This window comes from Oligoflexia bacterium (assembly GCA_035326705.1).
In the GTDB taxonomy this organism is placed as follows: Bacteria; Bdellovibrionota_G; JALEGL01; order JALEGL01; family JALEGL01; genus JALEGL01.
Window position 1 is genome coordinate 1 of the sequence record DAOLES010000001.1, and the last position, 57,671, is coordinate 57,671.

The following is a 57,671-nucleotide window of genomic DNA, read 5'->3' on the forward strand; positions in this document are numbered from 1 at the left end:
GGCCACAATCATGGATGGAGCTCATATAGAGAGTGATGTGATTATTGGGGCGGGTGCGCTTGTTACACCCAATACAAAAATTCCTAGTGGGGTTTTGGTTGTTGGCAGCCCGGCTAAAGTAAAACGCGAATTAAAACCTGAAGAGCTTACTTTTTTAAAAAAATCAGCACAAAATTATGTAGATTATCAATCTTTGTATAAATAAACATTATGTCTCATTTTGATTTATTAAAGTCTTGTCCTATTTTTTCACAACTCAGTGATTCTGAAATGATATTACTTGAAAAGAGCTGTGAGGAGATTTTATTGGCCAAAGGTGAAGATTTATACAAACAAGGTGATATGAGCAAAGGCTTTTGTCTGATTAAAGCAGGTAAATTATCAGCAGGTGATGATGACGGAGTTTTAAATGCGGGTGATTTTATAGGCTCATTTTCACTTTATAAAAGCGGTCTAAAAGCTAAATTAGATGTTCAGGCCATTGAAACCACGGCTTTACTATGTTTATCTCAGCAAAAGTTTTATGCTTTAGGGCAAGATAATCCTCATATTCAACTTAAAGTGGCGTACGGTATATTGAACGAATATGTTTCTGAGCTCGATCAGGTAGCAGAGATTTTATTAAAATAATTAGGCTATTTGTCGCTTTTACAACTCAAAAAAATCTGCTAGCTAAGAGTGCATGTTTAGTTTTTGGGGGTATATCAAGACATTCACAGGCTCTTTTTTAATGGTTTTTTGTTTATGGATAAACAATGGCTTTGGTCAAGAGAGATTAAGTGTTGACACAGGTATATCTGAATATAGACAGCAAAAAATAATCGAAGCAACTGAGCAAATTAGTGAAGTTCTTGAACAATCTATAGAAACTCTCAAAGAGATTGCACAACTGATAGAAACTGAAGCTGAGAGTGACTATGAAAAAAAGTTGCTACGGATATGGGATGCTACATTTAAAGGCAATCATGCTAATGAAATTTTAGAAAGGTTTGAGAGTCTACAGCAGCAGTTCAATGAAAACTTAACACATATTCGTTATGCCTCGCAAACGATGTGCGAGACAAAAACACAAGCATCATTAAAAAAGGTTATTAAGCTTGCCTTTGTTTTAATGCTCAGGAACAGAGTTACCGGTGAAATTGTACCCTATGATGCTGAAGGACAAACTCCTAGCCATGAGGCAATTGTTAATTTATGTGATCATTGGTTTGACTCTATTGGTTTTTTAGATCAGATAGCCAGCCTTGTGCATGAATTAACGCATTGGTATTTAAAAACTGAAGATCATGCTTATGTTTATCAACATGCTAAATACAAAGCACTAACAGCCCATGAGCATAAAAGCAATGCCGATAGTTATGCCTATTTTATTAAGCAAGTATTGCTGCTTAAACCTCTACAAAATAGGCCAGAAGTATAATCCTATACCTAAAAAAGACAGTAAAAACCTGCTTAGACCGGATATAAGCGGCTTTTAGAACCGTTGTTAAACAATCTGCAATTAATCATAGTCAGAGTAAAAAAAATCTTGTATACGGCCCACTATGGAAAAAGCAAACGTTCATGTGGTGGGTACAGGTACCATTGGTGAGCCTCTTATTGGCTTGTTGTGTGAATTTAGAGAAAAGTTAGGTTTTGGTGAGATTACCTTTTCTAAGCGCAACGTATCATTGTTGGATCGATCAAAAGTGAATGCCTTGATAAAAAAAGGTGCTAAACTATGTGCTGAAAAAGAGTCTTGGGATGCATTCGTTAATTTAAATGTAAACCCCAGCTATAGTTTAGAGGAAGCTCATGAAAAGGCAGATGTCATTATAGATTGCACACCTGTGGGCAATAAAAACAAAGAGATGGTTTATCATAAACTTGAAAATACAACCAAAGGCTTTATTGCCCAAGGGAGCGAATTTGGTTTTGGTAAAATGTATGCTCGTGGGATCAATGATGAAAGCCTCAATGCAGATGATAAGTATTTACAAGTGGTCAGTTGTAATACGCACAACTTATCTGCGCTGATTAAAACAATTGCAATGAACAATGGACAAAATATACATGGGCTGAACAATGCAAAGTTTGTTTGTATTCGTCGAGCCAATGATATCAGCCAAAATGGTTCATTTTCACCAGCGCATGAGGTGAACGCACATACTGATCCTGAGTTTGGAACGCATCATGCTAGAGATGCGCATGAGTTATTTAAAACTTTAGATATTAAGTTACCTTTGTTTTCTTCAGCAATGAAAAGCAATACCCAGTACATGCACACGCTCTGGTTTCATTTAACTTTAAATGAAGATGTAACCCGAGATGAGGTTTTACGACGTTTGGATGAAAATGATAGAGTAGCATTAACTTATAAAAATACGTCAAACTCTGTATTTTCTTTTGGTCGTGATCATGGCCACTTTGGACGTATTTTAAATCAAACGGTAGTAGTAGAGTCTGGTTTAAGTGTGGTTAACAGTAGAGAAGTTGTTGGCTGGTGTTTTACACCGCAAGATGGGAACTCTTTATTGTCTTCTTTAGCTGGAGCAACCTATTTTGCCAATCCAGATACTTATGAAGATAGAGTGCAATGTTTGAATGAATATTTTTATAACGAAATATAAAAAACATGATTGCGCGCTAAATATCTGATTTTTAAGGGTAAAAATAACTTTTTCTTGACTTATTTTAATAATTTATGTTAAAAGGCCTAATCTATCTCATATGGGTAATATGAGTGTGGGGATCAAGTAGAAAGGATTTGTATGGATATTTTGAATGATGATGTAAGAGAGTACTCTATGGACCAAGTTTATCAAATTGGTGATGAAATTGAACATCCATTTTTTGGTAAGGGCAAAGTAACTGCAAATTTACGCAAAGGCAAAATTGAAGTTGATTTTGATAAAATTGGTACACGTACTTTAGTGGCAAACTATAAAAGTTAATAGTTATAGATTTATCGCCGTATCATTTAAAAATGAATAAATAAAAAAAGCGCCTTTAAGGCGCTTTTTTTTATGAGTAAAAATAAAGCTTACGGAAAGATTCCTCTTTCTTTGTAAGCGGTTTGAAGTTTTTCTAAGGCAACCATATAGGCAGCGGTTCTTAAATTAATATCCTCTTTTTTGGCTTTTTCTAAAGTCTTGTAAAATGCTTGGCGCATAATAAAAGACAATTTATGATCTACTTCTTGTAAGCTCCATTGAGCACTGGTCTTGTTTTGTACCCACTCAAAATAACTCACTGTAACACCACCAGCGTTGGCCAAAATATCAGGAAGAACAGTAATGCCACGCTCATTTAAAATAGCATCGCCTTCAGAAGTTACAGGGCCATTAGCGCCTTCTACCACAACCATGGCTTTAATGTTCTTGGCATTTCCTTCGTGTACTTGTCCTTCTAAGGCTGCAGGGATGAGAACATCTACCTCTTGACTAAAAAATTGCTCAGGGTCCATAGGTTCAGCGTTGGGATAACCTTCAACAGAACCATGTTCAGCAACATAATCTCTCAGCTCAACACAGTTTAAGCCTTTACTGTTGTATATGGTTCCCTTATGATCTTGTACAGAAGTGATTTTCCCACCACGTTTTTCTAAAAGAATAGCTGTGCTGCTCCCTACATTACCAAAACCTTGGATAGCATAACTTAAAGAAGATAATGAAATATCTTTTTCATCAGCCCAGCTTCTTAAAACATAAACCAAACCTTGACCCGTTGCTTTTTCGCGGCCGTGACTTCCGCCACAGGTTAAAGTTTTACCGGTTACAATATGTCTTTGTGCATTTCTTGTGATTGATGTTTGAGCGTTCATGAATGTGTCCATGATGTACACCATGGTTTGAGCATTGGTGCCCATATCTGGGGCTGGAATATCATACTCTGGACCAATATTAGCCCCCAGTGCATGAGTCATTCTTCTGGTTAGACGCTCAAGTTCCTTTTCACTAAAGTCTCTAGGATTAATGGTAACACCACCTTTAGCCCCACCAAAAGGAATATCAACCAAAGCACATTTAAAAGTCATCCAGGCGGCCAAAGCTTTGACTTCGTCTAAATTGACATTGCGGTGATAGCGAATACCGCCCTTAAATGGACCCAAAATATTACTATGTTGAATACGGTAGCCACTCACCATTTTTAAATCACCGGTATCCATACGTACTGGAAAATTTACGGCAATTTCATTTTTGGGTTGGGATAAAATTTCTCTAACTGAAGGATCAAGACGCATAATATCTGCAGCAGCTTGCCACTGCGAAACGGCTTGTTTATACAATGATTTTTCTGACATAATGGGGCGGATCATACACCAGATAAAAATAAAGAAAACAAAAAATTTAGATTGGCTGTAGGTTTCTTTGTCGCATCTATGGCGGACTATATAAAGAAGATAAATTATTTAGGGGTGTTTTTTGTGATTATATTAGGAGCATCAAGGGTTCCTGAAACAAGAAAAGTATTAATAGGCGAATATTCATGGTAAAAAGTTACTTCAGCTCCAGCCGTAAAATCTTTTTTTGGAAACTTTTCCCGTCCTTGGCTTATTAAGTCTAAAACATAACTTGATAAGCGGTATTGGGTTCTAAAGTCAATATGAGAGTATGAAACGATATCAACCTTTAGATTTAATTGTAAACAAAGATCGGTTTTGCAGTTAACAATTAAGCTTAGATTTGAAACATCGTATTTCCCTAAGTTCTGCTGCATAGTACTATTTTTAAATAAGTCTACCCATTGAAGGGTTAGATCTTCGGCATAAGGTTTTGTTGATATTTTAATCTGAGCTGGACCGGATACTTTTGAATTAGACTCTTTCTTTTTACCAGATAAAAGTTGGTTGAAACTTTCTCTTAAATCACAGTTCTTAATCAACTCAGCTTGTTTGCTGTCATCAAGCTGAGTTTTTTCGATGAATTTTCTTAAGAGGTTGCACCTTTTTTGCTCAATCAATTGTAAAGCAAAAATTTCAGCATCAACAGGGCCAGAGCGATACAACTTTTGGTTTTGTTCATTAAACCAATCAGAAAAATCATTGATCAACTTTCTATTGCCCATATTTTCAAAAGCACTTTCAGCAATAAGGCTATAATTTTGTACATCCCATAGACTTACGGCAATATAGTTCGGGGATATTTTTCTAAGAATCACCACCGTTTGCACCTGATCTATGGCAGCTTTTGCCAAAATTAGAGCATCATTGCTGATGTTTCTGATAGGAAAGGTTTTTAAAGTAAAGGTGTCACTGTGAATGGATAATCTTTGAATTAAATTGTTGTATTCATCAAGTTGATTTTGATCTTTGCCGTCAAAAGTTTTTGTATTAACAAAAATGCCTACATGAGCCAACTTCTTTTCATTGGCCTGTGTTTCAGGGGCGACGCATAAAAAAGTCAGCAGAATGTATAAATAAACCATAGCATAGTGTTTGATTTTGCTTTTATTATACATTAATAATAATTATACATGACTTGTTTAAGTTTTGACTAGATATCAAGAGAATATGAAAAAAAAAACGCAAATTAAAAGTCTTCTTGTAATGGCATCAGGAAATGGCAGTAACTTTGAAGCTATTGTTAAAGCTTGTCATGACGGTGAAATTAACGCACAAGTGACAAAACTCATAAGTGATAATCCTAAAGCATATGTTTTTCAAAGGGCTAAACAATTAGATGTTGTTTTTGAGTGTATTGATTATAAGTCCTTTCCCACCCGGAGTGATTTTGAACATGAACTGTTACAGGCTTGTCTAAAAGATGAACCAGAGTACATTGTTTTAGCTGGATTCATGAAAATTCTGCCAAAAGAGTTTATTTACTATTTTAAACAAAGAATCATTAATATTCATCCATCACTTTTACCTCTTTATCCTGGAACCAAAGCTTTAGAAAAAGCATGGAATAATAAGGATAGAGTTTCAGGGGTTACGGTTCATTATGTTGATGAGGGTGTTGATACGGGTGAAATAATTCTACAAAGAAGTTTGAATATTGATTATAAGGCATCATATGAAAATTTTTGTCAGAAAATGCATGCTTTAGAGCATGAAGTTTATGTTGAAGCTCTGCAAAAACTCTTGAATAGATCGAAAGACTCTCTTTAAAAAATTGGCATATATTGTGAACATAAATAGGCTATGTCAGTTAAGTTATTACCTCAACGATGTGAAAGTATTGAATACGCATCTTATTCTATATATGAACTGATCAATATTCTATTTTTAGAAAAAAACATTGAACAATCAATCCTTGAAAAAATTGTATATCGATTAAACAATAATTTTGTTTGCGATAGTGCATACCTAAATTATATGCTTGGCCTTGATGAGCTTATGGTAAAAAAGTTTCTAGCGTTGATAGAAATCATAAAGCGAAAAGAGACTATCTCGAATGCTTTAGAATATATTCGTTCACCCAAAGATTTTGCACAATGTTTAACCAAATATTGTCAATACCTGCCGCATGAGACAGTTTTTCTCGGTTTATTAAACCATAAAAATGCTTTGTTTGAACTAAAACATTTCACACAAGATCAGGTAGGAGGTGTTAAGATAGATATGAAACTATTGATGAAGCATGTTTTATGTGAAAATGCAGCTAGAATTATTATAGGGCATAACCACCCGTCAGGCGATCCAAGGCCATCTACTCAAGATAAAGTGTTAACCCAGCACATAGAACGTTTACTTAAATATTTTGATTTAGAACTTTTAGATCATATTATCATTGGCCGAAAATCATACTATAGTTTTAAAAACAAACGCATTCTTAATTTATAGTTTGCTAAATATCAATGCGTTCTATGCTATCTTTTTTCAGAGAACTTAATTCATTGGGAATGTGATTGATTATGCTATTGGTCATGGCGTCTATAATATGTTCCTTTAAAAATGTTCGACTATGCACCAGACTTATCTCTCTAGTAGGAACAGGACTTTTGAATTTTTTTAATTGGTGATTTTTTTCTTGTTCGGTTAAATCAAGGCTTGCAAGGTGGGGTATAAGCGTGTAGCCATCACCGTTACGGATTAGGTTTTTTAAAGTTTCAAGGTTGCCACTGTCAAAGTGAACATTATTTAAAACTTCACGTTTGTTTTTAAATGCACAAACTTTAATAACTTGCTCTCTAAAACAATGCCCTTCATCTAGAAGCCAAATAGGGTGGTCTTGTAGCTGTGTTTCTGACACAGTTTTTTTGTTAATCAAAGGGTGATGCTTAGACATAAAAGCATAAAACGGTTCATAAAATAAACTGCGCTCAATAATTTTATCGTCATACAATGGCGTCACCAAAAGCCCACCATCAAGTTGATCATCATAAAGCTTTTCTATAATATCTTCTGTTTTGTACTCGCTGATGGTCAGGTCTACTTTAGGATAATTATTTGAAAAACTTTTGATAAATAAAGGTAGGATGTACGGAGATAAGGTAGGAATGACACCAAGATGAAATGACCCACTAAGTTCTGCGCTTTGGGCATGAATATCCAACAGCTTTTTATGTTCTGATATGACTTTTCTTGCTTGTTCAATCACTTCTTGACCAAGCTGTGTGACTTTTATAGGTGATTTAGAGCGGTCAAAAATAATGATGTCCAGTTCATCTTCTGCTTTTTGAACTTGGGCAGATAGGGACGGTTGGCTGACAAAGCATGACTTTGCAGCTCTTCCAAAGTGTTTATGTTTTGCAACAGCTAAAATGTATTCAAGTTGACTCAAACTAGGCATTTTTGTAATGTACTTTTTGTAATTAAAATGTCAATTTTAATAGTTTAAAACTATTGATTAATAGATCTAAAGTGTTGGATAAATATTAAGCTTTGTTGCATATTAGAACTTAACAAAGCTAATGCAATAAATATGGAGGTTGCAATGATTGAATTAAATGAAGATAACTTACAAAGTGTTATCGATGAGCATAAGCAAGTCATTGTACAGTACGGAGCTACTTGGTGCGGAAACTGTAGAATGATTAAACCAAAATTTAAAAAACTTGCTGAAGCAACACAAGGCATAGCCTTTGTTTATGTTGATGCAGAAAAGTATCCAAACTCAAGAAAATTAGCTGCAGTAGATAATTTACCGACATTTGCTGCGTTTAAAGATGGGAAACTCTTAAAGCAAGATCAAGGTAACAAAATTGATGTGGTGGAAGGGTTAGTCAATGAAGTTACCAGTCATTAAGTCCTTGACTGAATTTATCGGTCAACATGATGAGGATTATGTTAATGAATGCATTGAAGTATTGGAGCATGTTTCTCAGGCTAAAGGTCTAAGTGATGAAGAACTTGATACCATTGGAGAGTTACTTTCCAACATGTATGGATCTTTAGAAGTTTCAAAGATGGTCAAAGAGGGAAAATCTGATAAAGATGCTTTGAACCATTTTATGAAAAGAGTCGTAGGCTCAATAGATAAGTAAGAAACCAGAGGAAAAGAAGGTTTATCCTGAGTTTTCCCCGGGTGGGTTGAATTGGTTCAAAACGACGTTTTTGGACCAAGAAGGGGGGAGAGATCCTCCCTTTATAAAAACAGAGTCGTAGGCTCTATAGATAAATAAAACAAAAAAGGAGTTAAAAATATGTCAAGATTAGTAGGTAACCAAGCCCCAGATTTTTCAGAACAGGCCTTGGTCAATGGTGAAATAGGAAATGTTTCTTTAAAAGACTTTTCAGGTAAATGGAAAATTTTATTCTTTTATCCTTTGGATTTTACATTTGTATGTCCAACCGAGATTGTTGCTTTTTCTGATGCTGCTGAAAAATTCAGAGAAAAAAACTGTGAACTGATTGCTTGTTCAGTAGACTCTGTTTTTTCACACTTGGCTTGGACACAACAAGATAGAAATGACGGTGGTTTAGGTGATGTCAACTTCCCAATCATTGCGGATATCAATAAAAAAATAGCCAGTGACTATGAAGTACTGACTGACGGTGGTGTTGCATTGAGGGGCTTGTTTTTAATTGATGATCAAAATGTGATTCAGCACGCAACCATCAACAACCTTTCTGTAGGAAGAAATGTTGATGAAGCTTTACGTTTATTAGCGGCTTATCAGTACACTGCTGAAAAAGGTGAAGTTTGCCCAGCAAACTGGACTGAAGGTGATGATAGCATGAAGCCAGATCCACAAGGCTCAAAAGAGTGGTTTAATAAACACAAATAAGCCCATTAGTTAACTTATATAGAATAATAAAAAAGAGCCTTTAAAAGGCTCTTTTTTTGTTTTTGGGACGTAAACTCTATTTTTTGACAGAACTGAGGTGAAAAAAAGATAAATAAACAATAATAATGTTTTATAAAAAATGAGATTGTATTAAAAAAAATTATATGTTATTTCAAATACTAGGGGAAATTTAATGATTTTAAAGGTGTGTTTACGTAGAATTTTTTTAACAAGTTTATTTCTATTTTTTGCAAGCGTTTATGCACAAAAAGATATAAGAGTCGTGGCCTTTGATGATCTTGCAATAGAAAAATATGGGCCTGTCAAAGTGCTTTTATATCTTGCTAACACAATTCATCAGGTTAAGTCTGGCGATATTATTTTTGATGTCAGCTTGTGGGAGCCCATAAACTTTGAAAACTATCTAGAAGATCCTAGTAAACGTCAAACGGTTCTAGATTATCAGAATGTCCAGCGAGTTTTTTTTGAAAATATAGAAATTTTTTGTAAACAAGCACTAATGGGTGAAAAGTTTTTTATTACAGCCCCAGGTAATATTCTTTTTTATGAACAAGCTTACTCATTATACCTAAAAAGTTTAAAAAATTTAGGATTAAAAGAAGAGTTGCCAGACTGCATAGAGTTTACTTATGCTAAAGGCTATGAAAAAATAATGAATATAGATGGATACTTAAGCAATCATACCACAATAGTAAAACTTGAAAACACTGACCTTCAGCATATGGCTTTTGCAGTGAATAGATTGGTGTGGAGAGAGCAAGGTTCAAACTCAATAAAAAATGGAGTCGAAAGAGAGCTGTTGTTAGAATACGATTTGATTAATCAAGAAGAATATTATGACGAAAACTATTTTCCCCAACACAAAGCAATTGCTTTATCAGAAATAACAGAAGCAAATCTAATCAATGCAGATGTTACCATTTTTGCTTCCCATTCACCAAATAGAGACTCTTTTATGGGGAAAGTTGAGGGTAAGATCTATAAATCGCAATGGTGTCCAGGTTACTTATTAATAATCCTGGGTATTCAATTGGCTGCTCAGATATAAAAATTTTATAAGTTTTTTACTCGTTCTACTGTAAGAATGCCTTTAAGTTCACCAATTGATTTAATTAAATTATTAAGTTGGTTGGTGTTTTGGATAGAGACATCAAAATAGCATATAGCTTTGTTGTCCGCCGTGGTTTTTATAGATGCGTGAGAAATATTGCCTCCAGATTTTGAAATCTGCTGCGAAACATCCGCTAAAATGCCTACGGTATCTGTGGTAATCACTCTTATACGAACAATGCGCTTGCTACCAGCAATGCTATCTGCCCAAGCCACATGAATTTTTCTTTCATCATCCGTTTCTAAAATCATATAACAGTCACTTTTATGAATGGTTACCCCTCGGCCTCTGGTAATAAAACCAACAATGGCATCTCCGGGTAAGGGTGTACAACATTTACCATATCTAACAACAATACTATCTTCTCCACCCACTTGAATGGGCGCAGATGTTTCTTGATTGATGGCTTGTGAGGAAACGTTTTGATGGACTTTGCCTAGTTTTTTAAAGGTCTTTTCTGGATTAAGCAACTGTGTATATTTTTCAACCACGACTTGCGGATGAATTTTTCCATAGCCCACAGCTAACAGCAATTCATCTTCATTGCCTAAACGCAACTCCTTCAGTGTTGCGGAAAAAAGATCATTATCAAGAACACTTTCAAAACGTTCTTTGTGTTTTCTAAATTCACGAATAAGAATTTCATGTCCCATTTTTTTGGCTTGATCACGTTCAGTTTTTTTGATGTGAGATCTTATTTTAGAACGAGCCTTAGAGGTTTTGACCAATTTGAGCCAATCCTTGGATGGGCGCATGTTTTTGTCAGTGATAATTTCAATTTTATCCCCATTTTTAAGTTGGTATTTTAAAGGAACCATTTTGCCATTCACTATGGCACCTTTACATTTTAAGCCTACTTCAGTGTGCACCCTAAAAGCATAGTCTATGGGTGTTGAGCCACGAGGAAAGTCTAAAACTTCACCTTGCGGTGTAAAGACATAAACCTCGTCGGAAAATAAATCTATTTTAACACTTTCAATAAACTGATGGGCATCCGATAAGTCTTGCTGCCATTCAACCATTTGCCTGAGCCAAGCAAATTGCTGAATGTCTTTGGCTTTAGCAGAGGCTTTTTTATCTTTTTTGTATTGCCAGTGGGCAGCAATACCGTCTTCAGCGATTGAATGCATATCATGGGTTCTAATCTGAACTTCAATGCGTTCTCCGTTGGGGCCAATGAGCGTGGTATGCAGTGATTGGTACATGTTGGCTTTGGGCAGAGCAATAAAGTCTTTGAATCGACCAGGAATTGGCTTCCACATAGCATGAATATGTCCCAAAGCTTCATAGCACTTGGGTATGGAGTTGACTAGAATTCTAAAAGCAAGCAAGTCATGAATTTGATCAAACTCAAGACGACGCTTTTCCATTTTTTTAAAAATAGAGTAAGCATGTTTACGTCTGCCGGTAATTTCACAAGGAATATTTTCTTCTTTCATTTTCCTAGCCAAGACATCAATGATACTTGAAATAAAAGTATCATGCCTTTTTTGTGAATGGGCAAGATGGTCTTGAATCATTGCATAAGATGATGGATGAAGGTATTGGAAACAAAGGTCTTCTAGTTCATTTTTTAACCATGACATACCTAAACGATGGGCTAAGGGGGCATAAATATCTAAAGTTTCTTGTGCTATAACTCTTTGTTTCTCTTCAGACATATGTTCAAGAGTGCGCATATTGTGTAAACGATCAGCCAACTTAACAACAATGACCCTAATATCTTTGGCCATGGCCAAAAGCATTTTTCTAAAACTTTCACTTTGTTGGATATCTTTGGATTGAAAAGAAATTTTTGATAATTTGGTTACACCATCAACCATCTCAGCAATGTCTTGACCAAATTCTTGTTCAATATCTTCTATACTGGTTTCAGTATCTTCAACCACATCATGCAATAAACCGGTGGCAACCGTATCTTCATCCATTTGATGGGAGGCTAAAATGAACGCAACTTGTGTAGGGTGGGCAAAGTAAGGCTCTCCTGACTTTCTTTTTTGATGCTGATGGGCAACTTTGCCTAAAGCATAAGCTTTTTCAATAATATCAGCATTGGCATTGGGGCGAAATTTTTGAATCTCTGATATGATTTCTTTTACAGGTACCATAGGTTTAGTTTCTGATTATAAACCAGCTATTGCTTGCTTACCAGTCTTATTTAATGCGTTAAAAAGATTTAAATAATATATATTAGGCTTTTTGCCTAAACTTTATTTTTAAGATAGTTGTATGGGCTGAAACTATGAGTAGAGAAGTAAAAGTTAGTCAATCTGGACCTATTGAAAATGTGGATAATCTGTTAGAAATTTTTATCAATGGTGCCAGAGAACCAAAGAATTTTTTGGTTGGATTAGAAACTGAAAAAATTGGAGTTTATAAAGATACTCTGCAAGCCATCCCTTATCTTGGAGATAAAGGGATAGAAATTATTTTAAAAACCATTGCGGATCAAGATCATTGGAAAAAAATATATGATCAAGAGCATTTAATTGCTCTTGAAAAAGATGGGCAAGCCATTACTTTAGAACCCGGGGGTCAGTTTGAACTGAGTGGCTCTGCTCATCAGTCTGTAGCGGATGTTGCACATGAGCTTGGACAGCATTTGAAGTTGTTATGCAGGATTTCAACACCTTTGGATATAGCTTGGTTGGGTATTGGAATTCAGCCGGTAAGCACTATTGATCAAATTTCTTGGGTGCCCAAGTCACGCTATAAAATTATGAAGGCTTACTTTGAAAGAGTTTCACCCGGTGGTTTAGAAATGATGAAATTGACAGCATCATCGCAAGTTAACTTAGACTACAGCAGTGAAGAAGATGCTGCAAAAAAAATTAGAGTAGGCAGTGTGTTTGGTGTTTTGGCATCCGCCTTGACTGCCAATTCAGCAATAGAACAAGGGCAAAAAAATGGTTTTTGTTCACGGCGTTTAAAAGTTTGGCAAAAAACTGACAAACAACGGTGCGGAATCCCCAAATTTTTTGTGGATGGTAGTTTCTCTTTTGAGCAATACAGAGATTATGCCCAAGATATTCCTATGTACTTTTTATATAGAAATGGGGCTTATCAAGATGCTACACACCAAACATTTGCTCAAGCACTAAAGAGTGGACAAGTTTTAACTCAAAGTGACTGGGAAAGTCATTTAACAACTTTATTTCCTGATGTTAGGTTAAAAAATCACTTGGAATTTAGAACAGCAGATGCAAGCAGTAAAAAACTTTCTATAGCCATAACTGCATTTTGGATGGCACTGTTGTATAACAAGAGCTTATTAGAAGAAGCTCATAGTTTTTCCAAAAAGGTTAGTTTAGAGACTTTGTATACAAGTATTGATGATGTTGCTCTTAAAGGTATGCAAGCCAGTTTAGGTAAAATAAAAATATTGGATTGGGCGAATGAATATATAAACCACTGTATGTTGGCGATGGATAAAGTGCTTTACAATGAAGGCATGTCTGATTATTTATTCCCCCTTAGAGAAATTGCTGACAAAGGAAAATCTCCAGCTGAGCAACTTCTTGCTGATTGGCCAACCTGTTTAAAAACATTATGCGAAAAGGAATAAAATATGTAGTACCCTGCGGGATTTGGGTAGGGATCATTTTTATGTTTTCTAGTCAGTACTTCTCAGCTGGAAATACGAGTACAGTTTTATACCGATGGATTCATGCTTTTTTTCAATCGTTTTCTAGAGAGCACTTTTGGAGTATGCATTTTTACATTAGAAAGTTTGCACATGTTTTTGCATATGCAGTGTTAACGTACTTTTCATTTGTAGCGTTATTTAAAAATTTTTATATTTTTAAAATAAAACCCAAGATCAGGTCTTTTATTTGTGTATTTATTTTTTGTTTAAGCATTGCTATTTTAGATGAATACAATCAAAGTCATATTGCAGCTAGAACAGGAACATACAAAGATATTCTTATTGATATGATAGGTGTTGTATCTGTTCAGTTATTTGTACTTATTAAAACCAGCCAGATTTCAATGTTTACTAGTAAAAAAAAATAAAATCGGTTACGGTTGCAAACATTATTGGACAATAATAATTTCTATGGAAAGGTATTTATGAAAAAATCAATGTTTACTCTTGTATGTGCTGCTGTGTTTATGGCAGGTTTTGTATACGCAGAAGGTCTTAAAGGAACAGGAACATATGGCTCTGCGGGTTGTGGTTTAGGTAGTATGTTGTTTGTTGAAAAAAATGGTAAAGTTCAACAGGTTTTAGCTGCTACAACAAATGGTACCTTTGGTACGCAAACATTTGGAATTTCTTCAGGTACCTCTAACTGTACAAGTGAGGGTATGGCTAAATTAGATAAAGAAAAAGAAATTTTTGTTGAAGTAAACTATGCAACTTTACAAAAAGAAATTGCGCAAGCCAACGGTGAAACTTTGGCAAGCTTTGCAAGTTTAATGGGTTGTTCTGAAGATGCACAAGTATTGTTTGCTAAAACATTACAAAAAAATACAGCAACATTAAATAGCATTGATAATGGTACACAGTTTATTAGTGTTGTTAAAAATACTGTAAACAATGATGCTGTTTTAGCTGAAAAATGTTCTGTTAATGGTTAATTAAATTTATTTTTTATTACTAATCTTTAAAACAAAAGGCTTTGGTTGTTATGAATACAAATATAATGATCAAAGCCTTTTTGTGTTTATATGGGATGCATTGGTTTTTATTGGCGCCACTGTATGCAAAAACAAAGAATGAACAATCAATAAATTCAACAATATTGCATCAATTAAGTAAAGATCCTTATTGGCTTAAACTAGGTCATTATCGCCAAAAATCAAAAAATAAATATAAAGGTGAAGTGGATGGTCCTAGCTTTTACCTTGATCAACAGGGTCGTTATAAGCCTGAGCAAGAGTTGCTTGTTACAATTAAGCTTATGCTCCAGGACCTAGAAAAAAACAATCTTGAGCAAGATTCGGTTATTTGTCGCTATCCACTAAGATATAAATGGTTAAAGAAAAATCATTTAATTGAAGTAAAAAACTTTAATTTTTTTGAACACTGTAAAACCTTTAACTCATGGTTTAATAGAATGAATGCAAAGGCAGCTGTTTTAGTTTTTGCAGGTAGTTATTTGAACAACCCATCTTCCATGTTTGGGCATACTTTTTTAAGGTTTAAGAAAAAAACAGATAATCATGAAAGTAAAGCGCTCCTTGATAATGTGGTCAACTTTGCAGCAAGTACGGGTTCCGAAGGAGGGCTTTTATATACCGTAAAAGGTCTTTTTGGTGGATACCCCGGTGTATTCTCTTCATTTCCCTATCATATGAAGGTCAATGAATATGTTAACCTTGAAGCACGAGATTTATGGGAGTATCATTTGAGCTTATCGCAAGAGCAGGTCAATGATTTACTGTTTCATTTATGGGAGCTGTCAAAAACTTATTTTGATTATTATTTTATTGATGAAAACTGCTCATATTTTTTATTAAGTTTACTTGAAGTGAATCACCCAAATCATGCCTTGGTCAAACGGCTACCATTTTTTACAACGCCGGTTGATACAATTAAAGTGCTGCAAAAAAATACTGATTGGGTTGAAAAAATAGAACTTAGACCATCTTATAGAAGGATTTATCAAGCAAGAATGGCCAGCTTGACTAAAAAATCAAAAAAACTAGCCTATAAAATGATTAGACAAAAAAAAGTTCATGCTCTTGGGCATAAAGAGCTAGATCAACAAAGAAACATATTGGATACAGTGATAGATTATGAAAAATACAACAATAAAAATATGGTTCCAAGTTCTTTTGAAAAACAATTATGGTTGGCAAGAAGTTTATTGCCAGCTTCGGAGCCAGTTCATATTAAATTGAAGCATGATCCAGCTAAATCGCACCCAACCATGCGTTTTGGCTTTGGGGGGACCTACCATAACGATAATGCCTTAAGCGCAGATATATATTTTAGGGGAGCTTATCACGATCAGTTAAATTTGCAGCAAGGTCTCAATAACTTGTCTCATATTGAAGCACTTAATGGAAAGTTGAGTTTTAATTTAAAGTCAAAAAAAATACTTATTCCAGAACTTAACGTGATTCGGATTATATCACTGGCTCCATTTGAAAAAGGGATTAAAAAACCATCCTGGAATATCAATTTGGCGTTAGAAGAAAGTCTTAATGAGCCGTGTTTTACTTGCCGGCAAGTAAAACTATCAGTTGGGCCAGGTATAACAATTGGTAAAGCCAATCTTGGTCTGCAAGAAGATAAAAGGTTTTTGTTTTATACATTTTTAAACAGCGCTAATGCACTGGCTTTATCAGATAAGCTCAATTCATTTGTTGGCTTGGAAATTGATTCAGGTTTTTTATTTGATTTTGGGAATTTAAGTTCCCAGAAACTTGGCTTTAAATATGCTATCAATGCATTGAATAACTTTTTAAGTCATGAACAAGCATATTTTTTACAAGCCTTTCATCTTAATCCAGGTAATGAGATTAGAGTTGATTTTAATTACAATCTCCATGACTACAATGCCGCCCTGTATTATTTAAGGTATTTTTAAGGATACATAAATATGAAAAAGTTAATTTTGTTTAATAGTGTTGGTTTGATAAGTTTAATTTTTTTATCTGCTTGTACCAACATAGCTTTGCAGCCTAGCAGGCAAGTATATCAAAATGTTGAAAATTTTCAGGCACAGAAACCTGAGCAACAATACATTAAATCTTTTGATGGAACATCGTTGTCTTTGGTTCACTTTCAGAGCTTGGTAAAACCAAAGAAAGGTGTGGTGGTTCAGTTTCATGGTAACGCAGAAAATTTAAGTTCACATTTTTTATCCCAATTGTGGGTTACACAACATGGCTACGACTTTGTTACTTTTGATTACAGAGGCTATGGTAAGTCAGAGGGGCTTGCAGGGTTTCCTGATGTTAATCAAGATGCAGCAGCCGTGATTCAATATGCAATGGATAACTACTCTGAGTATGACCATCAAATTATTTTATGGGGAGAGAGTATTGGTGGGATGATTTTAATGAATGCTTTAAATATTTTAGCAGAACAAGGGCAGCCAAACTTTAAATATAAGATGATTTTGGAAGGAACTTTTTATTCATTAAAAGCAACGTCTTCAAAAGTTTTAACTCGGCATTGGTTAACGTTTCCTTTTTCTTGGCTTGGGTTTCTGTTGGTGACTGATCGTTATGCCGCTAAGAAACAAATTCGTAAGTTTACATACAAACCAGAAAGTGTGTTGTTTGTGCAAAGTAAGCAAGATTTTGTGGTTGGGTTTAAACAAGGTAAAAAATTATTTAACAAATACCAACATTCTAATAAATGTAAGTTATGGTACGAGGAAAAAAGTCATATCAATGTGGCTGGCGTTGCCAAAAGAAAATACCGTTCAATGATGCTGAACTATCTTAATGAAGGTTGTAGCAAGTTAGATAATGCTTATTAATCAGCTACAACCTTAAAAATAAAAATTGAAGATTTATTGTTTACTGTCCTTTAGCTAGGCCTTCACCTCTTGGATCAGCTACACCGTGTAAGCGATTGTTTTCAAAAGCAACTGCTTGGACTTTACAGCCTAGATCTTCATGGCGGATTTCATGGCCCATGCTTTGTAGAGCTTTTTTTGTGCCCAGACTAAAGCCGGGATCTTCTACCCGAATATGGTCAGGCTGCCATTGGTGATGGTAGCGTAGTGCAGCAACAGCAGTATAGAGATCTTTTTCATGCTCAAGATAATTCAATAGAACTTGGCTGACACAGGTTAGGATCCTGGTACCTGAAGGTGTTCCCAAAGCAAGGATGGGTTTACCATCTTTTCTAACAATAGTAGGAGACATACTGCTTAAAGGACGTTTTTCAGGTTGTACCAAGTTGTTTTTGCTGCCAACCGCGCCAAATAAATTACTATCCCCTGGTTTTTTAGAAAAATCATCCATTTCATTATTCATAACAATACCTGTGCCTGGGATGACAACGCCAGAACCTAACCAGCCGTTAATGGTTTGAGTAGAGCTCACAGTATTGCCGACATTGTCCATAATGGTAAAGTGGGTGGTTTCATCGGATTCATAAGGAAAAGCATCAAGCAAATCATCTTGTTCAAGCTTTAATGCTTTTGAACCAATTTTCTTGCGTAATTCCCCGGCATATTTTTTTGAAATTAATCCTTTAACCGGCACCTTAACAAAATCAGCATCTCCCATATAGCGTGCTCTATCAACAAAAGCCAGCTGCATAGCACTGGCTGTTTGATGAATACTGGTTGGGCTTTGAATACCTTGCTCTTTTAAGTTAAGCGGTTCTAAAATATTTAAGATTTGAATGACATGGGTCCCACCAGAACTAGGAGGTCCCATTGAAAAAATCTCATAGCCATTAAAGGTTCCTTGGACAGGGGTTCTCCATTTGGTGTTGTATTTATCCAAATCTATTTGCCTGATGTAACCGCCTAAACGTTTGCTTTCATCGACAATAGCTTGAGCGACCCAACCTTTGTAAAAACCGTTTATGCCTTTTTCTGATATGGTTTGTAAGGTTTTTGCCAAGTCTTTTTGTATTAAGATATCACCTTCTTCTTTGATGCTACCGTCTGATTTAAAAAACACAGCAATAGAAGCAGGGTATTGTTTTAAAACCTCTTGCCTTGCCTCAATGGCTTTGGCTAAGTGTGGGTAAATTTTAAATCCATTTGTAGCCAGTTCAATGGCAGGTTGCATGACTTGTTGGCGGGTGAGCTTACCATACTTGGCTTGCATTTCTAAGACACCTTTAACCAAACCCGGCACGCCACCGGCAAAGATACCATCTAAAGACTTTCTTTCAATGATCGCATCGTTTTTGTCGACATACATTTTTGAATGGGCTTTTAAAGGAGCCTTTTCTCTAAAGTCCAGAGATAGAGGTTGTTCAAAAGTAGGGCCGTCCATCAGCATAAAACCACCGCCGCCAAGGCCTGTTGATTGAGGCCGTTCAACAGAAATAGCAAAAGAAACGGCAGCTGCCGCATCAAAAGCATTGCCTCCCAATTCAATCATCTTAATTCCAGCTGCGGTTGCGGCTTCTCCTTGCGTTGCAATCATGATCTTATCACTAAAGGCTTCATGTTGGGCTTGGCTGTGGCCTTTTAGTAGTTTTACTGTTTTAAATTGAGAGCTACAGGCAGATAATAATAAGGTTAAAGATAATAAAAGTGATTTTAAGAATGGTTTTTTTAGCATGCAGTTTAAGTAGCATATAAACTGCGCTAAGCAAAATCTGAGCACTTATCCGTTCTGAATTTCTTTTCTAATATTGATTAAACTTTCTAGTTCAGGGTTTTGAATTAAGCTAGGAGGAGCAATAGCGTGACTCAGCCATAATATTTTTGCGCTGTGTTCAACACGTTCTAATTGGGTGTAAGCATTATCTATAGTGCTCTTTGAAGCACTAACCACGCCATGTCTTTCCAAAATAATGCATTGGTTTTCTTTTAAAGCTAAGGCAGCTTGTTGAGCAATAGCATGCGTGCCTGGCGTAGTATATGAACATGTGGGGACTTTTCCTAAAGCAATGATGACTTCTGGCAAGATTGGCTCTTCTAAGCTAATGCCTGATAAACTGCATGCAATGGAATAAGGAGGATGAGAGTGCACAATGGCTTTGACTTTTGGGTTGTGTTGATAAGTGGCAAGGTGCAATTGGTATTCTGAGGATGGTTTTGGCCCTTTAAGATGTTTTCCTGTTTTCAGGCAAACTATGCTGATGTCAAAAGGCTTTAATTTGCTTTTGTCAAAGCCAGTGGGTGTGATTAACATTTCTTGAGCAGAAACTCTTATAGACGTATTTCCATCATTTCCAACACCATAACCTTTTGCATAAAGCAGCTTATGAACCTGAACAATACTTTTCCTAGACGATAAGTAAAACACAAATTTTATATAACATTAAATTTTATAAACAGTCGATAGAAGCGTTGCTTTGCTTTCACAAATTTGAAAAAAATATGTTGATGTGTCCATGAATAAATTGACAAGCCTGCTGCAGTATAGCATTTTTAGAGCATGAAATTCTTCATAGATACAGCCAATATAGATGAAATTAAACAAGCCATTGCTTTAGGGATGTGTGACGGGGTCACCACCAATCCCAGCTTGGTTGCTAAAGAAGGTAAGTCCTATTTTGATTTAGCCAAAGAAATCTGTGCATTGGTTTCAGGGCCAGTAAGTCTTGAAACAGTTGCTCAAAGTGCTGATGCTATGCTGTCAGAAGGTAGAAAATTAGCCGAATTGGGTGAAAACGTTGTTGTAAAGTTACCCATGTGTGAAGATGCTTTGGTAGCAACCAAACGTTTAGCGCAAGAAGGTATAAGAGTTAATATGACACTTTGCTTTTCTCCGATGCAAGCCCTTCTCGCAGCAAAGGCTGGAGCCGCTTACATATCACCTTTTGTTGGGCGTTTGGACGATATATCCCATGATGGTATGGCTTTGATTGAGGAAATTGTAACCATTTACGATAATTATGCTTTTGAAACAGAAGTTTTGGTTGCAAGTATAAGGCACCCAAAACATTTACTAGATGCAGCATTGATGGGCGCTGATGTTGCTACCATTCCATTCAGTGTATTGGCTCAGTTGGTTAAGCATCCTTTGACAGACAGTGGAATAGCTAAGTTCAATGAAGATTCAAAAAAAGTAGAAGGACACATATAGATGATGAAACGGTTTTTGGCATTTGCTTTATGTGTAATCGTACTTCATGCAGGCGCTGTTTACGCACAGGTGCAAGAAAAAATTGATATTAAAATTGGGGCGGGTACAACGCTTTCTCCTACTGGAGTCTTAGGTGTAGGTTCTGCTGACTATAGATTGTCAGAAAACATAGCCTTAACAGCGATGATGCAATGGTCATTAGGAGAATTACAGGACATTGTTTTTCCAAGCTTTGGCGGACGTCTTATTTTGCCCAGAAGTGTCATTAATGGATCTGCATCGGGAAACTCAGGCCTAGAGCTATCAGCATTATTTGGAGCAGGGCCGGTTTATAGAGAAGTTAATGGTTTTAAAGCTTCTCATGTTGGTTATACTACAGGCATTGGTGTTGATATGTTTTTAGGAAGTGGGTTTTCTTTTGGTGGAACAGCTTTGGTTAATTTTACCAGCAATGTTGTAGAAGATTCATTCTTTTCAGTGTTTGGCCATGTGGGCTTGCATTTTTAAATTATAAAAAACTATTCATAGAAGTTAAAGCGGAGGAAAGTATACCATGAAAATAGCAGTTTGTGTAAAGCGGGTACCAGATACAGCCAGCAATATTAAGCTTAACAGTGATGGTCAGGGAATTGTTGAAGAGGGTTTAAAATTTATTATCAGTCCTTATGATGAGTTTGGTGTTGAAGAAGGTTTAAAAACAAAAGAAAATTTAGGTGCGGGTGAAGTAACGGCCCTAACAGTAGGGAATGATAAAGCTCAAGATGTTTTAAGAAGTGCTTTGGCCATGGGCTGTGATAAAGCTGTGATGATTGAAAGTCAGGAGAAACTGTCAGGTTTATCTGTGGCAAAACTCTTGGCAGCAAAAATAAAAGCAGATGACTATCAACTTGTATTTACTGGCAAACACGCCATAGATGACGATGCTTCTCAAGTCAGTCAGATGACAGCACAATTGTTGGATTGGCCACATGTCACATCTGTAAGCAAATTTGAATTGATTGATGAAAGTACCGCTAAAGTGCATAGAGATGTTGATGGTGGCAATCAAGAGGTATGGGAAATTAAGTTGCCTGCAATTTTTGCAGCAACCAAAGGTTTAAACCAACCCCGTTATGCGTCTTTAAAAGGTATCATGCAGTCCAAATCTAAACCCATAGAAAAAGTAAGCGCAGCTGATTTGAATCTACAAGAAGGGGGTTTAAATAATAATGTAACTGTTGTTGGTTATGAAGAACCACCTGCAAGACAAGCTGGGCAAATCTTTAAAGATAATCCACAAGAAGCGGTGAAAGAAGTGGTTAAGAAATTAAGAGAAGAAGCCAAGGTTATATAAGTTTTTTTGTGTTTTTGAGAAGGAGTCAAGTCGTATGAATATTGCTGTATGGATAGAAAGTAACAATAATAAAATTAAAAAATCGTCTTTAGAAGTTTTAGCCCAAGCTGGACGACTGGCGCAAACAAACAATGCAAAGCTATCTGCGCTGTACATAGGTGAAACAATCAAAGACATTGAAAGCCAGCTAAAAACATATGGCGTAAGCAGCTTGTACCATGCCAATGTATCTAGTTACAATACAGTATCTTGGGCTGAGCAAACGGCAAAATTTTGCAGTGAGAATAGTATTAATATTCTATTGGCTTCGTTAAGTGCTAACAGCAAGGACACTTTTCCAAGAGTTGCGGCGCAACTAGACTGTGGAATGATTTCAGAAGTAACCCATCTTGAGCTAACCGGTAACACTTTAAAAGCCAAAAGACCCGTTTATGCAGGTAAGCTGATTGCTAACATTGAAGCTAACCTAGAGTCTCCAGTTGTTGTGACCTGTAGACCCAATGTTTTTGACCCTAAACCTGAAGTGGCGGAGTCTAATACTCAAAGCAATGAGCTTGAAGCTGCGGGATTTTCTGAGTGCGGACGCTGTAAATTGTTAGAAGTGAAAGCAACCGTCTCTGATAGACCTGATTTGGCTGCAGCAGAGATTGTTGTATCCGCAGGCCGTTCTATTAAGTCAGAAGAAAACTTTACCATGATCAATGAATTGGCAGATGTTTTAGGTGCCGCCGTTGGAGCTTCACGAGCAGCAGTAGACGCAGGGTATGCCAGTCATGATATGCAGGTCGGTCAAACTGGTAAAACAGTGAACCCAAAACTATACATAGCCTGCGGTATCTCAGGTGCCATTCAGCATTTAGCCGGTATGAGCTCGTCTAAAGTCATTGTCGCCATCAACACCGATCCTGAAGCACCCATTTTCCAGAAAGCAGATTATGGCATAGTGGGCGATATGTTTGAATTGGTGCCATTGATGAAGGAAGAGTTTGCAAAGCTCTTGCAAGAATAAGAAGATGTATCAAAAAACTATCCTAAAATTGTTTTTTGTTCATCAAGCAAGCTGTTTTTAAACTGAAGAGATTATTGATTGTATTATGATTTTGTTATTGGACAAGCTTAAATTTAAATTAATTATGGTAATTAATATGATCTTGTTTTTTAATTATTTTTTTGCAATTGTAACAGGGGAATACGAAAAGTTTTTTTTATTAGACCACAGATATATCTTAGGTATTTATTTATTGATCGGTTTAGGAAGCTCATTTTACGCAATTTTTAGGTTAACCTGTCAAAAACACAATAAAAAATCGAGTATTTTTTTGCTTATTATATCGCTTTTGGTTGTTGCTTATCCTATTCTTTTTGCGTATCAATTGACAAGATAATTAATATGACAGGTTTAGACCTAATAGTTTGTATCTTACAAAAGTCTAAATTTATTAGGGATAAGTATATTTTTCATCAATGAGCGCTGTTTTAAATGCCGTAAAACATTAGATTTATTGTTAAATTTTTTCTTGCACGCTATAACGCAATATGTTAATTTGCTTGGAATGATGAACAAAACGACTTTACTCCTACTCTTAGCAATGATGATCGGGTGCGCATCAAAACCAGTTATCCCCACAGAAAAAAAAGTGAAAAAGGTTATCCCAACCACTAAAAAAACGGTTGCAGAGATTGAAGAAGAAAAAGATAGCGAAGAAACTGCCGATGATGCTGAGACCGAGACTGCAACAATCTATTTAAAAAAGACTGAACAACAATTTAAAAATGGAACATTTATTCATGAAATCATCAAGGGTGAAGAGATTATGGGTGAATGGTGGCCAGTGAACGCTATAGATTTGGTAACCAAAGAATCACATCCAGATTTATTTGCAAAAGGTGACTTAGAAACAATCATCAATGACTTTGGCGGAATTGCAGTGGCTCCAGATGGCATGACTTCAGGTGCCAGTCCTGGCAAGCTTGAAGGAAAAGCTTTGATTGATGGGGTGCTTTATGACGGTGATCATACTGACCCTCAGTATGGTATTGTGCTTTTAGAAGAAAATGGAACAAAAATCACCTTTACCCATAAAGATGAAGTTCTTGAAGCATTTGATGACATGGATGCTTTTTTTGCAGAATATGAAGGCAATGAAAATGCAACGATATTCTACACGCCATCAATAAAACGTGGTGATAAAGAATTGAACAATGACACCATGATTCATAGAGCATTGGTCAGAAGAGTAAATGCCGATGATGAACAAGAAGTGGCTATGGCTATTTTGAAAAAGCCCATTAAAAACAAAGAAATGATTGCCTTGATGAATGGTTTGAATACCAAAGACGATGAGGGTAAAATTCTAACCCAAACCACACATATTTATTATACAGATGGCGGCAATAATTATGGTCAAGCAGCACGTTTAGATGCTGATGCAAAGGTTACGCTTGTCGGTGAACGCAATCCTGACCTTGTAACCAATTATCTGGTTTTATATTAAGCTAATTATTGTTATTTTTACAGAAATCAAAAAAAATACCATTGACAAGTGTGTCAATGAGTTTATTTTGCTCTTACTGGCTTTTTGTTGCCAAAAATTTAGTATTATCAATATTTTAGAGAACAGATAAGTAAGGAATTTGAGATTATGAGCAAAATTATTGGAATTGACCTTGGAACCACCAACTCTGTGGTTGCCATTATGGAAGGCGGAGAGACTAAAATTATCTCCAATGAAGAAGGCGGAAGAACAACCCCTTCAGTGGTTGCATTTTTAAAAGATGGCAATAGAGCTGTTGGCCAAGTGGCCAAACGTCAAGCAGTGACCAACCCAGAAAAAACCATTTATTCTGCCAAGCGTTTTATGGGCAGACGTTTCTCTGAAGTGGGTAATGAAAAAGATGTCGTTCCTTACAATGTTGTTGAAGGTGACAATGGTATGGCCGTGATTGAGATTGATGGTAAAAATTATACCCCACAAGAAATCTCAGCCATGGTTTTGCAAAAACTAAAAAAAGCGGCTGAAGATTACTTGGGAACAACAGTAACAGAAGCTGTTATTACCGTGCCAGCGTACTTTAATGATTCGCAAAGACAAGCAACCAAAGATGCAGGTAAAATTGCCGGCTTAGAAGTTAAACGTATTATCAATGAACCAACGGCTGCAGCCTTAGCCTATGGTATGGATAAAAAGAAAGACCAAGTGGTAGCAGTCTATGACTTTGGGGGTGGTACCTTTGATGTTTCCATTCTTGAAGTGGGAGATAAAGTGGTAGAAGTAAAATCTACCAATGGTGACACGCACTTGGGTGGTGATAACGTTGATGAAGCCATTATTAAATGGTTGGCCGATGAATTTAAAAAAGATCAAGGCGTTGATGTCTCTAAAGATAAAATGGTCATGCAACGGTTGAAAGAAGCCGCTGAAAAAGCTAAAATTGAGCTTTCAACCGTTATGGAAACTGAAATCAACTTGCCTTTCTTAACAGCGGATGCTTCAGGTCCAAAGCACCTCAATATAAAGTTAACGCGTTCTCAGTTTGAGAAACTGGTTGGTGATATCATTGATGGTACAAAACAACCTTGTATTCAAGCATTAAAAGATGCTGGTCTTAAAGCCGGTGATATTGATGAAGTGATTTTGGTGGGTGGCTCAACCCGTATTCCAATGGTCCAAAACATTGTTAAAGAAATTTTTGGTAAAGAGGGTGCAAAAACCGTTAACCCAGATGAAGTGGTTGCCTGTGGTGCTGCTGTTCAAGGTGGTGTTTTAGCGGGTGACGTGAAAGACGTTCTTCTTTTGGATGTAACGCCACTGTCATTGGGTATTGAAACTTTAGGTGGTGTTGCAACCAAGTTGATAGAAAAAAATAGTACCATTCCTATTAAGAAATCTGAAACATTCTCTACTGCAGCGGACAATCAAACCTCTGTTGATATTCATGTCTTACAAGGTGAGCGTGAAATGGCTTCTGGTAACCGTACTTTAGGAAGATTTCAGTTGGGTGATATCCCTCCTGCGCCAAGAGGTACACCTCAAATTGAAGTGACCTTTGATATTGATGCCAACGGTATTGTCAATGTATCAGCTAAAGACAAAGCCACAGGTAAAGAACAAAAAATAACCATTTCTAATTCTTCTGGTTTATCTGAAGAAGAAGTAGAAAAAATGGTTAAAGATGCGCAAGCGCATGCTGAGGATGATAAAAAACGTTTGGAGCAAGTGCAAGCTAAAAACCAATTGGACACATTGGTCTTTTCTACCGAGAAAACTTTAAAAGAGCATGGTGAGAAATTACCGGCTGATGAAAAGAAAAAAGTGGAAGACGCTTTGACTTCAGCTAAAAAAGTACTTGAAAATCAAGATGCTGACGCAGGTAGCTTGAAAAAAGAAACAGAATCTTTAACGCAAGCATCACATAAATTGGCTGAGATTATGTACAAAGCAACACAAGAGGCTACTGCCAATGCATCAGCAGAAGGTGATAGCACCGAGTCTAAGTCTTCTAAAAAAGATGATGATGACGTGATTGATGCTGAATATAAAGACGTTAGCTAATTAATAATTAATATTAAATAAAAAAACACAAAAACACGAGTAATCGGGCAAACCTTATGAGGTAAGCCCGATTTTTTTAATGTGTTTTTTAGTTTGATAGAGTGCAATGGAAAGACTGATTATTTTTTGTAGTGGACATATAAAAAATGATCTACCGACCGTCAAATCTGCTGGTTGCACCGCCACCGCCTTCAATATTGATTTCAAAATTTCCCTGGGCTGCAATGACTTCATCACCGTCGGTGGCTATACCGGTTATAACAATATTTCCAGCGCTTGCTGTGAAGGCTTGTGTGACTGGCTGTAAATCCCTGGTAATTGTAATTTGACCTGAGACTTGGGTTAAAGCACCAATTGAAAAACTACCCATAGAGGTTTCAGAAAGAGTAATGGTCATGCTATCGCCTTCTGGGTTGGTAAACCTTAATTCAGCGCCACCGCCATTTGAAGTGACACCGTAAAATTGAGTGAAGTTAACAACGGCATAGGATGATCCTGAACCACTGGTATCATTAGGGTCAATAATAGTGGCTTCTAAAGTTGCTAATACAGGGGGCAGGTTGCAAGCGCTCATCATAAGCAAAGAAAACCCTATAAATACCCTTAGTGTGTGCCCCAATAACTTCATCTTTCTATTATACCAAAAAATAGCATAAATGCAGAGCCTATGTTTAAATGTTTTTTAATGTATAAACTTGGCTTAAGTTGCGTATGTTTGTGGCTATCCTTAACGGTTGTTTATGCCTATCCTGATACGTTTCATTACGCACTTGACTTAAGTCATGAAAGCTCAATTTTAGTCCCCAGTGATCTTGACAATCCTCGTTATGGCTTTGTTTTTTCTAAAACTGCAAATGCTGTCAGTATTGTGGATTTATTTTCAAGAACAGTGGTCAATACTTTGGTCACACCAGGATTAACAGTTTCAGCGTGTTTGTTGGCTGAAGAAAATAAGATATTTTTTATAACCGATCAAACAGACCAATGGTCTAGTTTGGATTTTTCACAAAACATTGAGTCACCCAGCATGAGTCATGTTAACAGTGACACAAACAATGTGAAATTTGAAAGCATTGATTGTTTGCATGTTTCTGAATCCAGTTATTTGGTCTTGGGTGATTTTAATACAGACACCCTTTACAGTTACAATCTTGATAGCAATGACCTTAACCAGCAGTTGGATCTTGGTTTTACTCCCATTGATACGGTAACAATAACTCCAAGAAATCAGGTTGTAGTTTTGGGTGAAGGAGGAGAACTTGAGGGCTATCAAGTGCCAAGTTTGCAGAGCTTAGGAAATAGAATAGAGCTGAGTAATTATTCAGGTAACAATAACTTTTTACAGCTTAGTCAAAGTAGTATTGAGAATAGCACTTATATTTTTATCAGCAATCCCATCTCATCAGCCTCAGAGATTTTTGTTGCTCAAGCTGATCATCAAAATTTTTTACTCAACATGCTTGACTTTGAAAGTCTAAGTGGAATTGATCCAATACAAGTCAATACACTGATTGGTGATATATACACTGGTTTAAGTTTACGGCCAGAGGGTTTTTCTTCAGCCAGAATATATTTATATCTAGAAGATCTAAGCAACAATAGAATGCGAATCATAGATCCATATGTAAGTACAACGCCAAGTAATTGGACAGAAGTAGATACAATAGAGAGCGTGTCTAACCTTACTTCTATGGGGAACTTTATTGATGGCAATAACAACCTTTTCATTTTAGATGATAACAACAATACATTACGTGTTTTTTCTGATCTTCCATTGATAAACTTAACAGGAGCAGATTTAAATATTGGGAATGAAAATAATTATAGCTTTAGTGTTTTAAGCGATACATCTGGAACTTTAAAGGTAAAACGAATGGATGATGACAGTGAAATAACCCTTCCACAAGCAGTAAAAACCTATACATCCACCAGTATAACGGCCAATCAAAATAAATCTGTTAGCATTGGAACATCAGATTTTATTGAAGGTAATAATTTGTTGGGTGTTTTTGTAGAATCATCTTCAACAGAAGGTTACAGAGGTATTAAAGTTTTTAAGGATACAATTCCTCCGTATCCTAATGATTATAAATTAAAATTTGGTCATCAAAAGATATTTGTCAGTTGGGATGGTGTTAATCAAGCAGACATTGATTATTATGAAGTTTCATTTGGCTTAGACGCTCAAGCCAGTGATGGAGCGGGCTTAATCAGTCCTGTTATTGTCAATCACACTGGGACAGGAAATTATAATTACACCATCAACAGTTTGGTCAATGGGCAAAGAGTTTATGTAAAGATTAAAACAGTGGACAAACAAGGCAATGAAAGTGACTACAGCCCAATATTAAGTGAGGTCCCTGAAGAAACCATTGGTTTAATTGCTTTAACAGGTGAAACAGGTTGTCAATCCGCAACATCAAAATCAAACAGTTTCGGTTTACTGTTGTTCGTCCTTGTATTGCTGAAGATCAACATAAGACAATCCATAACTTTAAGGAAGTATGAATGAAAAAATTTCTTATAGTTTTTATTCTTATGCTTTTTATGCACGCTGTGGTTTATGCAAAAATGAAACATAGCAATAAGTTTTCTTTGCGCTGGGTTGAGTTTACTGGAGATACTGAACAGATCTTTTTTAGTAAAGGCAACCACCTTATTAGCTACGATTATCTTATTGGCTATGATTTTTTAAAGTTAGGTTTTAGCCTGGGCTTTATGCGCAAAAAAAGTTTTTTAATAGGGATTGATTCAGGCAGAGAAAGTGGAGAAAAAATGGTTTTAACACTTTTGCCAATGGAGGCTTATCTTGAATGCAGCCCATTTGAAAAACAAAAATGGTATGTTCAGCCATTTTTGGGTGCAGGTTATCAAAGTTATTTTATGTGGTTAAAAGAAAACACTGAACGGGTGAATAATGTTAAGCATGGCTATGCTCTAAAAGGTGGAATAAGGTTTTCGCTCAGAGAACATACAAGTATGGGAAGTAAAGAGTTGTTTGACATTGATAATATATTTCTAGATGTGTTTGCCTCTTATAGACCTATTGCAGGTTCTGGTGTAGATTTAAGTGCATGGGACTATGGTATTGCTTTGGGGTTAGATTTTTTATAGATTTAAGGTCATTAAAATTATACAACAAAACATTTTTATTAATTCAAATCAACAAGTTTAAGAATAAATTAAAACCACTGTTTATCTTTTAGTTTTGGAGCAAGCTATAGTGAGTAATAACAAAAATAAAAAAATATTATTAAATATTACTTATCAAGGCACCGCTTACAAGGGATGGCAAAAACAATCAGATACAAATATGACTGTACAAAGCCAATTGGAACTCGCTTTAAAAAAACGAAGCGGGCAAACTATAAAAACACTTGCCAGTGGAAGAACTGATGCTGGAGTGCATGCTCGCATGCAAGCGGTTAGTTTTGATTATTATGGGGACAGGGTGATAGGTTTAGAAGATTGGGTTACTGGACTCAATGTTTTTTTACCTGAAGATATAAAAGTACGCTCAGCCCAGTATGTGGGAGAGAATTTCCACCCAATTGCTGAGGTAAAGCAAAAATCATACAGGTATTTTTTTAAGGTGGGTAAAAAAAACAATATTTTTTTAAGAGAGTGTGTGACACTTTTCCCAGATGACGTTGAGATTGATTTAATAAAAAAAGCTATGCAGCTATTTAAAGGTAAGCATGACTTTAAGTCTTTTCAAACTTCTAATGATCCACAAAAAACAACTCAGAGAGAAATATTTTCTATAACATTAAAAAAAGTAGGTAAAAGTGGCATCTATTATTTAGAAATAATTGGCAGTGGTTTTTTAAAACATATGGTGCGCAATATTATGGGGGCTTTAATTGCCGTTGCAAGAAGAAAAGCAACCCAAAAAGATATTAGAGCAGCTTTAAAGTCTACACAAAAAATTAAAATTGGCAGCACGGCCCCTCCAGAAGGCTTGTTTCTCTGGGATATCTTATATTGAAAGTTCTTTTGCTTTATTGGCGGCAGCTTCAACAGCTTCAATCAGACTGTGCCTGACTCCACCTTTCTCTAAAGTGTAGATACCTGTAATAGCCGTTCCACCAGGGGAAGTGATTAAATCTTTTAATTGACCAGGATGTTTACCTGTTGCATTGATAAGTGCAGAAGAGCCAAAAAAGGTTTGCTTAACCATTTCCTTAGCATGTTGTCTGGATAAGCCAACTTTGACCCCAGCATCAATCATGGCTTCCATCATGGTATAAATAAATGCTGGACCACTTCCTGATAAGCCGGTAGCTGCATCAAATTGACTTTCTGGTAGTTCAATATTTAATCCCAAAGCAGAGAACAGACTCATAAAATAATCTCTGCTTTGTGAGTTTGCGGCGGCATTGCAAGCAAAAACATTTACACCAGCACCCACTTTAACGGCTATGTTAGGCATGATACGAATGCAAGCAATGTTTTTGATATGTTTATCAAGAACTTGTTCAATTTGTTTTAAAGTGTAACCTGCAGCACAAGAAATCAAAGTTTGATGAACATCCAAGACAGGCGCTATTTCTTGCAGTACTTTACCAAGGATTTGAGGTTTGACGGTTAAAACTATCAACTCTGACTCTTTGGCTAGGTGTATGTTATTGGGTACACACTCTATAGCATAGTCTTTATTAATCAAAGCGCGTGATTCAGGGTTAGGATGGGATGTAATAAAGTCTTTTTCATTAAGCTCTGAAAACTGTATAAGTCCTTCGTACAAAGCTTTTCCCATATTACCAAAACCGATGATTCCAATTTTTTTCATAGGGTTATTTTAACAGTTTTTTTCGATTTAGTTTAAATAATAATTTCCAGCCAAAAATAAACCAATATTTTTTTTCACGTTCAGTCAGAGTGAATTCGTCGCCATAGTTGCGTCTAATTTTTAAAAGAACATAATCGAGCCAATTTTTTGCTGTTAACATGCCTTTTGGCCAGCGTAGCTGAGCTCTTAACTTACTTTTTAGAATGAAACGTTTGTATTTTTTTGGCAATAGAGTTTTGTCAAGCAATGTAAGGTATTTCTGAGTTTGGTCAAAAGATATAATTTTTTGTTGATGAAAGTGGCAAAGAATTTCTTGATATACGCTAAGGTAAAACTTTTCTTCAGCCAAGAATAGTTTCTCAACCTTATCTTTTGCTTCAACTCTAACGTCTCCAACGTAACTTAAAGCTAAACATTTAAGGGCAAAGTCATTTAGACTTATTTTGTCACCTAAATTCATTGAAGATAAAACAATCATGGCTACACTTTGACAGGCTTGGTTTTGAACTTCTAATAAAGCATCTTTGATACGCGTGTCTTGGCTCCAGTAAATATAAGTATTTTTTGAAAATCTACCCAAAAAATACATATCTTTAGCTTTGGGGCTAACGATAAGTTGTGTTTGAGATTGTAGTTGTTTTAGGCTGACAACACTGTATTTGCTAAAGCCTTGTTCAATCGCAAAATGATAAATGTTGGGTGGGAGAAATGTGTTTAAACTGCTTTGAATTAAAGAAGAGTAGTAAGCTTGAAATGAATCAACAATAACAAAATAGTCAGGAACAGAATCTTTTTTTTGTGTTGTTTGACTTAAGCAAGAGCCATAAACAACAATAGCAAGTGCGTTTTTACCATAAGTATTTAAAACTTGTTCATGTACAGCTTTAAAAGCAGAATCATTGCGTTTTAAAGCGTCTTGTTGATCAAAAAAAATTTTCTTAAGCTGTTGCACCAAGTTCTTTCTACCTGAGAGATTTGAGCAAGTAAAATTTTGAATTTATATAAACCGAATATAAGAGCGAGGATTTATTTGTTAAGCATATTTAGGTAATGGATATAAAGTTTAATCAAGTGCCAAATTATTGCTTTAAAAGCAATAAGCTATAATGAATTTATAAAAACATGGGAAATTTTAATTTTTGGGGTATAGACGGCATTATGGAGTTTGCTTTATTAATTATGGGGTGTTTTTTTGCTGGCTTTGTTGATGCTGTTGCTGGAGGCGGTGGATTGATCACGGTACCCTTGATGCTTAATTTAGGTTTAGCGACAAAAGTGGCATTAGGCACCAATAAAATTATTGGGATCATGGCATCTTTCACCAGTTCAATTCGCTATGCGAGTTCAAAAAAAATGGTTTGGCGTATTGCTTTACCAGCAACATTTGCAGCTTTTTTAGGGGGAGCTTGCGGGGCCTTGATTGCCAGTCAGCTTAGCAATGAATTTTTAAAACCCGTGGTAATTTTTTTATTGTTGTTTGTAGCGCTATACAGCTTATTGCAAAAAAATTTAGGTAAACAGCAAATTGAAGCAAAGTTAAAGCACACAGCATGGCCATTTGTTGTTGGTTTTATCATTGGGGGATACGATGGGTTTTTTGGTCCAGGAACAGGGACCTTTATGATGATTGTTTTTGTTAGTTTATTTGGTTTATCATTGCTTAACGCTTCAGCCAGTGCAAGAATTGTTAACTTTGCAAGCAATTTAGGGGCTCTGTTGCTGTTTTCGTTTTCTGGTTATGTTGACTTTAAAGTAGCAATATGGGGTGCTTTGGCCTCTGCCTGTGGTGCTTTACTTGGCGCCAGTTTATCAATTAAAAGAGGCCATGCATTTATACGTCCAGTTTATTTGGCTGTTGTTTGGTTTATGTTGATAAAGCTAGTATTACAATTTTTAGGTTGGATTTAGAAGTAAAGAGGATTCATGCAACAGTTGGTTAATATTATTTTAGCATCAGCTTCACCAAGAAGAAGAGATTTGATGCAACAGTTGGGCTTAAAATTTTCTGTAGAGGTTTTTCCAGTAGATGAAAAAAATTTTGAACCTGACCCTATAGATAAAGTTAATTCAATTGTTGAACAAAAAATGAATGAAGCCGTAAAACAATTGCCAAAACATAGTTTAGAAAAAAGCTGTGTTGTATGTGCAGATACAATCGTTGTGATTAATGACACTGTATTAGGCAAAGCCAATAATAAAGATGAAGCAAAAGAAATGCTAAAAAAGCTTTCTGGGCAAAAACATACGGTTATGACAGCGTTTAGCTTGTATAATTTAAATCGAGAAATGTACAGTGAAGTTGTAGTGACACAAGTTGAGTTTATGACCATGACGGATAGTATTATAGATCAGTATTTATGTTATGATGAGTATAAAGATAAAGCCGGGGCTTATGCAATACAAGGACTTGCAGGAAGTTATGTTAAGGAAGTTCAAGGTTCATATTCAAATGTTATAGGTTTGCCTCAGGTTCAGGTTTTAATGGCTTTAGAGAAGTTGAAGGTCATTGAATTATAAATTAAAAATGAATAATATTGTTAGCATCAAAGAAAAACTAGATAATATTCAAAGAGATATTATTAACTTAAATTCAAAAGCAAAACTGGTTTGTGTCTGTAAAAAATTTCCAGTTGAAGTGTATGAAGTGCTTCTAAAGCTTGGACAAAATAATTTTGCTGAAAACTATGTCCAAGAAGCTATTGAGAAACGAGAGTTGCTTGATAAGCAAAAAAAAAGCCTAATTCATTGGCACTTTATTGGAAAAATTCAGAGTAACAAAATTAAAGATTTATGTAAGTACTTTTCAGTCATACATAGTTTGGATCAAATCAAACATGCAAAAAAGATGAATCAAGTTTTAAAAGAAGAAAATAAAACCATAGATGTATTAGTGCATGTTAATTTGGCGCAAGAACAGCAAAAAAGCGGAATTAAAAAAGAAGACTTAAAACAGTTTTTATTTGATTTACAACAATTTGAAAAAATTAATTGTATTGGTTTAATGACCTTTCCACCGTACCAAGATAATCCAGAAAACAATAGAAAGTATTTTAAAGCTTTAAAACTATTGCTGGATAAAAATAAAACAAATGTGAGAGATGAAAAACGTTTTGTTCATTTAAGCATGGGAGTATCCAATGATTACAAAGTTGCTCTTGCTGAAGGAGCAAGTTTTATCCGCATTGGCAGTGGTATTCTGGGGCAAAGAGAAAAGCTTGTATAAATTAAGATATATTTAGATAATCTTAGCAATTATCGTATAATGTTGATCTGATGAAGCTAACACCCCTAGATCTTTTGCATAAAAAATTTAATAAAAAAACTTTTGGTTTTGATCCTAAAGAAGTGGCAGACTTTCTTAAAGATATTCAATTGTCATGGGAAGAAGATAGAGCCTCATTAATCAAAAAAGAAGAAGAAATTGCTCAGCTGGAGCGTCTGATTGTAGATTTTAGAGAAAAAGAATCTACCTTAAAACAAACAGTGATTTCTGCCCAGAAAGTTTCAGAAGAAATGAAGCGAAGTGGTGAAAAAGAAGCACAAATGATCAAGGAAGAGGCCAACGTTCAAGCAGAAAGAATGTTGAATCAAGCTCACAATCAGCTTAACAATATTATGCATAGAATCAATGCATTAAAACAACAAAAAGCAGATTTTTTAGGGCATCTTAGAGGCTTGATCCAGACCCATGATAATCTGTTAAAAATGCATGAAAATAACGATAAAAATTAACCTTTAGGCCGTGAAAATAGGCTAAAAGATAAAGTATAACTTTTAGCTTGATTCCGTTATTGATCAAGGTATAAGTGGCCTGTGAGTCTTTTAAATGGGAAAAAACTAAGTCAAAAGTTGAAGGATAAGCTTGCAATTGATGTTTCCCAATTCATTGAAAATTACGGTAGAGCTCCGGGGTTGGCAACAATTTTGGTTGGACAAGACCCAGCTTCAGCTGTTTATATTAAAAACAAACGTTTAGCCTGTGAAAAAACAGGAATTATCTCATTTCATAAAGAGTTTGATGCAGGTATTAATGAAGAAAGTTTAAGTCAATACATTCAAGAATTGAATCAAAATCCAACAGTTGATGGCATCCTTTTACAATTACCCTTGCCTGAGGGCTTGGACGCTGAAAAACTACTGAACACCATTGATCCTGATAAAGATGTGGATGGCTTTCATCCGTTCAATTTAGGTAAATTGCTAAAAGGAGAGGCAGCTTTTGTGCCGTGCACTCCACTTGGAATTTTAAAGCTATTAGAAGAATACGATATTAACCCAGCAGGTAAGCATTGTGTAATTCTGGGTAGAAGTAATATTGTGGGTAAACCTATGGCAATGTTGTTATTGCAAAAAAATGCAACCGTTACGGTTTGTCACTCTAGAACTGAAAATATTGAACACCATGTTCAACAAGCAGATATTGTCATTGCGGCAGTCGGTAAAGCAAAACTGGTAAAAGCCAGCTGGATAAAGCCCGGAGCAATTATTATTGATGTAGGTATCAACAGAGAAAGTGGTGGAGCACTTTGCGGGGATGTTGATTATGAACAAGTAGAGAATAAGGCATCGTGGATTACTCCAGTGCCAGGGGGAGTTGGGCCTTTAACAATTGCAATGCTTTTGCAAAACACCCTTTTAGCAGCAACACAACATGAGCGTACAATAAGGAAATAAATAAAATGAATGAATTACGTAAAACACCGGTTTATGATTTACATGTAAAATCCAATGCAAAGATGGTTGAGTTTGGCGGTTGGAGTATGCCCATTCAATATTCAACAGGCATTATAAGTGAATATGAAGCGGTCAGAAACACAATGGGTTTATTTGATGTAAGCCATATGGGAGAAATTGAAATTTCTGGTAGAGATGCCTTGGCTTTTTGTCAAAAAGTAGCAAGTAATAATGTTGCAAAGCTAAAGCCTGGAAAAGTACAGTATGCAGCGATTATCAATCATGATGCAAAAATGATTGATGATTGTACTATTTATTGTTTAGCTGCGGATAAGTTTTTGTTTGTGGTTAATGCCAGTCATATTGAAGAAGTCTATGATTGGTTTATAAACAACAAAGCCAATGAAAATGTAGAAATTAAAAATAAAAGTTATGAATATGCTTTATTTGCTTTACAGGGGCCTAAGTCAGATGCTTTTTTAAGTGAATTGGTTAAACGTAATTTAAATGAAACTATACGTTATTATGAGTTTAATATTGCTCAAATTAATGATGTAGCTTGTTTGATATCAAGAACTGGATACACAGGTGAAGACGGTTTTGAAATTTATTTTGATAGCAAAGAAGCTGCAAAATTATGGACATACTTAATTGAACAAGGCACGCCCCTTGGCTTGCTTCCTATTGGTTTAGGCGCTAGAGATTTGTTGCGTTTAGAGATGGGTTATCTATTAAGTGGTCAGGATTTTGATAAGAATACCCATGTGTTAGAAGCAGCATTAGGCTGGGTAACCAAGTTAGATAAAGGCTCTTTTATAGGAAAAGATGCAGTAGAAAAAGTAAAAGAACATGGTGTAAAACAACGCATTAGAGCGTTTAAGTTGTTGAGTAAAGGTGTGCCTAGAGAAGGTTATGAAATTTGGTTGGATGCTGAAAAAACAAAAAAATTGGGCAGAGTGACCAGTGGTTCCTTTTCACCACAGTTAAAGCAGGGAATAGGTTTAGCTATGATTAGCTCTGAAGTTGGGCTTGGCTCTGAGGTCTTTATTGAACTTCGCAAAGATAAAATGGTTAAAGCTGAAATATGCAAAGCACCTTTTGTGGAATCTTCTGTAAAGAAAAGCTAAAGAGAATTTGCGTGTTTTGTAAAAATAGGTATTAGGGAGAAAAGTTTTAGAAGAATATGTTAATCTAGTGAGTGTTGATATATTCTGATTGATGAAAAATACAAATAAGGAGTGGAGCTATGGATTTTCCAGAAGATCTTTATTATACGAAAGAACATGAGTGGGTAAAATTACTTGAAAACGAAAGTGCAGTACTAATTGGTATTACAGAATATGCACAAGATAAACTTGGTGATATTGTGCATGTTGAACTACCAGATGAAGAAGATGAAGTGCACGTAAATGAACCTTTTGGTAGTATTGAGTCTGTCAAAGCTGTTTCAGACGTTTATGCTCCTGTATCTGGGCATGTTTTAGAAAACAACAGCGCTTTATTAGACTCTCCTGAAGCAGTAAACGATGACCCGTATGAAGATGGCTGGTTGGTTAAGGTTGAAGTTGAAAATATGGATTTTGTCCATGAGCTCATGAATGCAGAAGAATATGCAGAATTCATTGAGAACGAAGAAGATTAAAAATAAGGACTAAAAAATGATGAGATACTTTTCCCTCACGGAACACGATCAAAAACAGATGTTAGATGCGATAGGGAAAAGTAGCCTTGAGCAACTTTTTGACTCTTTGCCCAAAGAAGTTTTTCATCAGGGTCAATTAAACCTTCCCAGTGTCAAAGAAGAATATGAGCTGCAATCTTACTTTGAATCATTAGCGCAGAAAAACTTTTCTGCACAGAAAAATTACAAAAGTTATTTAGGGGGAGGTGCTTACGAGCACTTTATACCTTATGTTGTGGACGCCTTAAGTTCCAGAGGTGAATTTACTACCGCATATACACCATATCAAGCTGAGATTAGTCAGGGAACTTTGCAGGCCATATTTGAATTTCAATCCATGGTTGCAAGTTTATTGGGTGTTGGCGTGGCCAATGCTTCTATGTATGATGGAGCTTCAGCCTTAGCTGAAGCAGTTTTAATGGCATTACGGATACAAAAAAAACGTCACAAAGTATTCGTTTCACAAGGTATTCATCCAGAATATATTAAGACTATTCAAAGTTATATTGATCCAAGTCAATGTGAAATCCAATACTTACCCTTAGATGAGAACGGTTATACAAAGTTACCAAACTTAGATGAATCGGTAGCTTGTATAGTGGTGGGGTATCCAAACTTTTATGGTGTGATTGAGCCTTTAGATAAGATAGTAGAGCAATGTAAGCAGTATGGAGTTTTGACTATTGCCTGTTTTACTGAAGCTTTGGCCTTTGGTTTACTCAAGTCTCCCGGCGAGCTGGGTGCCGATATTGTTGTTGGAGAAGGACAAAGTTTGGGAAATCCTTTGAGTTTTGGAGGACCATATGTAGGATTGATGGGGTCTGATGAACAATACGTAAGACAATTGCCAGGTCGATTGGTAGGCAAAACTGTTGATTCTGAAGGCACGCCCGGTTATGTTTTAACCTTATCAACTCGAGAGCAACATATAAGACGACAAAAAGCTACATCTAACATATGCACCAACCATTCACTTTGTGCCTTAAGAGCAGCCATTTATATGGGAGCTTTGGGTCAAAAAGGTATAGAAAGCATTGCGCTCAATAATCATGAAAAAACAGAATATCTTAAGTCAGAACTTTTGCAATTAGACGGAGTTGAACTATTGTTTCATGGTGCTACCTTTAATGAATTTGCACTTAAATTAACAAAGGTAACTATGGAACAATGGAAACAAGCCTTTGAAAAAAACAATATTGCTAGTGGTATTGACTTATCAAGGTTTGATAAAACCTTGAACAATGTTCTTTTGGTTAACTGTACTGAGACAAAAACCGAAAATGATTTAAAACGTTATATTGAAGTGACAAAAGAGGTGCTGTCATGAGTCAAAAAAAACAAAGTGATGCTTATAAAGTTCAAACAGAACAACGTTCTTACAAGTATATTCCAAGCTTGCTGGAAAAATCTATTTTTCATGATACGTCCTTAGAAAATAACAAAATCAAATCAAAAAATATTACATCGGTTCCGAAAGAATACATAAGGTCAAGTATTGAGGACTTTCCCAATGTATCAGAGTTTGAAGTGGTACGCCATTACACCAACTTATCAAGACTCAACTTTTCAATTGATGAAGGATTTTATCCATTGGGTTCATGTACCATGAAGTATAACCCAAAGATTAATGATTGGGCAGCCAATTTACCAGGCTTTAGAGATATTCATCCCTATGCATCAGAAAAAACAGTGCAAGGGGCTTTAGAATTAATGTATCTTTTGCAAGAAAGTTTGACTCATATCTCAGGCTTAAAAGCTTGTAGCTTGCATCCTGCTGCTGGAGCTCAAGGTGAATTGGCTGGGGTTAAAATGATTGCCAAATATCATCAAGAGAATAACCAGAGCCATAAAAATACAGTTTTGGTACCAGATTCTGCGCATGGAACTAACCCCGCCAGTGCGGCTTTATGTGGTTTAAAAGTGAGAGAGATTAAAACCGGATCTAAAGGTTATATTGAATATGCTCAGGTAGAAGCCGCTATGGGTGACGATGTTGCGGCTATTATGACAACTGTCCCAAATACTTTGGGAATCTTTGAAAAAGATATCGTAAAGATATCTCAATTAATGCATGATAATGGTGCTTTGGTTTATGGGGATGGTGCTAATTTAAATGCCTTGGTAGGTAAAGCCAGTTTTGGTGCTATGGGAGTAGATGTGATGCATATTAATTTGCATAAAACATTCTCAACACCTCATGGTGGCGGTGGTCCAGGAGCAGGCCCTGTTGTTGTTTCAGATAGGTTGAAAAACTTTTTACCTTCTCCAATTGTTAATAAAGACCCAAAGACTGGTGAATATTGTTTAGACTACTCTATTCCTCATTCAGTAGGGCAGTATAGAGCTTTTTATGGCAATTTTGGTATGTTGGTGAGAGCTTTATGTTATATTTATGCTTTTGGTCATGAGTATTTGGCAAAAATCAGTGAGTATTCTGTGTTAAATGCCAATTATATTCGTAAAGCATTAGAAGCGTACTTTCACTTACCTTATGAAACCGATTCTTTACATGAAGTTGTTTTTTCAGATCAAAAGCAAAGAAAAAATAATGATGTTAACACCATGGATATTGCTAAGCGTTTGATGGATTATGGTTATCACCCACCTACAGTTTATTTTCCACTGATAGTTGACGGAGCCTTAATGATGGAGCCTACTGAAAGTGAGTCTAAGCGGACATTGGATCGTTATATTGAGACCATGATAAAAATAGCTAAAGAATGTAAGGATAATCCCGAAGTGGTTAAGTCTGCACCACATAAAACAGGTATAAAACGGCTTAATGAAACCCAAGCGGCCCGCAATCCTGTTCTGACTTGGTCAAAATTAAATAAATAAAAGATTTTTAGCTACGTCTAGCTTTAAATAATTGCTTGGCTACTTTGCTGACTTGGGGTGAGACGTTTTTATTCTTGGAAATTTTTTGTAAGTCGTTGACATTTAGACTTTTTAGAAAGTTTAAGGCGGTTTTAAACGGTGTTTTAGGGTTGTTGCATAGTGCTAGTTTTAAAGCATAAAGTTTAACCCATTGAGGTTTTGTACTCACAATACGAATCACTTCATCGTGGACACTTTTTAAAGAAGCAATAGCAATGACTTCATTTTCAGTTATTTTTGGACTTTTAACAACTGCGGATGAAACAATTTTATTGCTATCTTTAATTAAAATACTACGAGCTTCTTTATTTCCTTTTAGTGCAAGTTTTATTTTTTGAGCAATGTTCATTTTTTGAATGAGCTGAAAGACGTTGTTGTTTTTGTCTTCATCTTTATCACTTATTTTTACGTTTGATTGACTGGAGTCTTCTAAAAGCTCTTTTGGAATATAAAAAGACATATTGTCTTCCATATTTAAGATGGCGGAAATTTCATGCTCAGATAATTCAGAGGATTCACCATCAACAAAAATACCATTGATCCTTAAAAAGGAAACAGCTTTATCAATCTCATGGCGTGCAACATTTGGGTTCCTTTTTAGTTCTGAAATAATTTTGGGTTCATCTAAATGCTTTTGTTGATTGTTAATAATCAAAGACAATGTTTTATTTTTAGCCTGTGATGCAAGTTTTAGAAAAACGGAATTAGGGCAGTGTTTATTCAGTAAAATATTTTCTATAAGTTGTTCTTGATCATGATAATACTGAGAAAAGAAATCAAGTGTTTTAGGGTGAATATCTTGTAATAAGACACCTTCTAAAACAGGCACAGGAATACTTTTAAGTTCTTCTTGAGCTAAATTAGCAATTTCTGGGTCTGAATCATTGAGAAAATAGGTTAGTATTGTACACAGCTCATTGAGAGGGACTGGCACAGAACCATCTATTAAAGCCAGTTTTTTTTCTTTTGCGGCATCAGCTTTAAGATAATCTTTAATATTTTGGTTGAGCTTTAATTTATAGCCTGTTTTTGACATCTCCTAGGTATTGTACAACATTTTTAAGTTTAAATCAGGTAATCAGTGTATTTATTGTCGGCTACTTTTTATAGAAGTTTTGTAGGTTTTGATGGACTATCATGCACTTGTGGATATTAGGAGAATGTTTGTTTATAAGGTATAAAAATGTTGAGGCTGTATTATTCATCTGAGAAAAGAGATTTTATGAGTTTTAAAAAAAAGGATTTATATATTATTGTTCTTTGCTTGAGTATAGTTGCCGCTTGTTCTCAAGCTGGAGTTGAGTCTCTTCAACGTACTAATCCGGTTTTAATGGAAGGTACGCAGATTGGTTTACTAATTGATCAAAATAATGGCGTTGTCATGATTGATGGTATAACAGTAGCTGAAGGATCAAGTGACATTAGTTCAGCCTTAGATGTTCTTTTAGACAGTGGTTTAAATGTTGTAATCCATGATAATGGCCCATTGGATATAGATATTTGTGCTATTGGCAGTGTTGGGCAGCCAGAAAATGATTGTTTAGGTGATAGCCAAGATAGACAGTGGCTTCTTTTTTATAAAAAAATAAATGACAATGTCTGGACATTACATCAGAGCAGTTCAGCAGAATACCAAATAAGCGATGGTGATTTGATAGCATTTGTTTGGACTGCATATGATATGAACTCTAATCCAATTTTAGTCCCAGATAATGCTTGGGTTCTTGAAAATTTTTTTTAGATTTTCATTATTTGAACAGCGTTTTTTATACTACCACTGTCAAAACTAATGAAAAGTCTGGCTTTTGTAGCAGGACTTTTACTTTTAACTAAAAACTAATATGACCAGAGTAAATAGGAATGGTTTTATTGTCTTTAATTTCTAGCAATAGGGCCCCGTCTTCGTTGATGCCTTTTGCTTGTCCTTGGTAGGTTTGAGTACCTGTATTAACTGAAATTACTTTATTAAAAAGATAGTCATATCGGTGATAGTTTTTCTGAAGTTTTAAGAAGCTATATTCTATATTTGCTAAGCAAGTATCAATGCTTTGTATTGCTTTGCCAAGGAGATGCCAAGGGTGAATAGTTAAGTCTGTGTAATTTTGTGCAAACGCGGGTGAAAACTCATTTTGTTTAATTTTATTGTTTCCAAGGTTGATATTAATACCAATACCAATAATACAAAGGTATTTACTATTGATTTGTGTAACTTCACATAAAATTCCTGACAATTTTTTATTCTCTATATAAAGATCATTTGGCCATTTAATTTTTGCTTTGATGTTAAAATATTGCTCTAGGCTATCCCTTAAAGCTATTCCAACCAGAAGACTTATTTTTGCGATATCTTTGTTGGGTATTTTTAAATTTTGTGCATGAGAAAAAAACAAGTGTTTTCCTGGAAGAGTTTGCCATTGAGATTGGTTTCTTCCTCTGCCATGGGTTTGTTTATAAGTAAAAACAGTGGTTTTATTAGGAGCACCCAGATCTAAGAGTTTTTTTAAAGCATCTTGCGTGGAGCTCACCTCATCAAGATAAAAGCACGGGTAGAAAAAATCATGGGCAGTGTTTTTAAAAAATTTTGATAAGCATAATTGAAAAAGAGCGTTATGCATGATCTAAACGGTGTAACTCTTGTTCAATTTGCTTAATTTGTTGTATGGCTTCTTGTAAGCGTAATTTGTTTTTTTCTAAAACATCTTTGGGTGCTTTATCTACAAAAGACTTATTATTGAGACGTTTTTCCACGGATTCTTTTTCTTTATTCGCTTTAAGCAAGTTTTTTTGCAGTCGATCAAGTTCTTTATTGATATCAATAATGCCTTGCCAAGGAACAGTTAAGGTTGACTGAGTATGAGCAATTTTAATGCTTGAATGAGCCTGCTTACGGATGTCTTCAGGTAAATTAGAGTTCTCAATAAATTCAACTCTGCAAAGACGTTGAATATAGCGTTTAGACTCATCAATATTACTTTTATTAATCAGTTGATTAAAATCAGGAATATAAACTTTATTGATTTGTTGACTTGGAGCAATTTGGTTTTCCGCTCTAAATTGTCGTATGGCTTCAATAATATTTTGTGTGGTTTGAAAATCATGTACTTTTTGATTTTCCAAGGCTTTATTTTTAAGGGCTTTAGGATAGCTTTGCCAACCTATAGCATGGTAAGTGGTGCTCTGTTCAAGCGGCAATTCTTGCCAAATTTTATCAGTAATAAAAGGTGCAATTGGGTGCAAAAGTCTTAGGGATGTTTCCAGTGCGTGAACTAAAACCAGCTGGGTTTTATTTTTAAGTTGTGGCTCATCCAAGTCGGCTTTTGCAACTTCTAAAAACCAGTCACAATAGTTTTTCCAAATAAAGTTGTATGTTGCTTGAGCGGCTTCATTAAAACGATATTGATCTAAAGCCTTTCTTACCTCATCAATCAAAGTCTCTAGTTCATTAAGTATCCAATGTTGAGCCATGGTTTGTGGAGATGTTTGATTTAATTCATCGCTTGTGAAAACTTTATCTTCACTTAGTTGCGATAAAGTGAAGCGTGCCGCGTTCCACAGCTTAGTCATAAAATTTCTATAACCCTCTATTCTTTTTTCAGATAAAAGGATATCTCTACCTTGAGCAGCAAATGCGGTCAGAGAAAATCTAAAAGCATCTGTTCCATAAGTATTCATTAGCTCTAGAGGGTCAACAACATTGCCTTTAGACTTGGACATTTTTTTACCCTGTTCATCTTTAACCAAAGCATGAATGTGAATGGTGTGAAAGGGGGCTTGGCCCATAAACTTACAACTCATCATCATCATTCTGGCAACCCAAAAAAAGATGATATCAAAACCGGTGACCAATACTGAGGTGGGAAAAAACTTTTTTAAATCATCTGTAGACTCAGGCCAACCTAAGGTTGAAAATGGCCACAAGCCAGAAGAAAACCATGTATCTAAAACGTCAGGATCTTGCTGAATGTTTTTTGACTGACAGTGCTGACAATAATCAGGATCATCAATGGTAACAGTTTTTTCTGAACAATTGTCACAATACCAAACGGGAATTTGGTGTCCCCACCAAAGTTGTCTAGAAATACACCAGTCTTGTATATTCTCCATCCAATGCTCATAGGTTTTGGTCCATTGACTAGGAACAAACTTAACGTCACTACTTTTTACAGCTGCTAAAGCAGGTTCAGCTAATGGTTTAGTTTTTACAAACCACTGTTCAGAAATTCTAGGTTCAACCACAGCTCCTGAACGGTCACAAATTCCAACACTGTGTCGATGCGGTTCAGTTTTTAACCATAAGTTTTTATCTTTTAAGCTTTGAATAATGTTTTTGCGGGCTTCAAAACGATCTTGAGTATGAAAGTCTGATTCAGGACAGTCAATATGCCCACTTTTATCTAAAATGGTAATGTTATCTAAGTTATGGCGCTTACCCATTTCATAGTCATTGGGATCATGTGCTGGAGTTATTTTTACAGCGCCTGAGCCAAATTTAGGATCAACGTATTCATCAGCAATGATAGGTATTGTTCGATTAACAAAAGGATGCACAACTGTTTTTCCAATTAGATTTTGATACCTTGAGTCATTTGGATGAACAGCAATGGCAGTGTCACCAAGGATTGTTTCTGGGCGAGTTGTTGCCACAACGATATGTTCTGATGCATGATCAGCAAGCGGGTATTTAAAATAAACCAATTGGCCATCAACTTCTTCATGGTTGACTTCAAGATCTGAAATAGCTGATTGAAGGGCGGGACTCCAGTTAACCAAATAACTAGAACGGTAAATAAGACCCTCATTGTACAAATCTACAAAAACCTTACGCACGGCGTAACTTAAACCTTCATCAAGTGTAAATCGCTCTCTGCTCCAGTCACATGAAGCACCTAAGCGTTTGAGTTGATTAATGATAGTGTTGCCAGACTGTTCTTTCCATTGCCAAACTCTGTCGACAAAAGCTTTACGGCCAATTTTCTGTCTTGAAGTACCTTCTGCGAGTAAGTTTCTTTCAACAACAGCTTGAGTTGCAATACCAGCATGATCAGTTCCTGGTAACCACAGGGCTTCATAACCGTCCATGCGTTTATAACGAATCAATATGTCTTGTAAGGTGTTATCCAGTGCGTGCCCCATATGTAAAACCCCTGTTACATTGGGTGGGGGGATAACTATGGTAAAGGCATCTTTGGAACTATTGGCATTGGCTTTAAAAAGCGCTTGATCAAGGGAGTCTTGATAAAGTTGTTGTTCAAAAGATTCAGGCTGATATCGTGTATCTAATCTTTGGTTAATCTGCTGATTTCTTCGCGTATCATCTTTTCCGCTATGTCTGGTACTACTTCCCATGCTATGCGTTCAATAACTTTTTCAAAGACTTTTGTCACGATAGATTCTATTTGTTGATCAGAAAGTTGTAGGTTTTGAACACTGTTTTCAGAGCTAAAATTATGGTTGCTTACAGGTATGTCATCAAAACTTTGTAAGTCAGAATGGTCACTGGGGTAGGAAGTCTCAGTTTTTTGTAGATGTTCAATTACATCAGTTTCAACAGGTTCAGCATTAACAATCTGATCATTGGTTTCAGGGCTTAGTGGGGAGTAATTGGGTTCTTTTTGCTCAGGCTTGGAGTGAAAAGAATCAGCATTGGCTTCAAGGATGTCCTGAAAGTCTTGACTAAAATTGATATCAGTAGATTCATTGGTCGTTGTCTCTAAGTTTAATTCCTGATGTTGAGTTGTGTTAGAGCCAGAAATAGAATCTAAATTTGAATTGACATCGATACCTGAAAGATCTGAATTATCAAAGGCAAAATCACTGATTTCAGGGGAGTTGGAGCTGTAAATATCATCTTGGCTTTCATCTTCAGCTATGGCTTTCACATTCACTTCTGCATCAGTTAAGGCAATATCATCAACAGAAGAAAAACCGATATCATAGCTTGATTCAGTTGACGCCGCATGTGATGATCTGTTAGTGGTAGCAATATTATTTTTCTCTGGACTGTATTTTGGAGTAAAAAAGCTTTCTTCATCGCGTGTAGGCGGAGATGACAAATGGTTAAGGTAACCATGAACTTTTTCTGATATCTCTGAAGTTTCAAAAGGTTTTAGAATAAAATCTTGTGCTCCTATTCTTTCCAACTCAGTATCATCTAGGGGGTTTTGTGCGCTAGCAAGCATAATAACAGGGGTTTGTAAGTACTGGGGTAAAGTTCTGAGCTGTTTGCAAAGCTCTATACCATTTTTATCAGGCATACTTACGTCAAGAATAAAAAGATCAATCAATTGTTGTTGACTTTGTTCCCAAGCTTCCCCAGCAGAAGACGTATAAATAACATTGAAGTCACTGTGAGATAAACTGATATCAATTGATTTTTGAATGATGGTGCTATCATCAGCTACAAGGACAGTTTTCATAATTAAGGTCTCCAGACTTTAAAGTGCTATCAGTAAAGTATGATTTTTAAAGGAAAAAATGTCAAGCGATAGCGCAAATTAACAACAAATGATACATAGAAGCTTATGCGAATCATTGGTGGAGAGTTTAGAGGGAGGCGTTTGAAGGGGCCAGGAAGCAAAAATACATTCACTCGGCCTATGTTAGATAGAGTCCGAGAGTCATTATTTAATATTTTAAGTGACAGGGTTTTAGATACGGAAGTGATTGATTTATGTGCAGGTACGGGCTCTATAGGTTTAGAAGCTTTAAGTAGAGGTGCTAAGTTCTGTTTATTTATTGAAAAGAGCAGCCAAAATGTGCGAACCATTAGCCATAATATAAACTCTCTTCAAGTAGAAGGTAGAAGTAAAATTGTTAAAGGTGAATTGCCTAAGGCTCTTAAACAAGTCCGGCAAAAATTTGATCTTGTACTTTTTGATCCACCTTTTGCTTTAGCTCTGGCAGAAGAAACAGTCCCTGAATTGATTAAACTCAACTTGCTTAACCCTGGTGCTATTGTTGTTGTTGAAAGAAGTAAGTTAAGTGAAGACTTGGCTTTTTCACAACTAAGTCTTGAAAGTAAAAGAATAATAGGGGATAGTGTTCTTTGGATATTTAATTATGACAAAAACTAAAAATAATATTGTGGTATATCCAGGTTTTTTTGACCCAATGACCTTAGGACATTTAAATATTATTGAAAGAGCTGCAAAAATATATGAGCAAGTGATCGTGGCAATAGCTGCAGATTCACCAAAAAAATCTTTGATTACTTTGCAAGATCGTATAGAGCTTGCAAAAAATGCTTGTACTAGCTTTGACAATGTTGATGTTGAAGCGTTTAGCGGACTTTTAATGCGATATGTTAAGTCTAAAGATAGTCATGTTATTTTAAGAGGAATAAGAACGGTTTCAGACTTTGAATATGAATTTCAAATGTCATTGGCCAACAAAAAACTGGAGAGTAGTATTGAGACAGTTTTTATGATGACGGATGCAAAATATTCTTTTTTAAGTTCAACCTTAATTAAGGAAATTGCTCGTCTTAATGGTAATATAAGTGAAATGGTTCCTCAAGAAGTTGAAAGAAAAATGAAAGAAATTTTTGCCTATGAACTCACTTGTTAAAAATTTAAAAGCATCTGCAACACTGGCTCTCAACCAAAAAGCCAAAGATTTTATAGCTCAAGGAAAGCCAGTTATTAATTTAACAACGGGAGAGCCTGATTTTAAAACTTCTGATAGAATCCAAAAAGCGGCAATTGATGCGATAAAATCTGGTAAACACTTTTATACTGCATCTGCAGGCATTATTGAGTTAAGGGAAGCAATCGCAAAAACGAGTCAAAGTTTTTATCAAAAGTCTTATAAAAATGAGAATGTTATTGTTACCAATGGCGGTAAACAAGCATTGTTTAATGCCATGTTTTCTATATTGGAGCCTGAAGATGAGGTGCTGATATTAAAGCCTTATTGGGTGTCTTATCCAGAGATAGTTAAACTTTGTAAAGGCAAACCTGTATTGGTTGAAAGTCATTTTGAGAAAAACTTTCTGCCTGACATTGAAGATTTAAAAAAAGAGATCACATCAAAGACAAAAGCACTTATTATTAACAGTCCTAGCAATCCTACCAGTCAGGTTTTTCCCAAAGCATGGATAGAAGAGTGTCTTAGTGTTTTAAATAAAAATGCTCCACAAGCCTATGTTCTAACAGATGATATTTATGGAAAACTAATTCTTGACCAACAGACTTATTTTTCTGCCGCCATGAGCGGAAAATTTGATCAGGATAAAATTATTGTTATCAATGGTCTTTCTAAAACATATTCCATGACCGGCTGGCGGGTGGGTTGGGCATTAGCCCATGAAGATATCATTTCCGCAATGACAAAAATACAGTCTCAAACAACTGCCAATGTGAGTGCTATTTCTCAATGGGCTGCCTTAGAAGCGGTTAGTGGTAATCAAAACGATGTCCAAGTTATGCAAGAAACATTTATTCAAAGAAGAAATGAATGTTTAAAAATAATAAAAGATATTCCTAGATGTAAAGTGCTTGAGCCGCATGGTGGGTTTTATTTCTTTTTTGATGTCAGAGAGGCGATGAAAAAAATGGGTTTTGAGTCTGATATTGAATTAAGCAATATGTTACTTGAGAAGTATTTTTTAGCTTTGGTTCCCGGCAGTGCTTTTGGAAAAAATGGTTTTTTAAGAATGAGTTTTGCTGCGAATATGAACCATCTTACTGAAGGTTTGAATAGACTAAAACAAGCTTTTGCGCTTAAAGAGTGAAAATTTGAAAAATATATTTAATCAATAAAGTTTAAATAAATTTGAATATTCAACTTACTCTCCAGGATTAATTTCAAATATTCCGCTGGTTAAATTTAATTCACCATTATTTGCATACATACTTCTTTGCAAAACCCAAAGATCAGATCTTAATAGAGGATTGTAAGTTGAGTTGTAGAGCACATTTGCTCGTGTGTAACTATGATGAGTACTGTCACCATCAGTGTCAGCAACTGCTCTAACAGTCAATGTTTGATTGAGGGGGACACCATAATTTGCTTGCACCCATGAGTCTCTGCCTGCATAAGCAGTGAATTTGCTTACGGTAGGGTCCAATAAAAAAATATTGTAGGTTGCATTTTGTGATCTGACATATTCTCCAAGAAATTTATTGTTAGCATTATAGCGGTTAGATGAGGTTATAAGACAGTCTGTACTGTTAAAAGTTAATTTTGACTGAAAAAAACATATGTATTTTTTTTGATTAAGTGGATGTTGGTGACGAGCTGTTGTTCTACCATTGCAGGTTTTGCTATCGCTCCAGTAGGTTGATAAACCAGCAAATGAATAATTTGGTTGACACATCAGGGTTCTATTTTGATGTAAAAAGGGCTGTGTTTTGTAATATAAGGTTTGAGAGTCTACAACTTTTCTTAATAATAATAATCCTTCAGACTTGTATGCATCGGCAATATATTTTCTGTATTGTGGAACCCCTACTGTTGCTAAAATTCCTACGATTAAAATAGCAGTCATTGCCTCAACAAGACTAAAACCTTTACGAAGGTGATTTATATTTAATGTCTTCATATTGATATGATGTTTTTTGTATGTAAACTGCAGTAGGAATATATCTCAAAATATCAAGATTGGTCAAATTGGAAAAAATTATTGAATTTTATGTAATAGATATTGGTGTGCTTGTTGGTACTGTTCAGGGTTGATGCGAAATTTTTCTTTGAAGCTCTTTAGAAACTCTAAGGCTTGTTCTGAAGAAGAGTTTTTTAAAACCCCTTGAGTTAAAAGCAAGTAGGTATTGAGACTTGGATTCATCTTTAAAATAACATCAATAGTGTTTTTTGGAAGTAGGTTGCACTGAATATAGTAATACACAAGTGTTTCAATGCCGTGATTAGGCTCAGGCAAAAATAAAGGAGTATGCGTATCCAATAGAAATGGTGATTGAAAGTTTTTTTCTGGATACGGGCATGCTTCTTGACTTAGTGGAAATTGATAAAACTCTTCTAAGAGATTTATAGCAGCCAATAAATCTTGCTGCCTAAAAAACTGTTTGCTCCACTGGACAATAGTATAAGTACATATTGTTTTTTCAATAGAACTAAAGTCATATTTTAGTTTAGCTTGACAGTAATTGAGTAACTTTTCTTTTTCTTGGCTAAAATAATTTGAACTTAAAAACAATTCGTTATCATTAATGGTTTCATTTTCTTCAAAAACTTTTGTTGTGTATTGGTTTTTAAACAAAGAAAGATGTTTCTTTTGATACCATTTGTTTTTAGCTAACTCAGCAGGAATAGTCCAGTGATCAGGTTTAATATTTTCAATGTATTGAGCGTACCAATAGTTAAAGACCCAGTGATCACTGGTTAGTATTGATACAGAATTGTAAGGAGTTTTTTTTAAAAAATGCGATAAAATTTTTCCTACTTCGCTGCCATTGGTTTTAAGGGCACTTGTAAAATAATAGCTTTGAAATATGATTAAAAAACTTGCCAAGATAGAAGTATAGCTAGTTTTCCACTGAGTGAATGTTGTTTGACTTTGTAAAAGAATATGCCAAGAGAAAATAAGTATTGAAAAACACAAGATGAGTGCATAGCCATGTATATCAGGATTTTCAAAAGTATATGGTAAGATGAGCCATGGAATAGTGTTTATAAGGCTAAAAAATAAAAAAAGAAAAGTTTTTTTTGAGACGAGTTTGCTGAAGTTTATGAAAATAAGTGAGGGCAGAATAAAAAATACAAATGGTAGAATGATTTTAAGCAGCGATCCAAAATGATCAATATTATAATGCAAACTCTTTAGTGAGAAAGAGCGTGCATAAGTTTTTGCAAGAATGAAGTACATAAAATCAGAAAAATTTTCAATAGGCATCATCATTACTTTTAGATTACTGTGCGCTCTTATGACCAAATAGAGATTACAAGCAAAACCTATGAAGAAAAATATATTTAACCAAGCTGTTTTTTTAAGTTGTTGCCAAGTGTTTTTATTGTAGGTCTTGATAAGAATATGCAAGCAATAAAGAGCAAGTATAAGTGTTTGAAAAAATGCCATCAAAGTGTGCACACAGAACGCTAAACCACAAATAAATGCAGCTAGATACAAATATGGCAAGTGATCTTTTTTCATGAACTGATGAATACAGTGAATGTTTAATAATGCTAAAAAAAGAATCAACGTGTAAAGTTCTATTCTCGTAATTTGTACTGCTAAGGAAGGTATTGTTAATAAACTAATATAAATAAGAATTTTTTGGAAATTGTTGAGTTTTTGATCCTCAATTATAAGTTTGTATGCCAAATAAACGCTTGCGATACCCAAAAGACATGAAAATAAAGCACTTCTAAACGCTATACTACCAAACATAAATAAATTACAAAACGCGTAATTGAGTAAAATATAAAACGGCTGTCCGGGGGGGTGTGTTAAGCCAAGAGTAAAAGATCCGGTGACGAGTTCTGCAGAATCATACCAGCCGGGATATAAGCCGATAAAAATTAAACAGTATAGGAAGGATATGCCAAGTAAGACTCGATTCATTTATGAGTTGCCTTGTACACATTTTTTTGGATAAAAAGATTAACTAAGTCAAGTTCAATTTTTTGTCTTGCAGCTTCTTGCTTAAGAATGGTTAAGGCATCTTTTATGGGGAGAGCTTTTTTATACGGCCTATCAAGAGAAACCAGAGCATCAAAAATATCTGCTACAGTCATTATTCTTGATTCAAGGGGTATTTGGTTGCCTTTTAAACCCCTTGGGTAACCAGAACCATCAATTTTTTCATGATGACTAAAAGCAATTTCTGGAACTTTTTCAAAACTTCTTGTCCAAGGAATTCTCTGTAAGAACATAAAAGAGTTGGTAACATGTTCTTGTATTTGTAGACGTTCTGCCTGGGTTAAGGTGCCACTTTCAATTTTTAAGCGTTGCAATTGATCTTGATTGACAACTATACGCGTGGTTTTTGCGCTTTCTTTTATAAGTTCTAAAAGTTTTTCAATTTTTTCTAAAGCATGCTTTGTTGTCTCTCCAGGTTGATTGGCAGCAGTTAGTAATGTTTTAAGTTGGTCTATGTTTTTTTTCATTTGGATGACGTCAAGGTCAAATTGGGCAAATAAATGAATATCAACTTTTTTATACTGTTCAAGATGATCTATTTTTAATTGAGCATAATACAATGTAAGTTCATTTAAAATAAGATCTAATTCATTGAAAATTGCAGGAAGCTCATGTGGATAAAGCTTATTTGCCTTAGATAAAATATGCTCACGTACCCCAATTTTTCCAAAGTCATGCAGAAGGGCCGCAAACTCTATTTGTCGAAATTGTGAGTGATCAAAATTAATGTTTTTAAATTGTCCATGATTAATATCGTTCACTTCTTGGCTTAAGCTTAAAGTTAATTTAGCAACTCTTTCTGAGTGCCCAGACGTGGTGGGATCACGTGATTCAATTGCAGTAACTGAAGCTCTGATAAAACCTTCAAATAAGTTTTTTATATCCTCATTGCTTTTTGCACTGACAATAGAAACTGCAGCTTGGTTGGATAAGCTTTTTAAAATAAACTCATCTCTTTGATTAAATGAGATAATATTTTTTTCTGGAGATAGTTTGTTGAAAAACTGCAATACGCCAATAAGTTTGCCCTCATGATCTAAAAGTGGTGCGGATAGAAGCGAAATACTTTTGATTGTTCCTTGATGATCAAATCGTGGATTAAAATTAAAAGGTAAATCTGATTCGAGTTGATGGACATCTTCAATATTTAATAAACATTTATGGCTTGCTACATAACCGGCCAAGCTATGGTTATCAATGGGAAATGTTAATTGTGCCTGTTTATGTTGTAAAGAAAAGTAAACAAGTTGCTTGGAAGTAATTGGGCTTGAAGAGTCTACATAAAAGAAAGAAGCTTTTTGACACCGTAAAATATCTTTCCCTTTTTCTAAAATGATATGTAAAAGATCAGAAAGGTTTTTTTGGGTACCCAAGGCCACACCAATGGTTAAGAGGTCATGAAAATCTTTTTCGCTTAGTTGAGTCATTAAATTTTCTTCATTAATGGCAATGATGATATATTAGCATCAGTAATTGTCAAACAATATGCAGGTATAATTTGTATACAAAGATTGGAAGTAAATGGAAAAAATAATGGAAAGTATAGGTTCTTTTTATTTAGGAAAACAATATGATGTAGAAAATCAAGAAATCTTAGAGGATATGACCTATTATGATGCAAAAGACTTGTGCACGCATGCTGTTTGCTTAGGAATGACAGGAAGTGGTAAGACCGGCTTATGTGTGAGCTTACTTGAAGAAGCTATTTTAGATCAAATTCCAATCATCGCAATTGATCCAAAAGGAGATATTGCTAATTTAATGATGATCAGTCCAAACTTTGCGAGTGAAGATTTTATTAAGTGGGTAGACCCAGGTAAGGCTGCTGTAAAAGGGGTTACTTTACAAGCTTTTGCTAATAAAGAAGCAGAAAAATGGAAAGAAGGAACAGTATCTTGGCACCAAAATGCTAATAGAATAAAAGCACTAAAAGAGAATGCAAATATAAATATCTATACTCCAGGAAGTGAAAAAGGTTTGCAGGTTTCAATACTCAAGTCATTGAATAAACCTCAAACCGAGTCATTAACTGAGATCAATGATCATGCTGAACATTTGATAGAAGGGCTTTTAACTTTGATGGGAGAAAAGATAGAATCTCAAAGTCCACTTTTTGTCTATTTAACAAGTACATTGATCCATTTATGGAAAAAACTTAATCAAATTTCTTTAGGAAATTTAATTAAAGAAGTTCAAAACCCAAGCCAAAAAAAAATTGGAGTGATGGATATTGATCAGTTTATCAATGAAAAACAGCGTTTAAACTTGGCGATGAAACTTAATGCGTTGCTGGCTTCACCATCGTTTTCACTATGGAGTCAAGGAGATGGTTTAGATATTCAGAAATTATTATGGGATGAAAATGGTAAAGCAAAGGTTAATATATTTTCTATTGCACATTTGAGCGATAGTGAACGCATGTTTTTTGTCAGTAGTTTATTAGAAGAAATTATTTTTTGGATGCGAGCTCAATCTGGAACGTCAAGTCTTAAAGCTTTACTTTACATGGATGAGATTTTTGGTTTTTTACCCCCGGTTGAAAATCCGCCATCAAAAAAAGCATTTTTAACATTATTAAAACAATCTAGAGCCTATGGTCTTGGCCTAGTTTTAGCATCACAAAACCCGTCTGATTTAGATTATAAAGCACTATCCAATATTGGCACCTGGTTTTTAGGTCGATTGCAAACCAAACAAGATCAAAGTAAAGTTATAGAAGGTTTGCAAACACTTACTCAAACTGCCGATGCTATGACCAAAGAAGATTATGAAAATATTTTGGCTCTGTTACCAAGCCGAGTATTTATTATGAAAAATATTCATGAACATCAAAGTTGTCTTTTTCACACACGTTGGGCTATGTCCTATTTAAAAGGCCCAGTGACCCTTGAAGAAATTAACCTGCTGATGCAAGCAAAAAAGGAGAAGCAGAAATCTAATCAGGTAAAAAATTCTCCAGATCTTTTACTATCTCAAAAGAATATAGTTCTTGATCCACCTCAAATAAATGGGCTTAAACAAAGATATGCCCTCAGTGACACTGTTTTAGGGAGTGAACAAATTCAGTATATTCCAGCAATTTTAGCTAAAGCGGAAGCGGTATATCAAAATAATACTTATCAAGTTGCTGCTGAGAAAACATTTAATATGTTATGGTTTGATGGGAACGCTGATATTCAAACTTTAAATGTAGATGCTTTGCAAATTGATTCAAGAGCAGAAACGGATAGTTATGTCTTTGCAGAATTACCAAAAAATATTTCGGATGATAAAAAAAGAAAGACATTATTGAGTAAATTTAAACAAGCGGTATATAAAAATGCGCCAATAGTTGTTTATAAAGATACATTAACCAAGCTAATTTCAAAACAAGATGAAGATAAAGCTGGATTTATTGCTAGGCTTGAGCACGTTTATAAAGAAAAACGAGATCAAGAGTTGGATGAAATTAAGGCCCAGTATGTGAAAGAAATAGAATCGCTAGAAGATAAAAAAGATAAAGCGGTACAAAAAATAGATAAAGAACATGCGCAATATGATCAAAGCAAACTGTCAGCAGCCATTTCATTTGGGACAACAGTGCTTGGTGCTTTGCTGGGAAGAAAAGTGACCCGAGGAAGTGTAGGGAATCTTGGAACGACTTTAAGAAGAGCTTCTAAAATTCAAAAAGAAAAAAATGATGTTGCCTTGGCTAAAGAAGATGTTGAAAAATATGAAGAAGGTTTAAAACAACTTAATACTGAAATGGAACAAGAGCTAAAGCAGTTACAGCAAAAGTATCAAAATAATAATTATGATATCAAAGAGATTGTTGTTAGAGCAAGTAAAAGCAATATCACTGTTGATGAAGAAGAGCTTGTGTGGTTGCCCAGTAGTAATGGTGAGTTGCTAGTTAGTCTTCATTAATAACCTTGCGTTGACACATTGAGTCTAATTTGCTAAATGCTATGGTATGAAAAAAATAGTCGTTTATATAGTTTTATTTCTATCAATTGCCACGTTTGCTCAAGGTAGTCATTTAATTGATGAAGAATACTCACAAAAAACCATGACGTTGATTATGGATTCATCTTCTTTTATAGATACTGAAGAATTGCCTAAAATATTTTTAGAATTAAATGAAAATGAAACATTTCACCCATTAAACTTAGCCATTGCGTTTTACCCTCAAAAACATGTAGAAGAATCTGTTAGATCGATTCTATCAAAATTTGAAATTAACGGCATACTGCAATCTGAATATGCTTCTGAGCATATAAATAAGCGTTATGCAGTCTCTTGTAAAATTGATGTTTCAATTACACTACCCAGAAATGAAATAGGAGGGGGTACTTTTGAAGGCCGCGCTTTTATACATTATATTGACGTTGATTCATGTAATAAATTAAATGATCATGCATCCCAAAATTGGAAATATTTGGGAATGGAGGATTATCTTCGTAAAACTAGCGTGTTTAACAAAAATTAAGTCTTTTTTTTAGGGGCATGGGTCCTGTAAACATAATCCCATAGTGGGGAAGATACACCATACAATTTATCTTTGTATTTGTAGTGATGTAAATTATGATTTTTCCATAAAACACCTAAAAAATTTCTTGGAGTTGGAAAAATATGTACCGCGTAATGAACAACCAAATAAGTGGCATAACCAAAGAGAAAACCAGAGGCTAAAGGCTGAGCTTGATTTGGCGCAACTTTCTCAAACAAGACTACAATTAAATAAGCAATGAGTACACTTAACCAAGGTGGCAAAGCTAAACGCATTTTATCTTTTGGGTAATCATGATGAATGCCATGCACTGAGTAAGCAATTTTTTTTGCCCAATTTAAGTTACCTACCGGGTGATAAATAAAACGATGTATATTGTATTCAACAAAAGTAAAAATAAGCAAACCCAAACAGAATAAGCCTAGCGTATGCATTGCAGTTAAAGGCACTGCTGATTTTGGGAAAAAGAGTAAGTAGGCGCTAGAACCATAAAATATAATTAAGGGTAAAGATATATGTGTTCTGGTTAAAAAATTCAAAAAAGAACTTTTGAACATATCAGGTGAAACATTGTTGTTGCTTTTAAAGTTAACATCTGTGTCATTCATGATACACAATCATTAACATAAAATGATTGTTAATTTCAACGTCTGAGCTATTTTGTATTATTGTTTTAAAAAAAATATTGTTTTATTTTAAGTTTAACAG

The 57,671-nt window shown here is 35.3% G+C and carries 58 protein-coding genes (1 of these 58 running past the window's edge); 40 read left to right on the forward strand and 18 right to left on the reverse strand.

What is annotated here, in order from left to right; translation table 11 throughout:
• The 5 genes from PKC21_00005 to PKC21_00025 form a co-directional block, all read left to right on the forward strand.
• The coding region (locus PKC21_00005; GenBank protein ID HMR23708.1) for a gamma carbonic anhydrase family protein at positions 1–205 on the forward strand (205 nt) is incomplete at its 5' end.
• 5 nt (positions 206–210) lie between these two features.
• Entirely contained in the window at positions 211–630 is a 420-nt protein-coding gene (locus tag PKC21_00010; GenBank protein HMR23709.1) for a Crp/Fnr family transcriptional regulator, read from the forward strand.
• A 100-nt stretch (positions 631–730) separates the two neighbouring features.
• Positions 731–1,420, forward strand: a complete 690-nt coding sequence (locus tag PKC21_00015) for a M35 family metallo-endopeptidase (GenBank protein HMR23710.1) — start codon at positions 731–733, stop codon at positions 1,418–1,420.
• Between the two features lie 124 nt (positions 1,421–1,544).
• Positions 1,545–2,609: a hypothetical protein gene (locus tag PKC21_00020; protein HMR23711.1), complete on the forward strand. Its 1,065-nt coding sequence runs from the start codon at positions 1,545–1,547 to the stop codon at positions 2,607–2,609.
• 141 nt (positions 2,610–2,750) lie between these two features.
• Positions 2,751–2,933, forward strand: coding sequence for a hypothetical protein (locus PKC21_00025; GenBank protein ID HMR23712.1), 183 nt, complete (start codon positions 2,751–2,753; stop codon positions 2,931–2,933).
• Between the two features lie 89 nt (positions 2,934–3,022).
• Here the strand turns inward: PKC21_00025 and PKC21_00030 are convergent, their stop codons facing one another.
• Both PKC21_00030 and PKC21_00035 read right to left on the reverse strand, forming a co-directional pair.
• Positions 3,023–4,282 carry a Glu/Leu/Phe/Val dehydrogenase gene (locus PKC21_00030; GenBank protein HMR23713.1) on the reverse strand — a complete coding sequence of 420 codons (1,260 nt, stop codon included), beginning with the start codon at positions 4,280–4,282 and terminating at the stop codon, positions 3,023–3,025.
• 104 nt (positions 4,283–4,386) lie between these two features.
• Entirely contained in the window at positions 4,387–5,406 is a 1,020-nt protein-coding gene (locus PKC21_00035) for a hypothetical protein (protein HMR23714.1), read from the reverse strand.
• Between the two features lie 85 nt (positions 5,407–5,491).
• On the opposite strand from PKC21_00035, the gene purN reads away from it, so the two are divergent.
• Together purN and PKC21_00045 are read left to right on the forward strand one after the other, a co-directional pair.
• Entirely contained in the window at positions 5,492–6,091 is a 600-nt protein-coding gene (gene purN, locus PKC21_00040; GenBank protein HMR23715.1) for a phosphoribosylglycinamide formyltransferase, read from the forward strand.
• Positions 6,092–6,124: 33 nt separating this feature from the next.
• Positions 6,125–6,766 (forward strand): JAB domain-containing protein, encoded by a 642-nt coding sequence (locus PKC21_00045; GenBank protein ID HMR23716.1) that lies wholly within the window; start codon positions 6,125–6,127, stop codon positions 6,764–6,766.
• 4 nt (positions 6,767–6,770) lie between these two features.
• Here the strand turns inward: PKC21_00045 and PKC21_00050 are convergent, their stop codons facing one another.
• Positions 6,771–7,715 (reverse strand): LysR substrate-binding domain-containing protein, encoded by a 945-nt coding sequence (locus PKC21_00050; protein ID HMR23717.1) that lies wholly within the window; start codon positions 7,713–7,715, stop codon positions 6,771–6,773.
• A gap of 144 nt (positions 7,716–7,859) precedes the next feature.
• Between PKC21_00050 and PKC21_00055 the strand changes: the two genes are divergently transcribed.
• From PKC21_00055 to PKC21_00070, 4 genes are all read left to right on the forward strand, one after another.
• The gene (locus tag PKC21_00055; protein HMR23718.1) at positions 7,860–8,171 is read left to right on the forward strand and encodes a thioredoxin family protein; all 312 of its coding nucleotides are present in this window, start codon (positions 7,860–7,862) and stop codon (positions 8,169–8,171) included.
• Complete coding sequence (locus PKC21_00060; GenBank protein ID HMR23719.1) at positions 8,152–8,409, forward strand: hypothetical protein; 258 nt, start codon at positions 8,152–8,154, stop codon at positions 8,407–8,409. The genes PKC21_00055 and PKC21_00060 overlap by 20 nt, the downstream gene beginning before the upstream one ends.
• Before the next feature lie 159 nt (positions 8,410–8,568).
• Positions 8,569–9,153: a peroxiredoxin gene (locus PKC21_00065; protein ID HMR23720.1), complete on the forward strand. Its 585-nt coding sequence runs from the start codon at positions 8,569–8,571 to the stop codon at positions 9,151–9,153.
• A 193-nt stretch (positions 9,154–9,346) separates the two neighbouring features.
• On the forward strand, positions 9,347–10,222 hold the full coding sequence (locus PKC21_00070; GenBank protein HMR23721.1) for a hypothetical protein: 876 nt from the start codon (positions 9,347–9,349) through the stop codon (positions 10,220–10,222).
• A 5-nt stretch (positions 10,223–10,227) separates the two neighbouring features.
• On the opposite strand, the gene PKC21_00075 is transcribed toward PKC21_00070, so the two are convergent.
• Complete coding sequence (locus tag PKC21_00075) at positions 10,228–12,393, reverse strand: bifunctional (p)ppGpp synthetase/guanosine-3',5'-bis(diphosphate) 3'-pyrophosphohydrolase (GenBank protein ID HMR23722.1); 2,166 nt, start codon at positions 12,391–12,393, stop codon at positions 10,228–10,230.
• A 134-nt stretch (positions 12,394–12,527) separates the two neighbouring features.
• Here PKC21_00075 and PKC21_00080 point away from each other — a divergent pair, with 134 nt between their 5' ends.
• The 5 genes from PKC21_00080 to PKC21_00100 are packed head-to-tail and all read left to right on the forward strand — an operon-like array spanning position 12,528 to position 17,724.
• Entirely contained in the window at positions 12,528–13,850 is a 1,323-nt protein-coding gene (locus tag PKC21_00080) for a glutamate-cysteine ligase family protein (protein HMR23723.1), read from the forward strand.
• Positions 13,835–14,299, forward strand: a complete 465-nt coding sequence (locus tag PKC21_00085) for a VanZ family protein (protein ID HMR23724.1) — start codon at positions 13,835–13,837, stop codon at positions 14,297–14,299. Before PKC21_00080 ends, PKC21_00085 begins: the two co-directional genes overlap by 16 nt.
• A gap of 57 nt (positions 14,300–14,356) precedes the next feature.
• Positions 14,357–14,866, forward strand: a complete 510-nt coding sequence (locus PKC21_00090; GenBank protein ID HMR23725.1) for a DUF3015 family protein — start codon at positions 14,357–14,359, stop codon at positions 14,864–14,866.
• A gap of 50 nt (positions 14,867–14,916) precedes the next feature.
• On the forward strand, positions 14,917–16,824 hold the full coding sequence (locus tag PKC21_00095; GenBank protein ID HMR23726.1) for a DUF4105 domain-containing protein: 1,908 nt from the start codon (positions 14,917–14,919) through the stop codon (positions 16,822–16,824).
• Between the two features lie 12 nt (positions 16,825–16,836).
• On the forward strand, positions 16,837–17,724 hold the full coding sequence (locus PKC21_00100; protein ID HMR23727.1) for an alpha/beta fold hydrolase: 888 nt from the start codon (positions 16,837–16,839) through the stop codon (positions 17,722–17,724).
• A 40-nt stretch (positions 17,725–17,764) separates the two neighbouring features.
• On the opposite strand, the gene ggt is transcribed toward PKC21_00100, so the two are convergent.
• Complete coding sequence (gene ggt, locus PKC21_00105; protein ID HMR23728.1) at positions 17,765–19,495, reverse strand: gamma-glutamyltransferase; 1,731 nt, start codon at positions 19,493–19,495, stop codon at positions 17,765–17,767.
• 45 nt (positions 19,496–19,540) lie between these two features.
• Complete coding sequence (locus tag PKC21_00110) at positions 19,541–20,185, reverse strand: class II aldolase/adducin family protein (GenBank protein ID HMR23729.1); 645 nt, start codon at positions 20,183–20,185, stop codon at positions 19,541–19,543.
• Between the two features lie 132 nt (positions 20,186–20,317).
• Between PKC21_00110 and fsa the strand changes: the two genes are divergently transcribed.
• The 6 genes from fsa (at position 20,318) to dnaK (ending at position 26,854) form a co-directional block, all read left to right on the forward strand.
• On the forward strand, positions 20,318–20,968 hold the full coding sequence (fsa, locus tag PKC21_00115) for a fructose-6-phosphate aldolase (GenBank protein ID HMR23730.1): 651 nt from the start codon (positions 20,318–20,320) through the stop codon (positions 20,966–20,968).
• Positions 20,969–21,475 carry a hypothetical protein gene (locus PKC21_00120; protein ID HMR23731.1) on the forward strand — a complete coding sequence of 169 codons (507 nt, stop codon included), beginning with the start codon at positions 20,969–20,971 and terminating at the stop codon, positions 21,473–21,475. It begins immediately after the preceding gene.
• Positions 21,476–21,521: 46 nt separating this feature from the next.
• Complete coding sequence (locus PKC21_00125) at positions 21,522–22,301, forward strand: electron transfer flavoprotein subunit beta/FixA family protein (GenBank protein HMR23732.1); 780 nt, start codon at positions 21,522–21,524, stop codon at positions 22,299–22,301.
• A gap of 34 nt (positions 22,302–22,335) precedes the next feature.
• Positions 22,336–23,310 (forward strand): electron transfer flavoprotein subunit alpha/FixB family protein, encoded by a 975-nt coding sequence (locus PKC21_00130; GenBank protein ID HMR23733.1) that lies wholly within the window; start codon positions 22,336–22,338, stop codon positions 23,308–23,310.
• Between the two features lie 544 nt (positions 23,311–23,854).
• Complete coding sequence (locus PKC21_00135) at positions 23,855–24,796, forward strand: hypothetical protein (GenBank protein HMR23734.1); 942 nt, start codon at positions 23,855–23,857, stop codon at positions 24,794–24,796.
• A 147-nt stretch (positions 24,797–24,943) separates the two neighbouring features.
• Entirely contained in the window at positions 24,944–26,854 is a 1,911-nt protein-coding gene (dnaK, locus tag PKC21_00140; protein ID HMR23735.1) for a molecular chaperone DnaK, read from the forward strand.
• A gap of 151 nt (positions 26,855–27,005) precedes the next feature.
• Here the strand turns inward: dnaK and PKC21_00145 are convergent, their stop codons facing one another.
• A complete protein-coding gene (locus PKC21_00145; GenBank protein HMR23736.1) occupies positions 27,006–27,431 on the reverse strand; it encodes a hypothetical protein in 426 nt (141 codons plus the stop codon).
• A 90-nt stretch (positions 27,432–27,521) separates the two neighbouring features.
• Here PKC21_00145 and PKC21_00150 point away from each other — a divergent pair, with 90 nt between their 5' ends.
• The 3 genes from PKC21_00150 to truA all read left to right on the forward strand — a co-directional run bounded on the left by PKC21_00150 (position 27,522) and on the right by truA (position 30,842).
• A complete protein-coding gene (locus PKC21_00150) occupies positions 27,522–29,366 on the forward strand; it encodes a hypothetical protein (GenBank protein ID HMR23737.1) in 1,845 nt (614 codons plus the stop codon).
• Positions 29,363–29,968 (forward strand): hypothetical protein, encoded by a 606-nt coding sequence (locus tag PKC21_00155; GenBank protein ID HMR23738.1) that lies wholly within the window; start codon positions 29,363–29,365, stop codon positions 29,966–29,968. Before PKC21_00150 ends, PKC21_00155 begins: the two co-directional genes overlap by 4 nt.
• A 109-nt stretch (positions 29,969–30,077) precedes the next feature.
• On the forward strand, positions 30,078–30,842 hold the full coding sequence (gene truA / locus PKC21_00160; GenBank protein HMR23739.1) for a tRNA pseudouridine(38-40) synthase TruA: 765 nt from the start codon (positions 30,078–30,080) through the stop codon (positions 30,840–30,842).
• On the opposite strand, the gene proC is transcribed toward truA, so the two are convergent.
• Together proC and PKC21_00170 are read right to left on the reverse strand one after the other, a co-directional pair.
• Entirely contained in the window at positions 30,834–31,646 is an 813-nt protein-coding gene (gene proC, locus PKC21_00165) for a pyrroline-5-carboxylate reductase (protein ID HMR23740.1), read from the reverse strand. The two genes, truA and proC, sit on opposite strands and share 9 nt — an antisense overlap.
• Positions 31,647–31,650: 4 nt before the next feature.
• Entirely contained in the window at positions 31,651–32,598 is a 948-nt protein-coding gene (locus PKC21_00170) for a hypothetical protein (protein HMR23741.1), read from the reverse strand.
• Positions 32,599–32,768: 170 nt separating this feature from the next.
• On the opposite strand from PKC21_00170, the gene PKC21_00175 reads away from it, so the two are divergent.
• From PKC21_00175 to gcvPB, 9 genes are all read left to right on the forward strand, one after another.
• Complete coding sequence (locus PKC21_00175) at positions 32,769–33,554, forward strand: TSUP family transporter (protein HMR23742.1); 786 nt, start codon at positions 32,769–32,771, stop codon at positions 33,552–33,554.
• Positions 33,555–33,569: 15 nt separating this feature from the next.
• Complete coding sequence (locus PKC21_00180; GenBank protein HMR23743.1) at positions 33,570–34,163, forward strand: Maf family protein; 594 nt, start codon at positions 33,570–33,572, stop codon at positions 34,161–34,163.
• Between the two features lie 7 nt (positions 34,164–34,170).
• Positions 34,171–34,869, forward strand: coding sequence for a YggS family pyridoxal phosphate-dependent enzyme (locus tag PKC21_00185; protein ID HMR23744.1), 699 nt, complete (start codon positions 34,171–34,173; stop codon positions 34,867–34,869).
• Positions 34,870–34,919: 50 nt separating this feature from the next.
• Entirely contained in the window at positions 34,920–35,378 is a 459-nt protein-coding gene (locus PKC21_00190) for a DivIVA domain-containing protein (GenBank protein HMR23745.1), read from the forward strand.
• A gap of 81 nt (positions 35,379–35,459) precedes the next feature.
• A complete protein-coding gene (folD, locus tag PKC21_00195) occupies positions 35,460–36,320 on the forward strand; it encodes a bifunctional methylenetetrahydrofolate dehydrogenase/methenyltetrahydrofolate cyclohydrolase FolD (GenBank protein ID HMR23746.1) in 861 nt (286 codons plus the stop codon).
• A 5-nt stretch (positions 36,321–36,325) separates the two neighbouring features.
• Positions 36,326–37,447 (forward strand): glycine cleavage system aminomethyltransferase GcvT, encoded by a 1,122-nt coding sequence (gcvT, locus tag PKC21_00200; GenBank protein HMR23747.1) that lies wholly within the window; start codon positions 36,326–36,328, stop codon positions 37,445–37,447.
• Between the two features lie 119 nt (positions 37,448–37,566).
• Positions 37,567–37,962, forward strand: a complete 396-nt coding sequence (gcvH, locus tag PKC21_00205) for a glycine cleavage system protein GcvH (protein HMR23748.1) — start codon at positions 37,567–37,569, stop codon at positions 37,960–37,962.
• A gap of 16 nt (positions 37,963–37,978) precedes the next feature.
• Entirely contained in the window at positions 37,979–39,328 is a 1,350-nt protein-coding gene (gene gcvPA, locus PKC21_00210) for an aminomethyl-transferring glycine dehydrogenase subunit GcvPA (GenBank protein ID HMR23749.1), read from the forward strand.
• Positions 39,325–40,839: an aminomethyl-transferring glycine dehydrogenase subunit GcvPB gene (gene gcvPB / locus PKC21_00215; GenBank protein ID HMR23750.1), complete on the forward strand. Its 1,515-nt coding sequence runs from the start codon at positions 39,325–39,327 to the stop codon at positions 40,837–40,839. The genes gcvPA and gcvPB overlap by 4 nt, the downstream gene beginning before the upstream one ends.
• Positions 40,840–40,846: 7 nt before the next feature.
• Here gcvPB and PKC21_00220 read toward each other — a convergent pair whose 3' ends face one another.
• A complete protein-coding gene (locus tag PKC21_00220) occupies positions 40,847–41,914 on the reverse strand; it encodes a hypothetical protein (GenBank protein ID HMR23751.1) in 1,068 nt (355 codons plus the stop codon).
• Between the two features lie 186 nt (positions 41,915–42,100).
• Between PKC21_00220 and PKC21_00225 the strand changes: the two genes are divergently transcribed.
• The gene (locus PKC21_00225) at positions 42,101–42,619 is read left to right on the forward strand and encodes a hypothetical protein (protein HMR23752.1); all 519 of its coding nucleotides are present in this window, start codon (positions 42,101–42,103) and stop codon (positions 42,617–42,619) included.
• Positions 42,620–42,707: 88 nt separating this feature from the next.
• Here the strand turns inward: PKC21_00225 and PKC21_00230 are convergent, their stop codons facing one another.
• The 3 genes from PKC21_00230 to PKC21_00240 all read right to left on the reverse strand — a co-directional run bounded on the left by PKC21_00230 (position 42,708) and on the right by PKC21_00240 (position 47,294).
• Complete coding sequence (locus tag PKC21_00230; GenBank protein ID HMR23753.1) at positions 42,708–43,403, reverse strand: biotin--[acetyl-CoA-carboxylase] ligase; 696 nt, start codon at positions 43,401–43,403, stop codon at positions 42,708–42,710.
• 82 nt (positions 43,404–43,485) lie between these two features.
• Positions 43,486–46,224: a valine--tRNA ligase gene (locus PKC21_00235; GenBank protein HMR23754.1), complete on the reverse strand. Its 2,739-nt coding sequence runs from the start codon at positions 46,222–46,224 to the stop codon at positions 43,486–43,488.
• Complete coding sequence (locus PKC21_00240; protein HMR23755.1) at positions 46,155–47,294, reverse strand: response regulator; 1,140 nt, start codon at positions 47,292–47,294, stop codon at positions 46,155–46,157. The genes PKC21_00235 and PKC21_00240 overlap by 70 nt, the downstream gene beginning before the upstream one ends.
• A 105-nt stretch (positions 47,295–47,399) precedes the next feature.
• On the opposite strand from PKC21_00240, the gene rsmD reads away from it, so the two are divergent.
• From rsmD to PKC21_00255, 3 genes are read left to right on the forward strand one after another with little or no spacing between them, the layout of a single operon-like run.
• Complete coding sequence (gene rsmD / locus PKC21_00245) at positions 47,400–47,951, forward strand: 16S rRNA (guanine(966)-N(2))-methyltransferase RsmD (protein HMR23756.1); 552 nt, start codon at positions 47,400–47,402, stop codon at positions 47,949–47,951.
• Entirely contained in the window at positions 47,938–48,444 is a 507-nt protein-coding gene (gene coaD, locus PKC21_00250) for a pantetheine-phosphate adenylyltransferase (GenBank protein HMR23757.1), read from the forward strand. The genes rsmD and coaD overlap by 14 nt, the downstream gene beginning before the upstream one ends.
• The gene (locus tag PKC21_00255) at positions 48,428–49,609 is read left to right on the forward strand and encodes a pyridoxal phosphate-dependent aminotransferase (GenBank protein HMR23758.1); all 1,182 of its coding nucleotides are present in this window, start codon (positions 48,428–48,430) and stop codon (positions 49,607–49,609) included. Before coaD ends, PKC21_00255 begins: the two co-directional genes overlap by 17 nt.
• Before the next feature lie 54 nt (positions 49,610–49,663).
• Here the strand turns inward: PKC21_00255 and PKC21_00260 are convergent, their stop codons facing one another.
• The 3 genes from PKC21_00260 to PKC21_00270 all read right to left on the reverse strand — a co-directional run bounded on the left by PKC21_00260 (position 49,664) and on the right by PKC21_00270 (position 53,901).
• Positions 49,664–50,419, reverse strand: coding sequence for a prepilin-type N-terminal cleavage/methylation domain-containing protein (locus tag PKC21_00260; GenBank protein HMR23759.1), 756 nt, complete (start codon positions 50,417–50,419; stop codon positions 49,664–49,666).
• 78 nt (positions 50,420–50,497) lie between these two features.
• The gene (locus PKC21_00265) at positions 50,498–52,396 is read right to left on the reverse strand and encodes a DUF2723 domain-containing protein (GenBank protein ID HMR23760.1); all 1,899 of its coding nucleotides are present in this window, start codon (positions 52,394–52,396) and stop codon (positions 50,498–50,500) included.
• Positions 52,393–53,901 carry an HD domain-containing phosphohydrolase gene (locus PKC21_00270; protein HMR23761.1) on the reverse strand — a complete coding sequence of 503 codons (1,509 nt, stop codon included), beginning with the start codon at positions 53,899–53,901 and terminating at the stop codon, positions 52,393–52,395. Before PKC21_00270 ends, PKC21_00265 begins: the two co-directional genes overlap by 4 nt.
• A gap of 94 nt (positions 53,902–53,995) precedes the next feature.
• Here PKC21_00270 and PKC21_00275 point away from each other — a divergent pair, with 94 nt between their 5' ends.
• Together PKC21_00275 and PKC21_00280 are read left to right on the forward strand one after the other, a co-directional pair.
• The gene (locus PKC21_00275; GenBank protein ID HMR23762.1) at positions 53,996–56,380 is read left to right on the forward strand and encodes a DUF87 domain-containing protein; all 2,385 of its coding nucleotides are present in this window, start codon (positions 53,996–53,998) and stop codon (positions 56,378–56,380) included.
• A 46-nt stretch (positions 56,381–56,426) separates the two neighbouring features.
• Positions 56,427–56,942: a hypothetical protein gene (locus PKC21_00280; protein HMR23763.1), complete on the forward strand. Its 516-nt coding sequence runs from the start codon at positions 56,427–56,429 to the stop codon at positions 56,940–56,942.
• Here PKC21_00280 and PKC21_00285 read toward each other — a convergent pair.
• Together PKC21_00285 and PKC21_00290 are read right to left on the reverse strand one after the other, a co-directional pair.
• Positions 56,939–57,571 carry a sterol desaturase family protein gene (locus PKC21_00285; GenBank protein ID HMR23764.1) on the reverse strand — a complete coding sequence of 211 codons (633 nt, stop codon included), beginning with the start codon at positions 57,569–57,571 and terminating at the stop codon, positions 56,939–56,941. The genes PKC21_00280 and PKC21_00285 overlap by 4 nt on opposite strands.
• Positions 57,572–57,653: 82 nt before the next feature.
• Positions 57,654–57,671: the final stretch of a Spx/MgsR family RNA polymerase-binding regulatory protein gene (locus tag PKC21_00290; GenBank protein HMR23765.1), read on the reverse strand. 351 nt of this gene lie beyond the right edge of the window; 18 of the gene's 369 nt are visible here — the last part of the coding sequence; its start codon lies beyond the right edge, outside the window; it ends in the stop codon at positions 57,654–57,656.

Bases quoted from the DNA above. Each gene is read 5' to 3' on its own strand.
- PKC21_00010 (HMR23709.1), top strand. From the start codon at position 211: ATGTCTCATTTTGATTTATTAAAGTCTTGTCCTATTTTTTCACAACTC.
- PKC21_00015 (HMR23710.1), top strand. From the start codon at position 731: ATGGTTTTTTGTTTATGGATAAACAATGGCTTTGGTCAAGAGAGATTA.
- PKC21_00020 (HMR23711.1), top strand. From the start codon at position 1,545: ATGGAAAAAGCAAACGTTCATGTGGTGGGTACAGGTACCATTGGTGAG.
- PKC21_00025 (HMR23712.1), top strand. From the start codon at position 2,751: ATGGATATTTTGAATGATGATGTAAGAGAGTACTCTATGGACCAAGTT.
- PKC21_00030 (HMR23713.1), bottom strand. From the start codon at position 4,282: ATGTCAGAAAAATCATTGTATAAACAAGCCGTTTCGCAGTGGCAAGCT.
- PKC21_00035 (HMR23714.1), bottom strand. From the start codon at position 5,406: ATGGTTTATTTATACATTCTGCTGACTTTTTTATGCGTCGCCCCTGAA.
- purN (HMR23715.1), top strand. From the start codon at position 5,492: ATGAAAAAAAAAACGCAAATTAAAAGTCTTCTTGTAATGGCATCAGGA.
- PKC21_00045 (HMR23716.1), top strand. From the start codon at position 6,125: ATGTCAGTTAAGTTATTACCTCAACGATGTGAAAGTATTGAATACGCA.
- PKC21_00050 (HMR23717.1), bottom strand. From the start codon at position 7,715: ATGCCTAGTTTGAGTCAACTTGAATACATTTTAGCTGTTGCAAAACAT.
- PKC21_00055 (HMR23718.1), top strand. From the start codon at position 7,860: ATGATTGAATTAAATGAAGATAACTTACAAAGTGTTATCGATGAGCAT.
- PKC21_00060 (HMR23719.1), top strand. From the start codon at position 8,152: ATGAAGTTACCAGTCATTAAGTCCTTGACTGAATTTATCGGTCAACAT.
- PKC21_00065 (HMR23720.1), top strand. From the start codon at position 8,569: ATGTCAAGATTAGTAGGTAACCAAGCCCCAGATTTTTCAGAACAGGCC.
- PKC21_00070 (HMR23721.1), top strand. From the start codon at position 9,347: ATGATTTTAAAGGTGTGTTTACGTAGAATTTTTTTAACAAGTTTATTT.
- PKC21_00075 (HMR23722.1), bottom strand. From the start codon at position 12,393: ATGGTACCTGTAAAAGAAATCATATCAGAGATTCAAAAATTTCGCCCC.
- PKC21_00080 (HMR23723.1), top strand. From the start codon at position 12,528: ATGAGTAGAGAAGTAAAAGTTAGTCAATCTGGACCTATTGAAAATGTG.
- PKC21_00085 (HMR23724.1), top strand. From the start codon at position 13,835: ATGCGAAAAGGAATAAAATATGTAGTACCCTGCGGGATTTGGGTAGGG.
- PKC21_00090 (HMR23725.1), top strand. From the start codon at position 14,357: ATGAAAAAATCAATGTTTACTCTTGTATGTGCTGCTGTGTTTATGGCA.
- PKC21_00095 (HMR23726.1), top strand. From the start codon at position 14,917: ATGAATACAAATATAATGATCAAAGCCTTTTTGTGTTTATATGGGATG.
- PKC21_00100 (HMR23727.1), top strand. From the start codon at position 16,837: ATGAAAAAGTTAATTTTGTTTAATAGTGTTGGTTTGATAAGTTTAATT.
- ggt (HMR23728.1), bottom strand. From the start codon at position 19,495: ATGCTAAAAAAACCATTCTTAAAATCACTTTTATTATCTTTAACCTTA.
- fsa (HMR23730.1), top strand. From the start codon at position 20,318: ATGAAATTCTTCATAGATACAGCCAATATAGATGAAATTAAACAAGCC.
- PKC21_00120 (HMR23731.1), top strand. From the start codon at position 20,969: ATGATGAAACGGTTTTTGGCATTTGCTTTATGTGTAATCGTACTTCAT.
- PKC21_00125 (HMR23732.1), top strand. From the start codon at position 21,522: ATGAAAATAGCAGTTTGTGTAAAGCGGGTACCAGATACAGCCAGCAAT.
- PKC21_00130 (HMR23733.1), top strand. From the start codon at position 22,336: ATGAATATTGCTGTATGGATAGAAAGTAACAATAATAAAATTAAAAAA.
- PKC21_00135 (HMR23734.1), top strand. From the start codon at position 23,855: ATGATGAACAAAACGACTTTACTCCTACTCTTAGCAATGATGATCGGG.
- dnaK (HMR23735.1), top strand. From the start codon at position 24,944: ATGAGCAAAATTATTGGAATTGACCTTGGAACCACCAACTCTGTGGTT.
- PKC21_00145 (HMR23736.1), bottom strand. From the start codon at position 27,431: ATGATGAGCGCTTGCAACCTGCCCCCTGTATTAGCAACTTTAGAAGCC.
- PKC21_00150 (HMR23737.1), top strand. From the start codon at position 27,522: ATGTTTAAATGTTTTTTAATGTATAAACTTGGCTTAAGTTGCGTATGT.
- PKC21_00155 (HMR23738.1), top strand. From the start codon at position 29,363: ATGAAAAAATTTCTTATAGTTTTTATTCTTATGCTTTTTATGCACGCT.
- proC (HMR23740.1), bottom strand. From the start codon at position 31,646: ATGAAAAAAATTGGAATCATCGGTTTTGGTAATATGGGAAAAGCTTTG.
- PKC21_00175 (HMR23742.1), top strand. From the start codon at position 32,769: ATGGGAAATTTTAATTTTTGGGGTATAGACGGCATTATGGAGTTTGCT.
- PKC21_00180 (HMR23743.1), top strand. From the start codon at position 33,570: ATGCAACAGTTGGTTAATATTATTTTAGCATCAGCTTCACCAAGAAGA.
- PKC21_00185 (HMR23744.1), top strand. From the start codon at position 34,171: ATGAATAATATTGTTAGCATCAAAGAAAAACTAGATAATATTCAAAGA.
- PKC21_00190 (HMR23745.1), top strand. From the start codon at position 34,920: ATGAAGCTAACACCCCTAGATCTTTTGCATAAAAAATTTAATAAAAAA.
- gcvT (HMR23747.1), top strand. From the start codon at position 36,326: ATGAATGAATTACGTAAAACACCGGTTTATGATTTACATGTAAAATCC.
- gcvH (HMR23748.1), top strand. From the start codon at position 37,567: ATGGATTTTCCAGAAGATCTTTATTATACGAAAGAACATGAGTGGGTA.
- gcvPA (HMR23749.1), top strand. From the start codon at position 37,979: ATGATGAGATACTTTTCCCTCACGGAACACGATCAAAAACAGATGTTA.
- gcvPB (HMR23750.1), top strand. From the start codon at position 39,325: ATGAGTCAAAAAAAACAAAGTGATGCTTATAAAGTTCAAACAGAACAA.
- PKC21_00220 (HMR23751.1), bottom strand. From the start codon at position 41,914: ATGTCAAAAACAGGCTATAAATTAAAGCTCAACCAAAATATTAAAGAT.
- PKC21_00225 (HMR23752.1), top strand. From the start codon at position 42,101: ATGAGTTTTAAAAAAAAGGATTTATATATTATTGTTCTTTGCTTGAGT.
- PKC21_00235 (HMR23754.1), bottom strand. From the start codon at position 46,224: ATGGGAAGTAGTACCAGACATAGCGGAAAAGATGATACGCGAAGAAAT.
- PKC21_00240 (HMR23755.1), bottom strand. From the start codon at position 47,294: ATGAAAACTGTCCTTGTAGCTGATGATAGCACCATCATTCAAAAATCA.
- rsmD (HMR23756.1), top strand. From the start codon at position 47,400: ATGCGAATCATTGGTGGAGAGTTTAGAGGGAGGCGTTTGAAGGGGCCA.
- coaD (HMR23757.1), top strand. From the start codon at position 47,938: ATGACAAAAACTAAAAATAATATTGTGGTATATCCAGGTTTTTTTGAC.
- PKC21_00255 (HMR23758.1), top strand. From the start codon at position 48,428: ATGAACTCACTTGTTAAAAATTTAAAAGCATCTGCAACACTGGCTCTC.
- PKC21_00260 (HMR23759.1), bottom strand. From the start codon at position 50,419: ATGAAGACATTAAATATAAATCACCTTCGTAAAGGTTTTAGTCTTGTT.
- PKC21_00265 (HMR23760.1), bottom strand. From the start codon at position 52,396: ATGAATCGAGTCTTACTTGGCATATCCTTCCTATACTGTTTAATTTTT.
- PKC21_00270 (HMR23761.1), bottom strand. From the start codon at position 53,901: ATGACTCAACTAAGCGAAAAAGATTTTCATGACCTCTTAACCATTGGT.
- PKC21_00275 (HMR23762.1), top strand. From the start codon at position 53,996: ATGGAAAAAATAATGGAAAGTATAGGTTCTTTTTATTTAGGAAAACAA.
- PKC21_00280 (HMR23763.1), top strand. From the start codon at position 56,427: ATGAAAAAAATAGTCGTTTATATAGTTTTATTTCTATCAATTGCCACG.
- PKC21_00285 (HMR23764.1), bottom strand. From the start codon at position 57,571: ATGAATGACACAGATGTTAACTTTAAAAGCAACAACAATGTTTCACCT.